This is a genomic window from Saccharibacillus endophyticus (assembly GCF_013185185.1).
GTDB classification, from domain to species: Bacteria; Bacillota; Bacilli; order Paenibacillales; family Paenibacillaceae; genus Saccharibacillus; species Saccharibacillus endophyticus.
In genome coordinates, this window is record NZ_JAAZWE010000001.1 from 403,701 (window position 1) to 461,371 (window position 57,671).

Genomic DNA, 57,671 nt, shown 5'->3' on the forward strand with positions numbered 1-57,671 from the left:
ACGGCGAAGAAAGTCGAACTCGTTGGGGAGATTATCGGGAGCTGTTGACCCATGCCGGACAGAACGAAGAAAGTCGCGATGAGGTCGTTCGCTCCGCGCTTGAGACTTTCGGTCTGTTGGAGCGTTGGTTCGATGAACGCACGCAATCTTAATACTGGACTTATACCCGCAACCAGAGCACAGGAGGTACTTACACCATTATGTCCAATGCCAACTTGAATTCCGAAAACGAACCTCTCAACCGCTCCTTGATTACGGGCGACGGCTTTGTCACCGATGAGCCGATCGACCTAACCAACTGCGACAAAGAACCGATTCATATTCCCGGAATGATTCAGCCTAACGGCGTTCTGCTGGCTGCAAGGCGCACGCCGACGGGGAAGATCGTTCAATGCAGCCAGAACTCGAACGATTTGCTCGGACGAACGCCGGACGAGCTGCTGGGCGTTCCGTTGGCCGATTTGATCGGAACCGACGTGATGACGGATCTCGTCAAGCGTGACCTGAACACCGTCGCTTCTTCCGATCTGCAGTACTTGAATCTGCAAATCGACGTTCAGGGACTGCCCGTAAGATTTACGGCAGTGGCTCACGAGAGCGAAGGTTTACTGATTCTCGAGCTTGAATTGGAAAGCGACGAGGATGACGAAGCCGACAACGACTTTCGCTGGATTCGCACCTTTTTCGTTAAACTCAAGCAGAGCGCCAACCGATATACGGCCAGTCAGGCGGCGGCGGAACAGGTCAAGGAGATTCTCGGTTACGATCGGGTCATGATCTACGAATTCGACAAAGAATGGAACGGAAAAGTGATTGCGGAAGCGAAAGAGCCGCAATTGGAACCTTTCCTCGGCCATCATTATCCCGCATCCGATATTCCGAAGCAGGCGCGAGAACTATATTTGCGCAACTGGCTGCGCACGATCGTCAATGTGGATTATACGCCGGTACAAATCACGCCGATCGTGCAGCCGCTGACCGGAAAACCGCTGAACCTGAGCTTATCCGTGTTGCGAAGCGTTTCGCCGATGCATATCGAATACCTGAAAAACATGGGCGTGTGCGCGACGGTGACCATTTCCCTGATTCATGACGGACAGCTATGGGGCATGATTACCTGCCATCATTACTCGCCCAAATACGTTACGCATCGCATCCGCAACCTTTGCAACTTCCTTGGGGCTTTTTTCTCGAACGAGTTGTATCAACGCCAGCAGCTTGACGAATATCAAGCCGAGCTGCGATTGCGTACGGAGGCCTCGCGAATCGCGAAGATTTTCTTGGGCAATTCCAGTCCGTTTCATGTCGTCGAGGAGTTGTATGCTTCGGAAAGCCGATTGTTGAAAATGATGGATGCTTCCGGAGTGGCGATCAGCTTCAACGACAAACTGCTGTTATTCGGCGATACGCCTGCGCCGGCGCAGGTGAGGGAACTTTCCGGCTGGATGGCGGGCAAAGCCAAAAATTATATGCACCAAACTTCGCGGCTGAGTCTGGAATTCTCTCCGGCCGAAGCCTACAAAGAAAAAGCGTCGGGGGCTCTCTACGTCGCCCTGTCTCCGGGCCAACAAAACTATATCATCTGGTTCCGACCCGAAGTGCTTCAGATCGTGGACTGGGCGGGCGATCCGGCCAAAGCCGTTGTCCGGGACGATGACGGCATGCGTCTTTCGCCGCGCAAATCGTTCGAAAAATGGCGTCAGGTGGTTCAAGCTACCGCCTTTGATTGGAGGACGGAACAGCTGAACGCGCTGTTCGAACTGCGGGCCGTCGTCGATAATCAGACGAAAAGCGACTTGCAGCGTGCCGAGGAGCAAGCTTTGCAAAACTCGCGGATGCTTCGCCAGAACGAACAAAGGTATTTGCAGCTGATGGAATTTTCTCCGGTCGCTTTCTTCACCATTACGGAGCGGCACATCGTCTATTGCAATGAACAAGCGGCGAAGCTGCTTGGCGAATCGGATAAAGAGGATTTGATCGGCCGGGATTTCCTTCCTTTTGTGCTTGCCGAGTCGCGCGAGCCGATGCGCCTCTTGTTGGAACAGCTCGAACGGGACGCTTCCGCGCTCGTTTCGGGAAGCCAAGCTTTCGTCAACGTGAAATGCGAGCCGCTTCAGCTCGATATCACGTTGGCGGCCGTTTCGCACAGCGGCAAACCTTCGATCATGCTGATCGCGCGCAAAATAGCCGAAACGATCGAGCAGCAGAGCGAATATACAAGCATTACCGATCAATTGAGCAGTTACATGGCAACCGATCCCTTGACCGACCTTCCTAACCGCCGAGCGTTCGAAGAACGGCTGGAAGAGGACTGGAACGCGGCAGCATTCCTCAACAATAAGCCGCCGATCGCGCTGCTGGAAATTGATATCGACGATTTCCGCGCGTATAACGCGGTGCATGGACTGCAAGGCGGGGATCTGTGCATTCAGAGCGTTGCCCAGGTGCTTGACTTGTTCGGGCGCCAGTACAAGGCGAGAGTTTCGCGCATGGGCGGAGGTACCTTCATGCTGCGTCTGGACGGCGAGCATGCAGACCGGGCGCAAGAGCTGGCCGAACAGCTGCGCCAAGCCGTCGTAGGTCTGCAAATGAACCGGGACGAAGGACGGGGAGCGGAAGATTATGTAACAATCAGCATCGGCGGTATCGTTACGCGTCCGAATCGTGATTACCGGTTCACGCACTTTATGGCTCAGGCTGATCGCGCGCTCATGAAGGCGAAGCAGCAAGGAAAAAATCGCGTCGTGTTTTTGGAAGGATGATTCCGATCTCGATGCGCGGCAAGCTATAACTTTTCGACGCGAAGAAGCCGTCTCTCAGATGCTGAGCAGGCGGCTTCTTTTGTGTCTTTTTGCGAAAAAAACCTAAAGCGACAACGGGATCTCTTTGACGCCGCGCACGATCATGCCCGGACGCCATTCCAGCGCATCGGCACCTTCGCGCATTCGGATGTTCGGAAAGCGGCGAAGCAGGGTATTGATCGCGATCTCACCTTCGAGCCTCGCCAGAGGAGCCCCCAGACACATATGGATGCCGTGTCCGAACGCCAAGTGCCGGCTGCGTTCGCGTGTGATATCGAACAGGTCCGGATCGGAAAAGTGATCGCCGTCCCGGTTCGCGGAATCGAGCGCCACGACGACCAGGTCTCCGCGCTTCATGCGATGTCCGCGGAATTCCAAGTCTTCCCCGGCCCACCGGGACGTACTGAATTCCACCGGACCGTTATAACGCAGCATTTCTTCGATCGCGCTTTTGATCAGATCGGGGTTTTCGCGTAGCCTCTCCAATTGGTCGGGATGCTGAAGCAGCGAGATCATGCCGTTGCCGATCAGATTGACCGTCGTTTCGTGTCCCGCGATGATAAGCAGCGCCACGACGCCGTAAATCTCCTGTTCGGACAGCTTTTCGCCGGCATCTTCCGCGCTGATCAACTGGCTGATCAGGTCGTCGCCGGGATTTTCCCGAACCTTCGCGAACCAATGTCCGAGATATTCCGTGAATTCCTGCATATGCCGGTAGACGTCGGGGCCTTCCTCGGCGTTGGAGGCTCCGATGATCGAGTTGGACCAGACGCGGAATTTGTCCTGATCTTCGATCGGCACGCCGAGAATTTCGCTGATCACGATGATCGGCAGCGGGAACGCGTAATCGTCGATCAGGGACATGCGGTCTTTGCCTTCGACGGCGTCGAGCAAACCGTCCGCGATCTGCTGAATATGTTCGCGCATGCTTTCCACCAGCTTCGGCGTAAAGCCCTGCTGCACGAGTCCGCGCAGCCGGCGATGGTCGGGCGGATCGGAAAACAGCATATTGCTGGTAAAAATGCTTTGGGAACCGCTGCCGAATACTTTGGTCATGTCCTTGATGAAACGGTTGTCTTTGAGCACTTCGGCGGCGTCTTCGTAACGGGTGATCATCCAACCGAACTGCCCGTCGGGGAACATGAGCTGCGCGATCGGTTCTTCTTCTCTTAAACGTGCGTAAACGGGATACGGATTCTGCGTAAAGTCGGGCGTGAATAACGCGTTTTTCGGCGATTCTTCGGAAAATTTCAAACGGATGGCTCCTTTCGGATTTCGACTCCGGTTCTAACCTTCATATAGGCAAAGCAGGGGCCGGTGAATCAGCGATTTTACAATCGGCGCGTTGCGGAGGCAAAAAAAGGCGTTGTATACTGTTCTTATGTCGAAAACGAAATAAGCATTCAAAAAAACGGCCGCCGACGGTCTCGAGTACGTACGGCAAGCCGGACGGAGGAAAAAAGATGACAGACGCTTTCGTATTCAAAATGACGGATCGGGCTCAAGCGCAAATTTTAAAATACTTGGAAGGTGTCCCGCAAGACGCTCGGACCTTGGTGCCGGAAGGCTTCGCGAACCATCTGCACTGGCAGTTGGGGCATATTGTCGCGGTGGCCGACCGGGTGGTGAACGGCTTATCCGGTCGCCAACCCGTGCTTCCGGCGGCCTATGCCGCTTATTTCGCGCCGGGTACCAAGCCCGCCGAATGGGAAGGAGAGCCGCCGGCCTGGGACGAATTGATCGTGCGTTTGCAGGAGCTGCCTCAGCAATTCCGCGAAGCTTATGCCGGCAAGCTGGACGAAAAGCTGGCCAACCCGGATAACTTCGCCAAAGCCGAGACGCTCGGCGATCTGCTGGCGCTGAACGCCGGACATATGCAGCATCATTCGGGATTTATCAATGCCTTGGCACGCATCGTTCGCGCTTAAGCGATCTGCCCGAAAATCTGTATTGCCATAAACATACGAACAGAAGGAGAGATTTCGCTTGAAAAAATCGAAAGCGTTATGGACGGCCTTCGGCGTTGCTGCCGTTCCGGCGGCGGCCGTGGTCGCAGGAAGCTTTTACTTTTACCGGTTGGCTGTCGCGCGCGCTCCGAAAAAGTTCCTCGACGGCGATCCCGGCCTTCAGCCGAATCCCGACGTGCAGACCGAAACGACGTCCAGCCGCGATTGGTGGAACGGTCAATCTTTTGAACATCGGCAGCTGTTGTCCGGCGACGGACTGAAACTGCATGCCTATTACCTGCCGGCAAAAAAAGCCACGGCGCGCACGGCCATTTTGGCGCACGGCTATTCCGGCGACGCTTCGATCATGAGCGGCGTGGCCAAGTTTTATCACGAAGACCTGGATATGAACATTCTCGTTCCCGATGCCCGGGGACACGGACGCAGCGAAGGCGCGTATATCGGTTACGGTTGGCATGAGCGGGTCGATTATCTGGGCTGGATCCGTCAGATGATCGCGCAGGACGGACCGCAGGCCCAGATCGTGCTGCACGGCATTTCGATGGGCGGCGCCACGGTGATGATGACGAGCGGCGAAGATCTGCCTCCGCATGTCAAAGCGATCGTGGAAGACTGCGGCTATACGTCGGTTCGGGCGGAGCTTGAGCATCAGATGAAGCGGATGTACAAGCTGCCCGCGTTCCCGATGCTTCCGGCGACGGAAGCTTTGACGAAGATTCGTGCCGGATACTCGTTCACCGAAGCGTCCGCGCTCAATCAGGTACGCCGCTGCCGCACGCCGATGTTGTTCATCCACGGATCGAACGACGTATTCGTGCCGACCTCCATGGTGCATGAATTGTACGAAGCCTGCCCGGCGGAAAAAGATCTGCTGATCGTGGACGGTGCCGGACACGGCGATTCCTTCCTGATCGACAAAGCCGCTTATACTTCCAAAGTCAAAGAGTTTCTCTGCACTCGGCTGACCGAGCCTGCCGCGGCCGACTGATCGATAACAGAAAGATAGACGCTTGAAGGTTTAAAGCTTTTTTCCGTGCAAAGAGCGGGAAAAAGCTTTTTTTATGCGAATTTCGAAATTTGGGACATATGTCCTTCCCTGATCGCATCGTTTTGTCCGTATAATGGGTAAGGCATTCTAAGGAAACGGGGGCATACCGAGTGTTTAGAGGAATAGTGTTCGCATTTTTGGGCGGCGCCTGCATTACGCTGCAGGGCGTGGCCAATTCCCGGATCAGTCACGATATCGGGACCTGGCAGGCGGCGACGGTAACGCAGCTGACGGGATTCATTATGGCATTGGTCATTTATTTGTTCGTGCGCGACGGCGATCTCGGCGGTTTCCGCAAAGTCAAACCGCTGTATCTGGCAGGCGGCGCTTTCGGTTCGGTCATCATTTTCAGCGAAGTGACGGCCATTCAGACGATCGGCGTCACGTTTACCATCTCCGCGTTGTTGATCGCTCAGCTGCTCGTGACTTTTTTGATCGATCGGTTCGGTTGGTTCGGCACGGCGAAAAGCAAGATGGGCGCGCCGCAGTTTATCGGCCTGGCGATGATGATCGGCGGCGTGCTGATCATGAAGCTGTAGGCGAAGGAGCCTTTACCATGAGAGAAATCAGAGATTCAAACCTGCTCGAACATTACCTGATCCAGCATGATTTGAAGGAAGTATTCCATGAGCCGCTGCGTCCCCTGTTGAGCCTGTACGGTTTCGAACCGGGCGAGGCATTATGCAGCCAAGGGGCGAAAGCGGATATGCTGTACGTGCTGGTCAAAGGGAAAATCAAGATCTACACCACGTCGCCGGAAGGGCGGACGCTGGTCATCTCGTTCAAAAACCCGCCGGAAGTGGTGGGAGACATCGAATACATTCGCGATTTGAACATTATCAATACGGTCGAAGCGGTGTCGCCCGTTACCGTGATCGGCATCAACGGCAAAATGCTGAAGCGCTACGGGGACGACCATGCGCCGCTGCTGCGTTTTATGCTGGATATCATCACGAAAAAATTCTACGTCAAATCGGATTTTCTCAGCTTCAATCTCATGTATCCGGTGGAAGTGCGGCTCGCGAGCTATTTGCTGTCCGTCTGCTACGACGAAAGCGATGCGGGCTTTGAAGGCCGTCTGGCCACTTCCGAGCTGACCGATACGGCGAACCTGATCGGAACCAGCTATCGGCATCTGAACCGGGTCATCCGCAAGCTGTCCGAAGAAGGACTGGTGGAGCGAAGCGGCGGATATTTGCACGTGCGCGACCGGGTGCTGCTGGAGCAGCTGGCGGGACGGAATTTGTACGAACATTAAGACTTTTTGAGCGATAACGAATCGGATCGAAGGAGGAAATCAAAATGCTGATCGGATTGCTGCTTGCGGCATTCGCGGGGATGATGGTCGCGCTGCAAACGATTTTTAACAACAGGACGGACGTGCATATGGGTTCTTGGGCGACGACGACTTGGGTGCTGTTCATGGGCTTCGTCGCGTCGCTGGCATGCAGCCTGATTTTCGAAGGGAGCCGCACGTTCAATTTGCAAAACATGCAGCCGTGGTATTGGTTCAGCGGCTTGATCGGCGTCGGCGTCGTGATCTGCCTGGTGCTCGGCATCAAGATTCTGGGTCCGACGTTCTCGGTCTCGGTCACGCTGACGGCCCAGCTCGGCTTCGCGCTGCTGTTCGATTCGCTCGGTTGGCTGGGGCTGGAGAAGGTGGCTTTCGACTGGAAACAGCTGGCGGGAGTCATCGTGATCGTCGCCGGAATCTTCGTATTCAAATTCGGCGGAAAAAAGAAATCGGCGGAATCGGTACAGTCTGCTTCGACGGCAGGCTAAAACGACGGGACATGCGGCCAAAACAGAAACGGCCTCGGGCCGGATAACCGGATCGATAGGAGGAATTTTCATGCAAAATCAACAACACGGACCATCGGGCGCCATACCGGCGTTGATCGATAAGGTAGCCTGGATCCTGATTCGGGACGGCAAAGTGCTGAGCGCCCGCTCGAAAGGCAAAGAAATCTATTATTTCCCCGGCGGCAAGCGCGAACCCGGAGAAAGCGACGCCGAGACGCTGGCGCGCGAGATCGAAGAAGAGCTGACGGTGCGGATCAAGCCGGAGAGCGTTCGTCCGTTCGGAATCTTCGAGGCGGAGGCCGACGGAAAAGCAGCCGGAGTTCGCGTCCGCATGGTCTGCTACACGGCCGATTATGAAGGGGAACTGACGCCTGCGGCAGAGATTGAAGAGGTCGCTTGGCTGGGCGAAGGCGATCGCGATCGCGTGTCGGCCGCAAGCCGGTTGGTGTTCGACGCGGTCTACGGCACGCAAAAAAAGGACTGAGCCGCAGATCGGCATTCAGATCGAAAACAGATAGAAAGCAGGAGGCGGAGAGCGTGGAAATCAGAGAGATACGTACCGAAGACAATGCCGCGATCGAAGTCGTTATCCGGGAGTGCCTGATCGAATTCGGCGGCAACCGGGAAGGGTTGGCTTGGGCGGACCCGGGTCTGAGCGACTTATACCATGAATATAACGCCCGCGAAGGCGAACAATCGTATGCGAACCGCGCTTATTGGGTCGTGGAAGAAGCCGGACGGATACTGGGCGGCTGCGGCATCGCGCCTTACGCGGGTTCGAACGACGTGTGCGAGCTGCAAAAGATGTATGTGTACGAGGAAGCTCGGGGCACGGGAATCGCGAAGGAACTGCTGCGCACCGCCTTGGAATTCGCGAAGCGCCATTATTCCCGATGTTACTTGGAAACGCTGAGCAATATGCACGCCGCCAACCGCTTCTACCGCAAGCACGGCTTCCGCGAATTGGACGCCCCGCTGGAAGGGTCGGAGCACTTCGCGTGCGATGCCTGGTATCTCCTGGATTTGCAGGACGTTCCCGTTACCGCGGCCCGCGGGAAAAAGCGTTCTTGGAAAGCCGATAAGCTGGATTCCATGGGATCGTCGATCTTCTCGGAAGCGGCGGGTTGGCGGGAAGAAGCGGAACGGGCCGGCAAAGAGATAGTCAATCTGGGAATCGGCGCGCCGGACGAAGCGCCTTCGGAAAGCATCCGCCGCAAATTGAGCGATGCGGTCATGCGGGCGGACGCCTATAAGTATCCCGGAACGCGGGGGACGAAGGCTTTCCGCGAGCGCTGCGCGCAGTGGATGATGCACCGTTTCGGAGCAAAACTGGACCCGGCGACGGAAATCCTGCCGCTGCTCGGTTCGCAGGACGGTTTGGCGCATTTGGCGCAGGCGGTCTGCAATCCCGGCGATTTGGCGATCCTGCCCGACCCCGGTTACCCGATTTATGCCGGATCGTTGGCGATCGCCGGCGTGACGCCTTGGCTGCTGCCTCTTCGGGAGGCAAACGATTTTCTCCCCGATCTGGACTCGATTCCGGCGGAAGTCTGGGAAAAAGCGGTTTTCATTTTGTTGAATTTCCCGGGCAACCCGGTCGCGGCGTTGGCCGATTACGCCTTTTTCGAAAAGCTGGTCTTTTTGGCGAAAAAGTGGGACGTGCTGATCGTGCACGATCTCGCTTATTCGGAAATGGGCTTCGACGGCTATCGCCCGTGCAGCGTGCTCGAAGTTCCGGGAGCGGCAGAAACGGCGGTCGAGCTGCATTCTTTTTCGAAAAGCTTCAACATGGCCGGCTGCCGGATCGGCTTTATCGCGGGCAATGCCGAAGCGGTAAGCGCGCTGCGGGAACTGAAAGGACATATCGACTTCGGCGCGTTCGAGCCGATTCAGGAAACGGCCGTGTTCGCTTTGGAACAAGCGATGTCGGCGCCGGAAGGAGACCGGGGCGTGGCACCTTTGTACGAGGGCAGGCGCAATACGTTCGTGGAGGCTTTGGCCGCGGAAGGATGGAGCGTGCGCAGCCCCGGCGCGACCATGTTCGTTTGGGCGCGGCTGCCGGAAAGCTTAACCGAAACGAAATCGCGTTGGACGTCCAAAGCGTTCTCGCGGGAATTGATGCTGCAAGAAGGCGTCGGATCGATTCCCGGCAGCGCGTTCGGCGCTGAAGGCGAAGGGTACGTCCGCTTCTCGCTCGTGCGCGAAGAAGAAGCGCTGCGCAAAGCTGCGCGGCGGATTGGACGGTTCGTGCGAAGCATCGGAGGGTGAACGGAAAGCCGAAATCCAGAGTTCCGCGAACATGCGGATGATAGGTTTTGCGCACGGCGAAAGCCGCAGCCCGATCGGGCGATTCCGGCACGTTCGTTTCCGTTTTCGGCGTGTTCGCGATCTGGATCTTAACAGCGGCTGCCGAGTATGAGCATAAGCGAAAGGACGCGAGCCCGACTGAAATCGGGATCGCGTCCTTTTTGGAACGGACTTGATTCTTCGCTATCGATCAAGCCGCGGACGGTTGAGAAGCCGCAGGCTGCGGCGGGAAAATTTTTAGGAAAACGGCACGCGTCAGCGGACCGACGATGACCAATTGAAGCGGCAGGGCGCAGATGAAGTTGACCCATAGATTATGCGCGTAAGCGGCGCCTAATCCCGGGCCGAATCCCGCATGTGTCACGGCGCCGTAGAAAGACATGAACAGCACCATGCCCGCCACCATCAAGCAGGAAATGGCCAGAACTTTTCGAATCATCGGGCTGCCCGGTTTGACAAGCCGTCCCGCGATGCTTTTGGCAATCGCGCCGACGACGAAAATATCCAAAATCAGCGCGACGGCGAATGCCGGAACGTAGCCGATCGCCATCGTTTTGAACGCTTCGCCCGTAAATCCTTTCAGCAGAAGCACATTGTATACCGTCATGCCCAGCACCATCAGCGCGCACATGATCGTGGTGAAGATCAAGCTTTCTTTCTTGTTTTTACCCATTTTTTACTCCTTGTGCCGAACATGTTCTTATATACGCATATAAGTAACTGCCCAAACTTTGTTTTATTGTCCACTTAGTTTACAATATCATTAGTGAAAGGAAAATGTCAACCTGGTTGACTAAATTCTATGATCTTTTGACAGGAGTGTAAATCCATGAATGTGACTGAAGCTTTTTCGACTACTTTGATTGATCTAATGAGCGATAAGCATCTTTTTTTACGGAAAAAGGTGGCGGAATTGGATGGAGAAGAACTCAATCGAACAGAAACGCATATTCTGGCTGTCGTTGAAACGGCCGTAAAAGTCTCGATTTCGGAGATCGGCAGAGCCGTTAATCTCACTCGTCAAGGTACGCATAAGAGTGTACTGGGTTTGATCGAACGCGGTTATCTGGAAGAATCGCAGGACGCTGACAACCGTCGTGATCGATATGTACGCTTAACGAGCAAGGGACAGCAAGCTTGTGATCGTCAATTGGCAGTCAAGCACGAGTTGGAACGTGAAATCTCCGAAAAGCTAGGGCAAGAAAATGTTGAATGGCTCAAGCGGCTGCTTGTCCAAGACTGGATTTGAGATGTTCTTATGATGTTTCGATTATACGAAAAAAAGGCTTGAAGAAACGCTCTAAAGCGTTCTTCAAGCCTTTTTAATGAATGAGTGATCTGCGTGACGTTTACTTGATATTGCTCTCGACATCTTGGTACAGGCTGTTATGAAGAATCTCCGCGTCGCTGCCTTTAAAAGCTTCGGCGGCTTCAGTATTTCCTTGGAGATGCCACATGAACCATGCCGTCATATATCCGTCGATGGCTAGGTAGCTATCGCCATGGTCGATGCCTTTTTTTCGAGCAATCATTTTTTCGACGGAATTCGGAAGGGCTTCGTAATTGGCTTGAAGCGCCCATAACGGCGTAATGCCTTGTCCTTCCGTTAAACTGATGTTGTCGGCGGTTCCGGCATCGAAGCTGCCCGTACCCGCGGTCAAGAAAGTCGGAATGTTGATCTTCGACAGATCATAACTCCATTCCGTGCCGAATACGTTCTTTTGTCCCCAATACGGCGAGGTAGGACTGACGGCGTATAAAGCTTTGTACTTGTTGCCGTGAGGCTGGGACGTTACCGCGTTGATTGCCCCGACGCCACCCTGCGAGTGTCCGCCGATTCCGATATTTTGCGTATCGACTTTTCCGTAAAAGATGCTGCTACCGTCTTCGTTCAGTTTTAATAGAAACTCTAACGTTGCTTCTGAAGAAGCGCCGGTTCGCGAATTGTTGTCTTCGTTGCCCACTACGATAAATCCCCAAGAAGCCAGATGCTTGAAAAAGGCCGGGTATCCGCTTGCCGGAGTGCCGCTTCCGTTGGCAATGACCACGACTGGATAAAGGGCGTCATCTTTTTCCAAATCCGTCGGATACCAGATTTCGTGCTTTTGGACAGCCGCGTCGTCAACCTTGAATTCCGCAAACGACACTTTATCTTCGCCCAGTTCCGTATATCGCTTTTCGATCGGCTGCTCTGTCTGCGTGAACTTATAATAGTGCGCGTTTTTGTACTTTGAAAATGCAAACAGTCCTGCGATCAATAAAGCGATGATGATTGCGATGATCAACAAAATTTTCAGAATGGTTTTTAAAATCTTCATGTTTAATTTCCTCCGGCTTATCGTTAATTCGATTTCCATGCCTGCCGTTTTGGTGAATGGTTGAAAAGGGCTTTTTGTTTACTTGATTGGCATATACGCGTTCAAATAGTGTTCCACGCTCTCCATGTACTTCACGTATAAAGCCGTATCGTTCTGAAGAGCGTGTCCCGAGTGCGGAAATTCGATATACTCGTGCGGCACGTTATTTTTTTCCAACGCCCGCACGAGATGTTTGGACGCGTCAAACGGGCTGACTTTGTCATATACGCCGTAAGCGATCACGCTGGGCACCGAATTCTCGCTCACCCACATATAAGCCGAAATCGGCTTGATCGCCTCTTCGTAGGCTTCTGTCTCCAACATGTCCGCCGTAATCTCGGAGCCGGACATGACCGAAAACAATCCGGCTGCCGCATCCGGGTTCTGATCCAGTCCATAGACCGACCAGTCTTCTGGATAAAAGCTCGACGGACCAACCGCTTCGAACATCATCTTTACCGGAATCGGCGATTCGGCTGCGTCGCGGTAAGCATACAGCATCGCCAGCGTCCCGCCCGCCGAACCTCCGGAGATCGCCATCGAATCCAAATCGTAACCTAACTTTCCGGTTTCTTTGACAACGGCGGGAATACTGCTTTTGATCTCTGCCGACTGCGAGTACACGCTGGATCGGGGATGCTGTTCATCGCGCAGGGTGTAATTGATGCCTGCCGCGACATAGCCTTTGGAAGCCAGCCATTTGAGCATGTCCGCATCATCCGATTTATCGCCTGTCGTGAATCCGCCAGCATGGAGATATACAACAAGACCGTAAGTTTCCTTGCTCCGATCGGCAGGCAGGTAAAGATCGAATTTGTTCGCGTCGCCGTCCCCGTAGGATAGATCCGTACGGATCGTGCCCGTCTCGTCATTCCAGTCTACCGTATACTTTTTCAAAGCCGGAGCCGGGTAAGTGAGCTTCAGCACCGCCGATCCTGCAAAAGAAACGATAAATGCGCCTACGCATAACAGGATAAACAGGCCTGTTTTGTGTTTCTTCTTTTTGATTTTCTTTTCGCCGCTCATAAAAAATTGCCTCCGAACAAAGATCCGCCGACCATCAGGTTGAGAAATGCGCGCACGGCAAGCCTTCCCGAAATCCATCCGACTACCAGGATCACTGCTAATATAACCGTTCGTTTCGTAGTAAAAAGTTTCGTCATCGTTCTCTCCTTTATTCTTGTTCAAGAGGGGTACGGAACTCTTGACAATTTGTTGCCGCAGATATACGCTACCGACGTGCCAAATGTACCAACCCTTATAAGCAAGATCAATACTTAAGGCGAAAATGGCACAGATCGGGAGTGGATGTACCATCATGAATAACGAAGAAAAAAATACGTTTGCGAAAAAACAAATAACGGAAGCGTTTTTGCATTTATTGAACGATCGCGAGCTGTCCCAAATCACGATCGTTCAGATCACGACGGAAGCGAAGGTAAGCCGGAACTCGTTTTACCGGAACTATCAAGATAAAGAGGAAATTCTGCTTAAACATATCAAGCATTTAATTACGCGGTGGAATGCGGAGTACGACTTGAACAATAACCAGTCAGACAAAGAAATGTTCGGAAGCTTATTTCATCATTTGAAAGAAAAACGGGATTTTTATCTTTTGCTTAAAAAGAGAAATTTATTTCATTTGTTTTTGAGCGTTTTTGTCGAGATTTACGGAGCAAAGCGTGAATACGATAATATGGGAGCCTACGCGGCGTCTTTTATCGCTTACGGCGTTTACGGCTGGATCGAGGAATGGATCGGCCGCGGCATGCAGGAATCGGCAGAAACGATGTCGGCGCTTTTGGCAACGAGCGGAATGAAATGATTTCGGAATTCTGTTGTAAAATCACGGATTAAAGGTTTATATTTTTCTTATCCGAATCGTCTTTAAGGCGCTGAGAGGGGCTGGGGAATATGGGAGATCGCTTGGGCTTATTGGTTGTGGACGTGCAAAATGCCATGTTTGAAGCAGAGGAACCGATCTATCAGGGCAAAGAAGTCACGCAGCGCATCGCAGGCTTGCTGGAACAAGCGCGAACCGCAGAGGTTCCGGTCATTTTTATTCGCCATACCGAAGCGGAAGGGCCTTTCGCGGAAGGGAGCCCGAGCTGGCAGATTCATGATACCGTTGCGCCTCAGCCCGGTGAATCCATTTTTCAAAAAGAAACGCCCGATTCGTTCGAAAAGACGCCGTTGAAAACGCATCTTCATGAAATCGGCGTTGATCGGCTGGTGGTCGTGGGAATGCAGACGGATTATTGTATTAAAGCGACTTCTCGGCGGGCTGCGGAACTCGGTTATCGTCCGATTCTCGTCAGTGATGCGCATACCACCGTCGATGAGGGAAGCGAGACGGCAGAGGAAATCATAGCCCGCTATAATGCAGAACTGGCCGAACATTTCGTTGAGGTTCAACCGGCCTCAAAAATTTCGTTCGTCTAACCCTTTCGTCGTAACAGCCTTGGTTCATTGTGAGCCAGGGCTTTTTGCCGTGAGCATTGAATGCGCCAAAATAGGATTTTGATAATTCCGTTGACAAAGATACATGAGGCGGGCAATATAAATAAAGGATCTTTACAAAGTGGTCAAGGGACGGAGGTACAATGAAAAGAGCAGATACGACGCTAATGAAAGAAATCAACATGAATACGGTGCGGCGAACGTTAAAGCGCATGGAGACCGCGACCAAGCCGCAGTTGGCGGCGGAGACGGGATTGAGCGTGGTCACCGTGGCTGCGCTTGTGCGCGAGCTGACAGAGCGTGGAGAGCTGAACGAGGAGGAGACGGGAACCTCTACGGGCGGACGTCCGGCTACGGTGTACCGCTTCGATTACGCCTATCGCCTAGCCCTATCGCTGCATCTTCATGAGCGCGAAGGCGTCGATACGGTATTCGCCTCCGTGGTGGATCTTCGGGGAGATATACGAAAGCACGAAGAGCGGCTTTTTGACGTCTTGGACCGGGATTCCTTTTTACGCTGGATAAAGAACTTAATGCAAGATTATCCGCGAATTCAGACGATCGGGTTAGGGATTCCGGGACAAGCGGTGGAAGGACGGATCGAGGTGAGCAGTCATGACAGGCTGCGCGGAACTTACCCGGCCAAGTGGATCGAGGAACATTTCGGTGTGCCTGTGTTGTTGGAAAATGACGTTAATGCGGCATTGCACGGCTATTTGTTAGAGGGAGCCGGTGACGAAGAGGCCGAGGATGGAGCGGTTATCGGCCTATACTTTCCGATCAAATATCCTCCCGGCATGGCGATCTCCTGGAACGGAACGTTAATCGGCGGAAAACGCGGAATGGCGGGAGAGGTCAAATATTTGCCTCTGGATATCGATTGGAGCCGGCCGCCGGCGGGAGACGCCTGGAACGAGATCGTGTGCCGAATCGTGCATACCGCTTCCGTCGTGTTGGCGCCGGAACGCGTGGTGCTTTACGGAGCGCGGACGGATACGCCGTCATGGACGGCTTGCTGGAACGCTTATGTCCGCCGTCATCCCTTGCCTGCGGAGCCGGATATTCAATGGTCGGAACGGTTTGCGGAGCATTTTGCGTCAGGATTGCAGGATTTGGCACTGAAGACGTTGGAACCGAAAGTACGATAACCGTATCGGAAACGTAAAAAAGGAAGGAAGATGTTTATGGCAACCTGGTTTCTGATCGTCATTTATTTGGCTTTTATCAGTCTCGGCCTGCCGGACTCGCTGCTCGGGGCGGCTTGGCCGGTAATGCGACCGGATCTCGGAGCGCCGCTGGAGTCCGCGGGAATGCTGGCGATGATCGTGGCGGCGGGTACGATCGTATCCAGCCTGGCCAGCGGCAAATTGATCACGAAGCTGGGCACCGGACCGTTGACGCTGATCAGCTGCCTGATGACGGCGGCCGCGCTGCTCGGTTTCTCGTTCGCTCCATCGTTGCTTTGGTTCGCGCTGCTGGCGATTCCGCTCGGACTGGGTGCCGGAGCCGTTGACGCCGCTTTGAATCATTATGTCGCGACCCATTATAAAGCGCACCATATGAGCTGGCTGCACTGCTTCTGGGGGCTCGGCGCCACGGGCGGACCGCTTTTGATGTCGTATTTTATCAAAGAGCATGATTCATGGAGATCGGGATATACGGCGGTCGCGATGATTCAATTCGGTCTTGTGATCGTCTTGCTGGTCACGCTGCCCCTATGGAAAAAGATTGCGGCGCGCCGCGCAGAGAATCCGACAACCGAAGTAGCTATCGGCGCGGCTAATCATGATTCCGCGACGGTGCCTGAATCTTTGGCGGACGAGCAGCCGGCCAAACAACCTCTTCGCCTGCCGGGCGTGAAAATGTCGCTGCTTGCGTTTTTGTTCTACTGCGGCGTGGAGACGACGGTCGGTCTCTGGGGCGCAAGTTTCCTTGTCGGGGCACGCGACGTATCTGCGGTAACGGCTGCCGGATGGATCTCGCTGTACTACGGCGGAATCACCATCGGGCGTCTGATTACAGGCTTCATCACGCTGAAAGTCGGCAACCGGGCGCTGATTCTGGCGGGGCAGATCATATCGGTCATCGGCGCGATACTTTTGATGCTGCCGCTGCCGGACGTAGTAGTACTGGTCGGCTTTGTCCTGATCGGCCTCGGCTTCGCGCCGGTCTATCCGGGATTGATTCACGAGACGCCCGCCCGGTTCGGCCGCGCCAATTCGGCGAAACTGATCGGTTATCAGATGGCTGTTGCATATACAGGCACTACTTTTATTCCGCCGCTGTTCGGCGTGTTGGCTTCGCAGGCGGGGATCGGCTTGTTCCCGATCGTGACGCTGCTGCTTGTGGTGTTCATGCTGCTTAGTTCCGAGCAAGTTAACCGCGCGATCAAGCGGACGAAAATGACGGGTTAAATAGGAAAAGGCCGTCCAAGGACGGCATAATGCTTTGAAAAAGTCTAACGTAACTAGAAGCGAGAAGACGGAGAGGAAAATTCAGTAAAAGACGCCTTTGAACTCGGAAAATTCCTTATTCAAATCCAATTCAACTTTCCGAGTGAGACAGCGTCTTGAACGAATTTTTCTCGGAGTCTTCTTGCTTCCCCCGCCGAAGTAACTTTCGAGGGCAACTTGAGGCCGTCTAGGAACGGCCTAATCGCCATCATTGCGACACATGCAGAACTTCATAAATCGTCGCTTCAAAAGAAGGATACGCATCGAGCTGAGTTAGGCGCTGTGCTTCGTCACTCCATTTCTCGGGGAGTTGCTCGTAAAAAGCGAATTGGCTGAAGCCCCATTTATCCGGGTTGTAGATCACTGCTTCGCCTATTGCATCTTGAGTCTTGGGCAATTGCTCGATAAGCTTTCCACCGAAACCTTTCAGCGAAGCTGCCTGAGGAATACGTCCGGCGATCTCTACGGCCCAGCGTACTTGCGGGAAATTCGGTACAATCCGTACCGAAAGAGGGACGCCGATGTTTACTTGCTGCCAGCCGAATGAATGCAAGATGGCGTCGTAAGGGCCGTTTAGCAAAAATTCGTTCATGCCGTTGTGATCGTTCCAAAGGTAAAAAGGAGCGTAATGATTCGAGACGTTCCCGTGGCTGCCTTTTTCCGAGATTAAATAAGCTTTAAGTGCCAAATCCCGAAATCCGTCGGTTCGATGTCCATTCGTCCGCACCCTCCGGCGAATGATCGGCATATCGTAATCGGCGGGAAGCGGGATTTTGTACTGCATGGCGATCATGATGAATCATCCTTTCGTTGTCGGCTTGAAGCTCGAACACGCATTGCTTCATATTCATAGCGTACAGCATCAGGCAGGGAAGGCCGTAACGACCAGAACTGAACAGGGATATCATTGAAAATGAGAGGTGTGTAATGGAACTGAATGATCTGCATATTTTTTGCTGCGTAGCTCGACTCGGTTCGATGTCTAAGGCGGCGGCCGAGTTAGGTTACGTTCAATCCAATATTACTTCTCGCATCCGAGCGTTGGAGCAGGAATTCGGCGTCGCGCTGCTAGACCGTTCGCCGAAAGGAATCCGTTTGCGACCGGAAGGGGAGCGACTGCTGAAGTATGCCGAACAGATCCGTCAATTGGTCGAACAGGCCAAGCTCGACGTTCCTGCTATACAGGTTCGCCCGATGCGACTGGGAGCTTCCCAGACGTTAACCGCCGCTTACTTGAATCCGCTGATCGCAGACCCGGATTCGGAAATCCAGGTCTTTACTCGTTCGCCGGAACAGCTTGTGCATCTATTGGAATCCGGGGAATTGGACGCCGTTTTGCTTAATCGGGAGCCGGAGCAGACGAATCGGTTGGAAAAAGTATTCGAAGCCGTTGAACCGGTTGCCTGGATGATCGGCGGGAACGTGCACGAATCCGTCGCTTCGGAACTGCCGCTTCTCGCTTCTCGCGATGTTCGATGCCCTTATCGGCTTCAAACGCTGGAACAGTCAAAACGATGTTATCCGCCGCGCCGCTTGATCGAAGCCGATACGCTGGAGAGTCTTGTGGCAATCGTCGAGAGCGGACACGGACTTGCGCTCTTGCCGATCGCGCTGCGTACTCCGTGCATGCGTACCGTTCGATTGCCCGGATTTGATAAGGAAAAGGTGCAAATTAGCTGCTATCGCAAAGCTTTTCCTTCAGATACATTTGATGATTCAAAGCCCGGTGTATCCAATGAATGGGAACGCCTTAAGGCATTGATTACAAGGTGAAGTCAAAGTTTAGGATCCACGGCGAAAAATCCCTTGCTTCATGACGGCGAAGCGGATAACATATAGACTGCTATACGGAAGATTCGTGAGCGGTAGGAGAACGGAATATCGAATTCCGGATCGGACTTGCCCAATTACTGGAGGTTGACGTGTGTACGCTGCATTGTGGGCAACTCTCATCTTTGTTTTGACTTTATTCCTGGTGATTCGGCGTCCGTACGGACTGCCGATCGGATGGTCGGCCTGCGGCGGCGCGGTGCTCGCGCTGTTGACCGGAGTCGTCGATTTACAGGATGTGCGCGATGTAACGGATGTCGTTTGGAACGCGACGCTCGCCTTCGTGGCGATCATTCTGATCTCGCTCGTGCTTGACCGGGTAGGACTGTTCGAATGGGCGGCGCTGCATATGGCCCGTGCTTCCAAAGGCAGCGGCGTCCGCATGTTCATTTACCTGATTCTGCTCGGCGCGGTCGTGGCGGCGCTGTTCGCGAACGACGGAGCGGCACTGATTTTGACTCCGATCGTGCTGGCGATGGTACGGGCGTTGAAGCTGGACGAACGACAGGTGTTTCCGTTTATTATCGCGGGCGGATTCATCGCCGATACGACCTCGCTGCCGCTGCTGATCAGCAATCTGGTGAATATCGTTTCGGCGGATTATTTCCATATCGGCTTCATGCAGTATGCGGGACGGATGTTCGTGCCGAATCTGTTTGCGCTGGCTGGAAGTTTGGCGGTGTTGTATTTCTTTTTCCGTAAAAGCATACCGAAGAGCTTCGACGATTCGCAGCTCAAAGCGCCTTCGACCGCGGTTCGGGACCTGAAGCTGTTCCGAATTTCGTGGGTCGTCGTCGGCCTGCTGCTGGTCGGGTATTTCGCGGGCGAACTGCTCGGCATTCCGCTGTCGCTTACCGCTGGCGTCATCGCGATTCTGTTCCTGATTTTGGCTCGTCGCAGTCCGTCGGTTTCGGTCGCGGCGATCGTCAAAGAATCGCCGTGGTCGATCGTGTTTTTCTCCGTCGGCATGTATGTGGTCGTGTACGGACTCCGCAACGTCGGATTGACGGATCTGCTTGCCGAAGGCATACGCGGGTTCGCCGGTCACGGACTGTTCGCGGCAACGATGGGCATGGGCTTCCTGACGGCGGTGATGTCGTCGGTCATGAATAATCTGCCGAGCGTCCTGATCGGGGCGCTGGCGATCGATACGGCGGACGCGGGCGGCCGGATTCAGGAAGCGCTGATCTACGCGAACGTCATCGGCGCGGATCTTGGACCGAAGCTGACGCCGATCGGGTCCCTGGCGACGCTGCTCTGGCTGCATGTATTGAACAACAAAGGCATCCGCATCACGTGGGGTCAATATTTCCGTATCGGCGTCGTATTGACGATCCCGACGTTGTTCATCACGCTGCTTGGTTTGTATTTGTGGTTGTCTTGGTTATAAAAGGTTGCAAAAAGCCGCCTGCGCGGCGCAAGCCTCGAATCCTGGAGATTCGGGGCTTTTTGCCGCAGAAATGAGTCTGCCCGAAAAGTCGCGATCCGACCTGAAAGTTCCTCCGCGCGAGGCCCCTTTTTAACCCGACAGCTTTCGACAAATGGATTGCCCTGCGTTTCCGAAAACGTTATAGTAAGAGATGGAGAACGAGAAAACGTATACAAATAGGAGTGAGAATCCATGCAAAGCAAGTTGAATTTGTCAGGGACATGGCAATTAAGTCTGGGCGAAGAAAGAAAAGGCCTGCCGCAGGCGTTCGAAGATACGATGGAGCTGCCCGGCACGACTTCGCATGCCCGCAAAGGGCGCCGCAACGAAGAACAGTTGATCGGGTCGCTAACGGACGAATACAAATTCGAAGGCTCGGCTTGGTTCCGAAAAGAGATCGAAGTGCCGGCGGATTCGGCTGAGCGCGTCGCGCTGCTGCATTTGGAGCGTACCCGCATCACGACAGTCTGGTTGAACGGCGAGGAAATCGGCACGCGGAACAGCCTGAACGCGCCGCATGTGTACGACTTGACGGGCAAACTTGCGACGGGCACGAATACGCTGACGATCCGGGTGGACAATGTAGGCTATCCGACCAAAGGCGGTCATATGACGTCGCCGGATACGCAAACCAACTGGAACGGGATTACGGGCGCGATCGAGCTGCAATTTTACGGGGCGTCCCGTTTGGAAGAGCTGCGTACCTATCCGAACGTAGGCGAGAAAAACGTTCGCATCACGGCCAATCTCGAAGGAAGCACGGCTGCGAAACTGCGCGTTTCGGCGGCAAGCTTCAACGGGGAAAGTTCGCATACGGCGGATTCCGCGGAGTTTGAGCTGAACGGATCGAGCATCGACGTTACGTATTCGCTGGGCGAAGCCGCGCGTCTATGGAGCGAATGGACGCCGGAGCTGTACCGTCTCAGGCTGGAACTGCTGGACGCGAACGGCGAAGCGATCGATACGACGGACAGCGTGCTCGGATTGCGCGAATTCAAATCGGCGGGCGACAAATTCGAGATCAACGGCAAACGCACCTTCTTGCGCGGCAAGCACGACGGCCTTATTTTCCCGCTGACCGGATACGCGCCGACGGATGTGGAAGAGTGGGTTCGCATTCTCGGCATTTCGAAGACTTACGGGATGAACCACTATCGTTTTCATACCGCATGTCCGCCCGAAGCGGCATTCGCGGCTGCGGATTTGCTGGGGATCTATATGGAGCCGGAGCTGCCTTTCTGGGGCACGATCACGGAGCCGGGCGAAGAGAATCACAACCAGGCGGAGCAGGACTACCTGATTGAAGAAGGATATGCCATCCTCAAAGCGTTCGCGAATCATCCGTCGTGCGTCATGTTCTCGCTCGGCAACGAGCTGTGGGGCAGCCGGACGAAGATCGATTCGATCCTGAAAGGATACAAAGAGTTCGATTCCCGCCCGCTGTACACGCAGGGGTCGAACAATCACCAATGGGTGCCGGAGCTTTTGGAGCATGACGACTTCTTCTGCGGAGTGCGGTTCACGCGAGAGCGCCTGTTCCGCGGCTCGTATGCGATGTGCGACGCGCCGCAAGGCCATGTTCAGGTTGCGCCTCCGGGCACGCTGACGGACTACGATCAAGCGATCAGTCCCGCGCGCGTCCAAACCGGAGAAAGCGAAGACGGCGGCAAAAAGCAAATCCAGATCCAATACGGCACGGGAATGAAAACGGTCGAAGCCGAAGGCGACGGCGGGGATTGGGTATCGCCGCTTCCGGTCGTGTCGCACGAAATCGGGCAGTACGCGACATTCCCGAATTTCGACGAGATCGAGAAGTATACAGGGCCGCTGAAAGCCGAGAACTTCAAAATCTTCCGTGAGCGTTTGGAGGAAAAAGGACTGGGTCACCTAGCTTCCGCTTACTTCGAAAACTCGGGCAAACTGGCGATGGAATGTTATAAAGAAGAACTGGAAGCGGCGCTGCGTTCACGCAAACTGGCCGGATTCCAGGTGCTCGATTTGCAGGATTTCAGCGGTCAAGGAACGGCACTGGTCGGGGCGCTGGACGCGTTCATGGATTCCAAAGGCTTGATCACGGAAGAAGACTGGCGTTCGTTCTGCGATAATGCCGTGCTGCTGGCGCGCTTCGAATCGTATAATCTGGTCGGCGGCGATATGTTCCGTGCAGCGGTGGAGCTGAGCTGGTTCCGCGCGGAAGCGCCGGGCAGCGTGGAAGTGAGCTGGTCGCTGCGTTCGGGCGAGCAGGTGCTCGGCGACGGAGCGATCACGGCAAACGTGACGGCAAGCGGCGATCTGTTCGAGCTTGGCGGAATCGAGCTGGCTTTGCCAAATGTAGAGTCGATGCAAAAGGCGGAATTGGCGCTTTCTCTGAATGGCACGGACGTCTACAAAAACTACGAGCTATGGATCTACCCGGCGGAAACGACAGCGGACTTCGGCGGCGTTCACGTATTCGAGGCGCTGAACGACGAAGCGAAAGCGCTGCTGGCGCAGGGAGGAAACGTGCTGCTGATGCCGAATATTTCCGATTTGGAAAACTCGATCGAAGGCACTTACGCGGCGGACTTCTGGTGCTTCCCGATGTTCCGATCGATCTCGGAAAGCATGGACCGCAAGATTCCCGTAGGCACGCATGGTCTGCTTGTTCGCAACGAGCATCCGGCACTCAAAGACTTCCCGAGCGAAAGTCATACGACTTATGCCTGGTGGAACGTGGTCATGAACTCGCGTTCGGTCATTTTGGACGGTACGCCGTCCGAGTGGGAGCCGATCGTGCAAACGATCGACAACTTCGAGCGCAACCACAAGCTGGGTCTGCTGTTCGAATGCAAAACGGGCGGCGGCAATCTGCTCGTGTGCGCGGTTGATGCGGCCGCGGCGGGACAAACGCCCGACGGGCGGCAGTTCTTGAGCAGCGTGCTCAATTATGTGCGGTCGGATGCGTTCGCGCCTTCTTTTGAAATCGAACTGGAGCAAGTTGAGGGGATGATTCGATAGGGAAGGCGAGGCGATAGGGAGGCGCTGCGGGAAAAATTCGCTCAGTACGCTGTCTCGCGCAGAAAGCTTGCAGCTTTCCGCGCTCAAAGGCGTCCTTCGCTGAATTTCTCCCTCCGCTAGGGCTACCGCATCGAGTTGGGGAAGTAGGGGAAGAGCGAAAGCTTTGGAATTTCGGTTGGCATTTTTGGGCTTTTGGTTTTTTAATATTGAGGTTATTGAAAAGACCTCGGTGTTCGCTTAGAGCGAATGCCGAGGTCTTTTTTGCGCATATGTTATGGCGAAGGAGCTTGATTATGGAGAAGGAGATTGATGATGAACAAGTCAGGATGCCAAGATTTCAACCTTATTCTTCGATCGGCGTCTTTTTGAAATCCGTCCGCTGAGGGGAATAGGGTTGGATCGGGACGTTGATCATCGAGATCGGGATTTCGAGATGCTGGCCGGTTTGGATGCCGTAAGGCGTATCGAGCTTATTGACGCGCAGCAGGTCGTCGACGCTCATGTCGTATTTGTCGGCGATATAGCCGACGGTTTCGCCGCCGGCGACGAGGTGCTGTTTGCGGAGCTTTTCGATCCGGCAGGCGGACTGCTTGAACGTCGGCTGCTTGGACAGCGGGTCGACGAAATCGGCGGTCAGGTCGTTGGCGGCCTGATTGCTTTCCCAACTGCCGAAGTGGAACGGAACGAATACGAGGCCCGGTTGAACGGCGTCGCCGATTTTGGCCGGGACTTCGATCCGGCCGCGCGGCGAAACGATACGGATCACTTCGCCTTCGACGATGCCGAGCTTCGCCGCATCGGTTTCGTTCACTTCGACGTAACCGTGCGGAGCGGCGGCTTGCAGATAAGGCGAGCGTCCGGTCTTGGTGCGCGTATGCCAATGCCAAACGAGCCGTCCGGTCGTCAGCCACATCGGGAAGTCGCCGCCGGGCTGCTCGGACGGCGGATTATAGCGGGTCGCATGGAAAATGGCGCGTCCGTCGGCTTGCTTTTCCTCGTATTCGGCACGGGTCAAAGCGCGGCCCGTGAATTGGTTTTTCGTATAGCTCTGGGCATAATCGGTCGACGTCGGGAATTTGAAATCTTCGTACAGCCGTACGGTGCCTTCCGGACGCTCCGCCGTAGCCGGCCAGCGCAGACCGTTATGTTTTTCCAGCAGGTCGTACGTCATGCCGGTCATGTCGCTCGGACGTCCGCGCGAGACGGTTTTCCATTCTTCGAATGCTTCTTCCGGCGTCGAATAACCGATCAGCGGCTGTCCGTCTTTGTCTCGGAAGTCCATTCGTTTCGAAAAGTCGATCAAGATATCCAGGTCGGTTCGTACGCCTTCGGGCGGATTCACCGCTTTGCGCAGCAAGTTGATGCGACGGTCGGCGTTTTCCATCGTGCCTTCTTTTTCGCCCCACATGGCGGCAGGGAGGACGACGTCGGCCACTTTGGACGTCTCGGTCAGGAAATGGTCCTGCATGATGACGAACACTTTTTCCAGCGCGGCCTTCGCCCGTTTGCGGTTCGGCAGGGAAACGAGCGGGTTGGTGCCGATATTCCAGAACACGTCGATTTGATCCTGCTCGATCATCTCCAGCTGTTCCTCGATCCCTTTTTCCGGGCCGGCCGGAAAAAGGGATTCTTCGACGTTCCACAGATCCGCCATCTCCTGCAAATGCTGCGGGTTCATCGGGTTGCGGTTGGCGGGATAGGTCCCTACGCCGCCGACCGTGCGGTTGGCCGACGAGCTGGGCTGTCCGGCCATATGCAGCGGTCCGCTGCCCGGCTTGCCGATCAGGCCGCGAGCCAGATGCATATTGTTGATCGCCACGCAGGCCGTCGTCGCGTCCGCGCTTTGAAAAGCGCCTTGCAGCGTGGTCGTCACGAGCGTCGGGGTCTCGGACAGCACGCGCCCGGCTTCAAGCAGCGTATCGACCGGAATTCCGGTGACCTCCGACGTGCGTTCGGGCGTCCATTCCTCCAGCGCGCCGCGCATATCGTCGAAGCCGATCGTGTAGTTCGCGATAAACTCTTCGTCGGCCGCGCCGTTTTCCAGCATCAGGCGAAGCAGACCGTTCAGCAGCGGCACGTTGGTCCCCGGACGAAGCTGCAAATGCAGATCGGCGCCGCGCACGGTCAGCGTGCGGCGAGGGTCGACGGCGATGATGTACGGTTTGCCGATGCGGGCTTTGCGGTCCATAATGCGTTCGTGCAGCACCGTGCCGGTCTCGGCGACGTTATGACCGAACAGCATCAGCGTCTCCGTCTCGTCGATGTCTTCGTACGAAGCCGGCGCGCCGTCCGCTCCGAACGATTGCAGCAGGCAGAACTCCGTGGTCGCGGTGCACAGACGGGTGTTGGCGTCCAGCAGATGGGTGCCGATCGCTGCGCGGCCGACTTTGGCGATCGTATAGTAATCTTCGAGGAACGCTTGGCCGGTCGAGTAGATCGCGATGCCGTTCGGGCCTTTTTTCTCAATCGTTTCTTTCATTTTGTTCACGATCAGATCCATCGCTTCGTCCCAGCTCGCCGGGACCAGCTCGCCGAGATCGTTGCGGATCAGCGGGGAAAGCAGGCGGTCGGGACTTGAATTGGCCTGCCACTGATTTTCGCCTTTCGGTCCGAGCCGTCCGCGGTTGATCGAATGCTTGCCGTTGCCGCGGATGCCGACGATCTGCTCGTCTTTGACCGCGATCTCGCAGCCGCAGCCGACCGAACAGAGGTTGCAGGTGCTGTACACCCAGCGGTCGACCTCGCCTTGGCTGTATACGTTCATATCGATCCGTTCGTTTTGCCAGCTCATCGTACGCCTCCCGTCTGCGGTCGGTAAAGCACCGGCACGATGTATTTGCTGGTGTCGTCGCCGTAGGCGTTTTCGATCTCCGCCGCCGCTTCGGTCAATGTCTTTTTGATGCCGGGAAAACGGTTCTCCAGTTTGGCCGCTTCTTCGGAGTCCGCGTGATCCATCCAATCGACGGCGCGGAGCCAAGCGCGGAAGGTCGATTCGACGATCTCGTCGTTCAGGTAGACGACCGAGCAGTCCTTTTTGAAATCTTCCAAAGCCGGCGAGTCCTGTTTCAGTATAGGAAGCAGATTCCGTAAAGCCTGCCGTTCGTCCTCCAGGGCCGTGCGAAACAAAACGACCAGCGGGTGGCTCATTTCGGCGGTTTCTTTCAACGTTTGCTCGACTTCCTTGAGTACCGAAGAAAAAAGTGGGTAAAGCTTACTCATGAAATCCCTCCTGTCCGCGTGTTTTTTGTAAACCGACATATGATTATGCTCAATGTTACATACCCGTTTCGTATTTTTGTTAACAAAAAAATAAAAATTGAAAGGTTTTAATTTTAGATTGCTTTTCGTATACGTATGCGATATATTGCATACTATAGTTTGTTGAAACGTTAAGCAAAGGAGGCTTCCTATTGCCCGTTCCTCAAAATTTTAAAGCTCCGGCCCGAAAGTCCGCCAAAGAAAAAGCGTTCGACCAGATCCAGCGCTGGATCATCGACGGCACCCTTCAGCCGGGCGAAAAATTGCTCGAATCGGAATTAAGCGAATCGCTCGGCGTAAGCCGCACGCCGATTCGCGAAGCTTTTCAGCTGCTTGAAGTGAAGGGGCTGGTTGCAACTTATCCCGGCAAAGAAACGAAAGTGACGGGAGTCGAAAAAGAAGATATTTTCAAACTGTATTCTACTTTGGCCGCCCTGCACGCGTCCGCGGCGGAAGTCGCGGCGAAGCTGATCCGTCCCGAACAAATTCGACATTTGATCGACTTGAACACGGAATTCGAACGCGCGGTCGGCAGCGACCAACCTTACTTGGCGATGGAGACGGACGAAGAATTTCACAACGCGATCGTCGAGCTTTCGAGCAATCCGTACACGGCAAGTTTCAGCGATTCGCTTCAAGTGCATATCCGGCGATTAAAATACGTGTTTTTGCGGCAGCCGATCGACTCGACGCAGGCTTCGGTCGACGAACACTTCGCGATCATCCGCGCTTTTCAAAACCGCGATGCCGCAGCCGCCCACGAAGCCATGAAGCAGAATTTGATCCGTCCGATGCGCGAACTGGAACATCTGATTTAATACCTCAACAGACGGGAGCAAACCAAAATGGAAAACACCAACAACGGCGAACAAAAAGACTTGAGAATCCGCAGCAAAGTCATCAGCGAGGGCGCGAATCGGGTACCGAACCGGGCCATGCTGCGCGCGGTAGGCTTCACCGACGAAGATTTCAAAAAACCGATGATCGGCGTGGCCAGCACCTGGAGCGAAGTGACGCCGTGCAATATGCATATCAACGATCTTGCTTTCAAAGCGAAACAAGGCGTTAAAGAAAACGGCGGAGCGCCGCTCGTATTCAATACGATCACCGTGTCCGACGGCATCTCGATGGGGCACGAGGGCATGCTGTTCTCGCTGCCGAGCCGCGAAGCGATCGCCGATTCGATCGAGATCGTGGCGGGAGCGGAACGCTTCGACGGCCTGGTGGCGGTCGGCGGCTGCGACAAGAACACGCCGGCCTGCCTCATGGCGATCGGACGGCTGAACGTTCCGTCCGTATACGTGTACGGCGGAACGATCCAACCCGGCATTCTCGACGGCAAAAAGATCGATATCGTATCCGCGTTCGAAGCCGTCGGCCAGTACCAGGAAGGGAAAATGACCGACGAAGAGTTGAAAAAGGTCGAGTGCAGCGCTTGTCCGGGTCCCGGCGCGTGCGGCGGCATGTACACGGCCAACACGATGGCGGCTTCCGCCGAAGCAATGGGCATGAGCCTGCCGGGCTCGTCGTCGACGCCCGCCATTTCCCCGGGCAAAGCGGAAGAATGCGAAAGAGCCGGCGCGGCGGTCATCAATCTGCTCGAAAAAGGAATTTATCCGCGCGATATCATGACCAAAGAAGCGTTCGAAAACGCGATCACGGTCGTGATGGCTCTGGGCGGTTCCACGAACGCGTTCCTGCATTTGCTCGCGATGGCGCATTCGGTCGACGTGGACCTGACGCTGGACGATTTCGAGCGCATCCGGTTGAACGTGCCGCATTTGGCCGATTTGAAACCGAGCGGAACGCATGTCATGCAGGATCTGAACGATATCGGCGGCGTGCCGGGCGTCATGAAGATGCTGCTTGAGCGCGGACTGCTGCACGGGGACTGCATGACGGTAACGGGCCGGACGTTGGCGGAGAACCTGGCCGACATGCCTTCCTTGGAGGAAGGGCAGGATATTATCCGTTCGTTCGACAATCCGCTGAAACCGAACGGCCCGCTCGTCGTGCTCAAAGGCAATCTGGCGCCGGACGGCGCCGTAGCCAAAATGTCGGGCATGAAAAAGTCCCGCTTTACCGGCCCGGCCAAAGTATACGACAGCGAGGACGAGGCTACGGCGGCGATTACGCGAGGCGATATTGTCAAAGGCGACGTGCTGGTTATCCGTTATTGCGGACCGAAAGGCGGGCCGGGCATGCCGGAAATGCTGTCGGTCACGGCGATGATCGTCGGCAAAGGGCTGGGCGGCGAGGTTGCGCTGATGACGGACGGACGCTTCTCGGGCGGTTCGCACGGATTCGTGGTGGGACACGTATCGCCGGAAGCTCAAGTCGGAGGTCCGATCGGATTGCTTCGGACCGGCGACATGGTTACGTTCGACAGCGAAATCCGCGAAGTCAGCATGGACGTGAGCGAGGAAGAGTTGGCAGCGCGCAAGCAAGCTTGGGTGCAGCCGCCGCTTAAGGTATCCTCGGGCGTGTTGGCGAAGTATGCGCGTCTTGTATCTTCCGCTTCCAAGGGGGCGGTAACGGATTTGTTCGAGTAACCGTCTTCGTTTATACTTGAATAAACCGTGACTTCGGAGGGATTGGGATTGACGCAGGATATGACCGAAAAAGAAAAAGCCGCTTCGGGTTTGTTGTACGACAATAATAACGATCCGCAGCTTGTGCGCGAACGCAACTACTGCAAGTCGTTATGCTTCGAGCATAATCAACTGAATCCGCTGAAGCAGACCGAACGCGAAGAATTGATCCGCAAGATCGTGGCGGAAGCGAAAGGACCGTTCGTGATCGAACAACCTTTCTACTGCGATCTGGGTTATCATATCGAGTTGGGACGAAACTTCTACGCGAATCATAATCTTGTGATTTTGGACGCGGCCAAAGTAACGTTCGGGGACAATGTGTTTATCGGACCGAACTGCGGCTTTTATGCCGCCGGTCATCCGCTCGACGTCGAGCAGCGCAACGCGGGATTGGAGTACGCCTATCCGATCGCCGTCGGCGACAACGTCTGGTTCGGCGGCAATGTAGCCGTGATGCCGGGCGTGACGATCGGTTCCGGAAGCGTGATCGGAGCGGGCAGCGTCGTGAACCGGGATATTCCGCCGGGCGTAATTGCTGCGGGCAATCCGTGCCGGGTCATTCGCGAGATCACGGAGGAAGATCGCAATAAATACAAACGGGCCTGACGATGCTGGGACACGAGGCAGCCGATCGACTCGAACAAAAGACGCGTATCCTTTTAGGGAAACGCGTCTTTTTGGCGTATGCGGAGAATTCGCGATTGCATCCAAAAAGAAGCTTGACATGAAACGCGTTTCACGCGATAAAGTAAAAATGCAACTTCATAAAGGATATTTAAAAAGTGTATAAACGAAGCGGAAACGAGGAGGAAGATCATGTTCAAGCTGGTGGTTAGCGATCTGGACGGGACATTTTTGAATAACGAAGGCGATTTCGATCGGGAGCGCTTTGCGGACGTATACGCGCAGATGCAGAAGCAGGGCGTTCAGTTCGCGGCTTGCACGGGCAAGCAATGCGAGCGGGTAGAAGAACTGTTCGAAGGGTTCGACGGCATCTGGATTCTCGGCGACAGCGCGACCCGAATCAAGCGGGACGGTAAAGTAGTGCAGGAGTTCGCGCTGGCTCGGGAACTGGCTTTGGAATCCGTTGCCGAGATCGAAGACTTCGACCTCAACATGATCATTATCGCTTGCACCGGAGACGCGGCTTACGTGCGCGATACGCTTCCGGATCACGAATACGACCTGGTAAAGCGTTCGTACCGCGAAGTCATTCGGGTGTCCTCGTTCGACCGAGTGCCGGGCTCTTTCGTCAAAGTCACCGTATTCGACGCGGAAGGACGCAGCGCGGATCTTCGGCGCAAGGTCGAGAACAAGCTCGGCGGTCAAATGTATGTCGTGGACTCCGAGCCGCGCTGGCTGGATATTACGGCGCTCGGCACGCACAAAGGCGAGACGGTCATGAAACTTCAGCAGATGCTAGGCGCCACGCGCGAAGAAACGTTGTCGTTCGGCGACGGGGAGAACGACGTCGAGCTGATGCGGATCGCAGAGTTCAGTTTCGCGGTAAGCAATGCCTGCGACAATACAAAGGCAGCAGCAGCATTTGTCGCGAAGTCCAATGTCGAAGACGGCGTGCTGCTGACGGTGGAAAAACTGCTGCGTTTGCAGGCACGGGCGCGCCTTTGATTCTTTGCCATTTCTCCGCAGTCTATATGCGATCCGTCATATGGCGTCCGCTTCCGCGGGCGCTTCTTTTTCGGCTTTGTTATACTGAATAAGAATAGATCGGCGAAGACAAGAAAAGAAGGTGAACCGGAAACATGAACAAACAAGACCTGATCGACCACTGCCTGAACTACCCCGGCGTGTACGAAGATTATCCGTTCGACGAGAGCTGGACCGTCATGCGGCATGGCGCCAACAAAAAATCGTTCGCGTTCATTTACGTACGTGAAGGTCATGATTGCGCCAATCTCAAATGCGAGCCCATGAGGGCGGCGATGCTGCGCGATCTGCACGAAGACATCAAGCCGGGTTATCATATGAACAAAGAACATTGGAACACGGTAATTTTGGACAGGCAGTTGGAGGAAGAAGATATTTTCGACTTGGTACGGCACAGTTTCGAGTTGACCCGGCCCAAAATTCCGAAAAAGCGGCAGCAGTCGGATTTTTGAACAAGTCTTGAACGGATCGCTGCCCCAAAATCAGTTCAAAGCGGCTTTTGCGGGGTTATCGTATAGTAAGAACCCGCAAATGCGAAAGGAGGAGAACCCATGAACAAGACGCTGCGTGTGCTGGCTGCCGCCGGATTGCTTGCGACGATGATCGGCTGCGGTTCGGACGACGACAACGATATGAACGATATGGACGATGCGGAGCATCAGCAGATGGACGATCAAGACGACAATGATTGAAACTAAAAGCTTGACAACCTTGCCTTTACTTGATCAAGCTGCTGAGATCTGCCGAAACGCATAAAAAAAGCTGTCGGAACAATGCCGACAGCTTCGAAGCAGCGAAGGGTTTCGCTGCTTTTTTGTTTTTTTTTGGGTTATCGTCCTTGAAGATCGAAGCAATCCCGGTTCAAGCTTTCGTCGGGTTGCCTTTTTCGCCGTGCACGATCACCGTTTCTCCCTCGCCGCCGCGCTTCACCTTTTTAATAAAGAATGACAGCAGCAAGCCTACGATTCCGATTCCTACGATCACCACATACGCATCATTAATCCCGGCGATTTGGGCTTGCGTCGCGATTTGCGCCGGGTCGGTGCCGTTTTGCATCATGTCAGCCGCGTACGACTTGGCCCGGTCGGACATGACGGTGACGAGCAGCGAGGTGCCGATCGCTCCCGCGACTTGACGGGTCGTATTGCTGATCGCCGTGCCGTGCGCGTTCAGTCGGGGCGGCAGTTGGTTCAGGCCTGCGGTCTGAAGCGGCATCATCATGAAGGCCATGCCGATCCGGCGCGCCGTGGACATGAGCACCAGGTACGTATAGCTGGTCGTGTCCGTCAGGTTGATAAAGCCGAGCGTCGTCGCGATCACGATCGCCATACCGATAATCGTCAACCATTTCGCTCCGAACTTATCGAATAACCGTCCGGTCACCGGCATCAGGAGGCCCATCAACAGGGCGCCCGGCAGAAGCAGCAGACCGGATTCGATCGCGGTGTAACCCCGGGCATTTTGCAGATACAAAGGCAGCAGCATCATGTCCGCGTACATAATCATCGTCACGGCGATGCTGATGACGATCGTCAGCGAGAACATGTTGAATTTGAAAGCGCGCAGGTCGAGCAGCGGCGTCGTCATCTTGAGCTGTCTCCAGCAGAATGCGACCAATCCGATCACGCCGATCGCGATCATGATCAACACTTCGGAGCTGGACCAGCCCAGGCTGCCCGCGCGGCTGAAACCGTAAAGCAGGGCGCCGAAGCCGATCGTCGACAAAATCACGCTGATCGCGTCGAATTTGACGTTGACGCGTTCGCCGACGTTACGCAGGAAAATGAAGCCCAGCACGATGACCAGCACGGCCAAAGGAATCATCGCGTAGAACATCGTTTCCCACGAATAATGTTCCAACGTATAACCCGCAAGCGTCGGTCCGATTGCCGGAGCGACGATAATCGCGAGACCGACGAGCCCCATGGCCGATCCGCGTTTTTCCGGCGGGAACAGGGCCAGAATCACGTTCATCAAGAGCGGCATGATAATGCCCGCGCCGGCTGCTTGGATCAGGCGTCCGGTCAACAGCATCGGGAAGTCGCCCGCGAGCGCCGATACGACCGTGCCGACCAGGAAAATCATCATCGACGCCTGGAACAGCTGGCGCGTCGAGAACTTTTGCATCAGATAAGCGGTGATCGGAATCAGCACGCCGTTGACGAGCAGATAGCCGGTGGTCAGCCATTGGGCGGTAGCCGCCGTAATGTCGAAGTCTTTCATCAACTCCGGCGTAGCGACGCTCATCAGGGTCTGATTCAAAGTCGCCAAGAAGGCGCCCAGAATCATGATGAACATAATCGGTCCTTTTTTGGCCGATTTTGTGTCTAAAGTATGGGTACTGCTCAATTTCTCTCCGTCCTCTCGTTTCTGGGCTAGACTTTTTTTACAACGTGTCGGATAATCAACATTGCATAAATCAGATTATAGCGAGGCGCAGCCTGCGGTTACAAGCGACACTTTTCTTTAAATCGTCTATTAGTTTTCACAATCGCGCGAAATGTTGTTTAAAATTTGAATAATATACACAAATCATGAAAGTGTAAATCAAGACATATCAGGGGGATTCCAATGAAAGAAACGGAGAAAACCAAAGTCGATCCCAGAGTGCTGAGAACCCGGCAGTTATTGAAAAACGCGTTGGTTGAATTGTTGGAGGAGATGGAGCCGGACAAGATCACGGTGAACCGGATCGCCGAGCGGGCCACGATCAACCGGGTGACTTTTTATTTGCATTACCGCGACATTCAGGACATGATGGAGAAAATGGCCGAAGAAATGGTCGTGGAGATCGAGAAAGCGATGACCAAAACGATCGAAGAGAAAAAGACGGGAGGCGACGACGTGATATTGCTCGGACTATTGGAGCATGTCGCGGCCAACGCCAAGTTTTACAAAGTGATCATCGGGTCGCGCGGCGTGCCTATTTTCCATGAACGGCTGCGGGACATTTTCGTGAAAAAAATCAACGACGGCGTAACGAAACAGAGCTTGGAAGGAAAAGGCATCCAGCAGGACGTCGCGGTTTGGTTCGGCTCCGCGGCCATGCTGGGCACGATCGCTTCCTGGGTGCGCAACGACATGCCGTATTCGCCGCAATTTTTGGCCCGGCAGTTCGCCTTGTTGTTCCGCCGCGAAGATCTGTACGAGAACGATTGACGATCCGAAAGGAGAGGCCGAGATGACACCGATCAAGCTATTGTTAGCCGACGATGAACCGATCATTTTGCGCGGGCTGAAAAAGCTGCTGCCATGGGATGAGCTGGGGTTTGAGATTGTGGGTGAAGCCGGTGACGGACGCGAACTGCGAGAGCTGATCCGCGACTTGTCGCCTCAACTGGTTATTAGCGATATCAGCATGCCGGAAGGCAATGGCATCGAAGTGATTCAGGAGATGAACGGTCGCGGCGGGCAGGCCAAGATCGTATTTATCAGCGCATTTCAGGAATTCGGTTATGCGCGCGAAGCCGTTCAGCTCGGCGCGCTCGATTACCTGGTCAAGCCGATCAGCAAAAGCCAATTGGAATCGGTCGTACGGAAAGCCGCCGCACTGATTCGGGAAGAAAGCGAAGGCCGGCAGAAGCGGGAACGGCTGCATTATTATGAAGCCAAAGACCGGGCGCAGACGATCGAAGAGCTGACGGACCGTTTGCTTGACGGAGATTTGAAAGCGTTGACATCCTTGGTTGAATTGCATCGTCTGACCGCCGACGCACGCTGCACGGTATTCGTGATCGAAGCGGAAGAGTCGTTCGGGAAAAATGCCTGGCAGGAAAAAGAGCGCAGCTTGGCTTTTTTCGCGTTGGGCAACGTCATTCGGGAGGCCGTCGAAGAGCAGCAGGGGATGAATGGCATGATCACGCAAAAAGAAGGACGTTTCGCCGTGCTTATGCAGCATGACGACGTGGACTCGCTGGCTGATCTGATCGAGGAACTCATCGGCAAAATCGAGCTTTATCTCAAGCTGCACGTATCGTGCGGCGTCGGCCGAACGACGAATTCGCCGGAGCATGCCGATCTCGCTTACCGCTCCGCGCTCAAAGCGCTGGACCGGACATATTTTGCCGGATTCGGGCGCGTGCTGCTGGACGAAGAAAGCAGCGAGATTCCGTCGAAGCGCCGCGCCGATTCGGCGGAGCTGCAAGCGCGGCTGGTCGGCGCGATGGTCGCGCGGCGTCAGGGCGAGATCCATCCGCTGGCCGAAGAGTTGTTCGGAGCGATCGGAATCGGCCCCGGCATCGGCAAGCATGCGGCGATCTCCGCGTTGTACCACAGCGTGCTGTCGGTGGTCGGGGAGTGGGAAGAACGCCGGGGAGAAGCGGCTTCGGACCGATCCGGCGAACTTTTACTGGAAAAACTGACTGCTTGCCCGTCATACGCGGAAGCCTGCACCGTAGCCGAAGAAGCACTGAACAGCCGGATGAACGCCGCATGCGAAGATTCCTCGGACCGCAACCGCGACATGCCCTCCCGTATCCGCGCCTATGTCGACGAACATTACGCCGAAGCGATCACGCTGGAGAAGATGGCCGCCGACTTTTATATGAACCCTTATTACTTCAGCAGCTTTTTCAAAAAACAAATGGGGCAGAACTTCAAGACCTACGTCACGGACATTCGGATGAGCAAGGCGTCGGCGCTGCTGCATAATCCCGATCTGATGATCTACGAGATCGCGGAGCGAGTAGGGTATAACAACGTTCGGCATTTCAGCGACACGTTCAAAAAAAAGTACGGGCAGGTGCCGCAGGATTACCGCCAATCGGGCCGCGCGCCGTCATGAAAAGGAGGAGGGACGATTGACGGGAATCCGCAAACTTCGAAAACGGCTGCCCAAAAGCATTTTCGTCAAATTGTCGGCAGCGTTCATTTTGGTCGGATTGGTGCCTTTGTTCGCGCTCAGCCTGTTTTCCGTACAGACTTTTTCGAATTACGTGGTTCGTTACACGACCGGGAATTTGCAGCAGATGGTCTTGTACATGAGCTACAATCTCGACACGGCGCTCCGGCAGTACGACGATATTTCCAAACTGATGTATACCGGGCGTTACGAAGGGTTTTCGGAAACGATGAGCCGTAATCAGACGTATAACGTGAACGAACTGGAACAGATTAACGCGACGCCGATCGATTCGTTTTTGAAAACAGTGCTGTACAGCGATACATATATCACGGCCGCTTATTTCGTACGCGAGACGGACGGCAAGTTGTATTATCAAGATCGGGAAAACCGCGCGCTGCAAACCGATCTTCTCCCGACAGAGCAGCGGAAAACGGAGATGGAAGCTCAGCCTAATCGTCTGGCGATCTTTCCGGCGCGCGATGATGCGTATTTTGCCGGTTCGGCGCGCGAAGTGTTCACGTTGGCTCGGAACCTGATTGATACGTCGGGCACCCTAACCCGCGAGCCGAAGGTGGTCGGGACGCTGTTTTTCGATATCGATACGAGGTTGTTCCGGCAGCTTTCGGGCGAATTGGCGTTAGGCGAGCAGGACGAACTGGTGCTGGCGAACGGCAAAGACCGGTTGTTTTTCAGCAAACAGGGCGCGGAAAGCGCGGCGGCGATGCTTTCCGGAAACCCTGATCGGGAAATGATAATATTAGAGGAAAAGGTACCGTATTTGCAGGGCAGATTGATCGCGGGCGTGCATCGGGCGGCGTTATTCGAACAGCTTTTTTCCGCCCGAACGACCGTGTATTTGGCGATCCTGATCGGTGCCGCCGCGCTCGTCGTCGTCGGAGCCTGGTTCTCGCGCCGACTGTCCGCTCCGATCCGCCGCTTGATGAAGCAGATGACCGTGGTGGAATCCGGCCGGTTGGAACCGATGCCCCCGCCGCGAAGCGAAGACGAGATCGGCCGATTGACGCAGAGCTTCAATACGATGGTGCAGCGCCTGCAAATCCATATTGATGAAGCTTACGTCGCCCAGATCAAGCAAAAGCAGACGGAACTCAGCGCGCTCAAAAGCCAGATCCGTCCGCATTATTTGTATAACACGTTGGAGGTCATTCGGATGAACGCCGTTGATAAAGAAGCCGACGAAGTCGCCGACATGATCCACTCGCTGGCGAACCAATTGAAATACGTGATCGACTATGGAGAAGAACGCGTAAGCCTGGAACAAGAGATTCAGCATCTTCGGGACTATTTCTATATCATCTCCGTGCGTTACGATAATCGTTACACGCTTCGCTTCGAGATCGCTGCGGAGGTGAACGCGGATTGGCGGGTCGTCAAACTCAGCCTTCAGCCGATCGTCGAGAATGCTATTCAACACGGCCTGCGCGCGAGCAAAAAAGGCACCGTCCTGATCGCGGCGGCCGTTGAAGAAAACGATCTGCATGTCACCGTCCACGACGACGGCTCCGGCATGAACGCCGAAACGCTGGACCGAATCGAACAAGTCCTGAACACTCCCTCCATACCCGGCCGCTCGATCGGTCTTAAAAACGTGCACGAACGTATCCGCTCCCAGTACGGCGAAGCCTACGGCCTGTCCGTCACCAGCCGCGAAGACGTCGGAACTTCCGTTTTGCTCCGTTTTCCTATACCCGATTAATTAGAAAAAGGAACGGCGCCGAGTCATTTCCGAACGCATAGAGAAAGTCCAACGTACCTGGAAGCGAGAAGGCGGAGAGAGAAATTCAGTGAAAAACGCCTTTGAACTTGGAAAACTTCCATCTCCAATTTCATTCCAGTTTTCCGAGTGAGACAGCGTTTTGAACGAATTTCTCTCGGAGCCTTCTCGCTTTCCGCGACGAAGTAACTTTCTCAATAGCCTAAGAGCGGCTAGCATAGCCGTTCTTTTTTCTCATGCTTAAGTTTTCCTCATACCGTGCTTAAAAAACGTCATTCATCCCCGGAAATATCAATGCTATTCTAAATTCAGAAAGCGCTTACCTAATTTAAGGGATATTGAAAGGGGATCATGCACATGGTTAAACCCAAAGCAAAAGGATGGTTCGCCGTCACTCTCGCCGCTTCGATGCTGCTCGGCGCGTGCGGCTCAGGCTCGGGCGACGCGCAGACGAAAAGCGGTGCGGCATCAAGCGGCGAAAGCGGAGAAAAGGTTAGCTTCACGCTCGGCTACGCGTCCGGCGATCCGGCCGCCCGCAAAGCGATCAGCGATACCGTGCAGCGATTCATGGACGAACACCCGAACATCGAGATCAAAGACATCAGCGACAACTCGGCAAGCTCGTACCTGGACTGGTTGAAAACGAAAGACGCCGTAGGCGAGTTTCCCGATCTGGTCGAGATGCGGGATACCGAAGTGTTCGCGGATGCGGGCAAGATCGTCGAGCTTCCGTCGGACCTGCTGGAACTGTTCGATTCCCCGCCGGAAGTCGAAGGCAAAGTATGGAACGCTCCGCTCGCGCTCAACGTGCCGCAGGGCATCATCTATAGCAAAAAAGCATACGCGGACGCCGGCATCGCCGAGCTTCCGAAAACGTACGACGAATTTCTCGCCGTTCAGGAAAAACTGAAAGCGAGCGGTCTCAGTCCTCTGGTCGTAGGCGGCAAAGACATTTTCCATATGGGATTTTGGGTGAACAAATTCCTGATCGACGACGTATACGCGCAGGACCCGGACTGGAACTCCAAAAAGACGGCGCAGGAAGTTTCTTTTGCGGACGACAATGTGGTACAAGCGATGACCGACTTCAAATTCCTGTTCCGAAATTACGTCGATAAAGGTTGGCTCAGCACGCCGGACAATCAGACCGCTTCGATTCTCGTGTCCGGCAAAGCGGCTCAACTCTTCTCCGGCACTTGGATGTTCTCGCAGATCGAAGAAGCGGACCCGAGCTTCGAATACGGATTTTATGCGGTGCCGGATCGCGAAGGCCATGTCAACGTGATCGGGCTGCCTTCCCCGGCGGGGTGGACATTGTCGGCCGAAGCGGCGAAAGACCCGGCCAAAACGGAAGCGATCAAGTCGTTCATCCGTTACTTTTTCGAACCCGAGCAATATTCGTTGTATCTGGCCAGCTTGAACGGCATCCCGTCGACGAAGGAAAAGGTGGAATACGAAGCCAGTCCGGCCATGCAGTCCGCGCTCGATCTGATGAACGATTCGGACGTGACCAAGTCGCTCGCCATCAATAACTGGTGGGGCGAGAACCTGATTCCGCCGCAGTTCCGCAATTGGTTTTATAAAAAGCTGCAAGAGATGGTGGCTTCCGACGGGGACGTGACTGACTATATGAAACAGATCGATACCGAATACGACGCTCAAGTCAAAGCCAATTCGATGTAACAGATCCGGATAGATAAAAGGAGGGGGACCGTATGGGCACTCCGGCTTCGACGGCGGGGCTTCGCGTTAAAAGCAAGACCCGCCGCAAAAGATCCAATGCGAATTCGTTCGCTTTACTTTTCATCCTGCCTTCTTTGATCCTGTATACGCTGTTCGTCATCGTGCCGACGCTCGGCAGCGTGTACTTGAGTTTTACGTCCTGGGACGGTATTAGCGAAGATGTCCGGTTTATCGGATTGGCCAACTTCGCGGAGATTTTTCAAAGCCCCCGGGTGCACAACGCGTTAAAAAATACGCTGGTGCTCACGATAAGCCTGGTGCTGCTGGAGAACATCGCGGCGATCGCCATGGCGCTGATGGTCGATCGGGTGCGTTGGTTCAAAAACCTGTTCCGCAGCCTGTTCTACTTCCCGACGCTGCTCAGCGGAGTCGTGATGGGCTTCGTGTGGGCGATGATCCTGAATTACAATTTCGGCGTGTTCAATCAAATCCTGAACGCGGTCGGACTCGGAAGTTGGGCGATCGACTGGCTGGGGAATCCGGATTACGCGATGATATCGATCATTTTGTCCACGGTCTGGAAAGGCGCGGGCTACTACATGATCATTTATCTGGCGGGATTGCAGGGTATTCCGACGGAGTTGTCCGAAGCGGCCAGTATCGACGGAGCGAGCGGTTGGCAGCAGTTCCGATTCATCACGTTCCCGCTGCTCGCCGGTTCGCTGACGGTCTGCATGGTACTGTCGACGATCAGCGCGCTGAAGATTTTCGATCAGATCGCGGTCATGACGGACGGAGGACCGGGCTTCGCCACCGAGACGCTGACCTATATCATCTATAAGGTCGGTTTCGGAGAGCTGCGGCAGGGCTTCGGAACGGCGCTTGCGCTTGTATTGTTCGTGCTGATCCTGATCGTCACGATCATTCAGGTTCAAATTTTGCGGAAAAGGGAGGTCCAGTACTAATGAAGGAATCCACGCGCAAAAGGTTCGGGCAAACCGCGCTTTTTCTGATTACCTTACTGGTCGCCCTGCTGTTCTTTTTCCCGATCCTGTTCAACTTGATGTCCGCGTTCAAAAGCAACGGCGAGATCATGCGGGACGCAATCGCTTTTCCGACGTCGCTGTATTTGGAAAACTTCCGTTACCTGCTCACCGAGACCGAGTTTCCGCGAGCGATTCTCAACAGCCTGATTTTGACCTCGGTCTCGATCCTGCTGCAAATTTTGATCATTCCGATGGCCGGCTATGCGATCGAACGCAGGCAAGCCCGCTGGACGAATTTCATTTTCCTGTATTTCCTGGCCGGGATGATGATTCCTTTTCAGGCATACATGATTCCGTTGTTCAAAGAACTGAAGATGTTCGGTCTCTACGGAAGCTTGGCGGGGCCGATCCTGATCTATATCGCGGGAGCGGTCGGATTCGGCTGCCTGCTGTATACCAGTTTCGTCAAAGGCATTCCGAAAGAAGTCGAAGAAGCGGCGGAGATCGACGGCTGCGGACGCTACGGCATCTTTTGGAAAATCGTGTTCCCGCTGCTCGGTCCGGTCACGGCCAGCATGGTCGTCTTGAACGGTCTCGGCATCTGGAACGACTTTCTGCTGCCGATGCTGGCGCTGCCTTCGGGCGAACCCAAAACGATGGTCGTGGAAATCTACCGCTACATCGGGGAGTTTTCGTCAAGGTGGGACATGATCTTCGCGGGTACCGCGTTATCGGTCGTTCCGGTGCTGGTCGTGTTCGTTTTCATGCAAAAGTATTTCGTCAAAGGCATCTCGTCGGGGGCGACAAAAGGTTAGGCGGAAAAGAAAAATTCGAGGATTTGCCGCAAAGGAGCGTATGACATGCAGGAGCGATTAAACGAAAACGACCGCCGCTGGCTGGACGAAACAGCCGGCAAAATCGAGATCAAAATGAAAGCGCAAGCCGAGCGGATCGGTTCCCGGATTCCGTATATTCCGCAGAACGGTCGATACGTCGAAGACAAAGCCGAAACGGATATATACTGGTGGACGAACGGGTTCTGGCCGGGCATGTTGTGGCAGATGTATCAAGCGACCGGCGAAGAGGCGTATCGGCAGGCGGCGGAAAAAGTCGAGGAAAAGCTGGACCGCGCGCTCGAAGGATACGAAGGATTGCATCACGACGTCGGCTTTATGTGGCTGCATTCCGCGGTAGCGAATTATAGATTGACCGGAAACCCGCGCTCGCGTACAAGAGGGCTGCATGCCGCCAATCTGCTGGCAGGCCGATATAATCCGCGCGGACGGTTCATTCGGGCGTGGAACGACGATTGCGCCGGCTGGATCATCGTCGATTGCCTGATGAATCTGCCGCTGCTATATTGGGCCGGACGCGAAACGAACGATCCTCGGTTTGCCGAGATCGCGAAAGATCACGCGGATACGTCGCTGCGCCATCTGCTGCGTCCGGACGGTTCTTCCAACCATATCGCCGTGCTGGACCCGACGAACGGCGGCCTGCTTGAGACGCCGGGCGGGCAGGGCTTCGAATCCGGCTCATCGTGGTCGCGAGGGCAGGCATGGGCATTATACGGGATGGCGCTCGGCTATGCGCATACAGGCGAAGAGCGGTATTTGCAGGCATCCAAGCGTACCGCGCATTATTTCCTGGCCAGCGTCGCAGCGACCGATTTCGTTCCGCTGATCGACTTTCGGGCGCCCGCCGAGCCGATCGGATTCGATACGACAGCAGGGGTTTGCGCCGCGTGCGGACTGCTGGAATTAGCCGAGATCGTAAATGAGCATGAAAAAGAGCTATACCTGCGCGGCGCGATCCGTATCCTTCAAGCGATGGATAGGCGCTACTGCGATTGGGACCCGGAACGCGATTCGATCGTTTCGCACGGAAGCGGCTCTTATCACGGGCGCAACGATTACGAAGTGCCGATTATTTACGGGGATTATTTTTTGATCGAGGCCGTTCTGCGGTTGCAGGGCCGAGGTTTGCGAATATGGGGATTGTGAACAATTATCCAAATTTAAATACATGAATTACAGTCAATGTGAAAAAAAGTGCTTGAAATCACAAGTCACCTATTCAACCCTCCCTATACTGAAAAAGAACAAGGCGCCGTGCTTAATCGCCTTACCGATCTTATCTTTTCAAGCCTATAGGGAGGCCAATCATATGACAACTGCAACCGTAAATGAAAACACTTGGGTATCCGATATCGTTAGTGAAATGCCGCGTACCGGCGATCTGTTCCGCGAACTGCGCATCGACTTCTGCTGCGGAGGGAAAATGCCGCTTCAGCAAGCTGCGCAGGAGCGCGGACTGGATACGGCGGAAGTGCTGAGCCGCATCGAACAGATCGCTCAGGAAGAAGCACTGCGTCAGGAAATGAAGCCGTCTTCGCTCGAACCTGATGCGCTGATTGCTCATATTCAACAAAGATATCACGCCACATTGCGCGAAGAGCTGCCCGCGTTGACGCCTTATGTGACCAAGCTTGCCCGCGTGCACGGCGGACATCGTCCGTACCTGCTCCGCGTTCAAGAAATCTTTTCGTTGTTGAAAAAAGAACTGCTTGAGCATACCGAAGACGAAGATCAAAACGTGTTCCCGCTGCTGGCAAGCTATTTCGCTTCGCCTTCCGCGGAAGGCGCGGAAGCGCTCAAACCCCATCTGTCTGAACTGGAAAGCGAGCATGAAGCCGCAGGCGATCTGCTCAAAGAACTGCGCGAAATCACAAGCGATTTCGTACCTCCGATGGACGCATGCGGCACGCACCGTCTGGTCCTGAACCGTCTTGCAGCATTGGAAAAGGATACGTTCGAGCATATCCATTTGGAAAACAACGTGCTGTTCGATCAGGCTCGAAAAGCGATTTAATTAATAACGAAGCAGGTCGGTCAAGAAGGGAAGACTTTCTTACCTAGAGTACCTTTACTGGCCGCATGAATAGACGCCTAACAGAAAGACTCCGCGAACGCTCGCGGAGTCTTTTTTCGTATGGCGATTGCAAGGGCACGCCGCTTATTTGTTTTTTGCCAGATCGATCTTCACTTCCAGACCTTCCAGGTAAATCTTCGCATCGCTATTCGAGTCGCTATCCCGCAAATAAGGCTTCACGACGATATGCTCGGCTTCGCTCAAATCTGCCCCGTAATTGGAAATGCTCGTCATTGTGCCGCCGTCCTGCATGCCCTGTCCGCCTACAACATCCAGTACATTCCCTTGATCGTCCACGATTTCGTATGCGCTTGGCAGCAGCGCTTCTTCTTGCTTAACCGCAGAGGCTGTTTGGTCTTTCCATTCAAGCGTCGTGCCCAATTGCACAGTGGAAGCCGTAATATCCAAGGTATCGATGCTCAACGTATAGTGCTCGTCCTGAACCGTCGGTCCCGGATTCAGATGCAGTTCCCGTCCGTTCGCAATCCGTTCAAAAGGAACGTTAACGCTTAGCGGCTTCGCATGATTTCGCATCGTTATCGTGATTGTGCCGTCGAAGCGTTCGCCCAGTCCTTGAGCTTCTTCGGGATTGAGAGGCGAATTCATCAGCAGCGTATACGTACCGTTCCCCCGTTCGATCGGTTCTTCATAGAAGAAACCGTTGAATTCCGGTTTGCCTTCTATATTCAGGCTGACATTTTGCATCTCTTCTTCCAGTTTGCTCGCAGTCGGAATGTCCGGAACGGTCAGGTCGACGGCAAAAGCAACACGCGTGCCGTCGAAGATCGTTTCGTTCACCTTCATGCTCGTATTTCCCGATACGGCGGTCGCTTCAACGATCGTTCCCTGACTGCGTTCGCCAGCGGTACGCAGACCCGCATCGCCTTCGATCTTGCTGAACAGGCTGCCGATCAACGGGATCTCCCGAATCGTATCGGCCATCGCCGGAGAGACAAAGCCTGAAGCGAACAATCCGGCGGAGATCGCGACGGCGGATGCGGCAACGATAGCTGTACGGCGCAGGGGAGAGGTTCTTCGTTTGTTTGTGGATACGGTTAGATCTGTTTGGGCAGATTCGGGATGATCCGGCAGCGAGGCATAAGCCGCATCCAAACGGGTACGTACAATTGGAGACATAGGTTTACGCTCTCCGGCTGCTTTTTTCAAATGGAAATCGAGCTGCTGCTCGGCATTAGATTGATTCATAGTTCATACTCCCTTTCGAATGGATTTGAAATTTCTTCATCAACACGGCCCGCGCCCTCATTAACCTCGTCTTAACCGCACTCTCGGTCAGTTCCAGCGTCTGTGCGACCTGCGAAATACTCATGTCTTCAAAATAATGCAGGATGACCACGATCCGCTGCTTCTGCTCCAGTCGATCCACGGCATCCCGCATATCGACTCCGTCGTAATCATTGCCCCGAGAGGCCGTCACCGGGAACTCTGCAACGGTTACTGTCCGGCTTCGACCGCGCAGCAGCGTATTGCATTCATTAATCAGGATGCGAAACATCCAAGTTCGGAAAAACTGGGGTTCCCTCAGCGAAGCGATCGAGCGATAAGCCTTGAAGATCGCCTCCTGCATCGCATCCGCGACATCCTCTTCTTTTCTCAGCATCGACCAGGCCATATGGTATAACGCATCTTCGTTTTGCCGCATCAGTTCCACGAAAGCCTCCCGATCCCCGTCCCTGGCCCGCAGCACCAATTCTTCATTTGCCAAAGCGCATCTTCCTTTCTTTGTTTTGGATGAACATTAGATGGATGGATCTACCGTTCGGTTACATCGAATATTCCCATAGACGCAAAAAAGTTCGGCATCCCGGCAAACCACGCAAAAAAGCGGCCGTTTCGCTAAAGGCGAACAGCCGCTTTTTAAAAGGCAAGGTCAGCAAGGTAATCAGAAGGTTTTACGTACTTTTACTTCTAAATAGAAGGTCGAGCAAATTCAACGTAGCTGGAAGCGAGAAGACGGAGAGAGAAATTCAGGTCAAGACGCCTTTGAACTTAGAAAGCCTCTTCCTTGATTTTCTCCCGGCAGCTTTCTGAGTGAGACAGCGTCTGGACCGAATTTCTCTCGGAGTCTTCTCGCTTCCCCCGCCAAAGTAAATTTCTCGATCAGACGCTCCGCACCAATATCGACTTATGATGCGAGAACGTCTCGAAGCTTTGCTTGCCGTGATACGAGCCCATGCCGCTTTCGCCGACGCCGCCGAAAGGCAGCTCGTGCGAGCTCATATGCAGCAGCGTTTCGTTCACGCAGCCGCCGCCGAAAGAGACGGTGCCCAGCACGAGATCCTGCACGGCTTGGTCGTTCGTGAACAGGTACAGCGCCAACGGCTTCGGACGGTCGACGATTTTTTCCAATACCTCATCCAGATCGCTGTACGTCATCACCGGCAAGATCGGCCCGAAGATTTCTTCCTGCATCACGGGCGAATCCCAGTCGATGCCTTGCAGCAGCGTAGGTTCGATCATCAGCTGCTCGCGATCGGAACGGCCGCCGAGCAGCACTTCGCCATCGTTCAGGAAACGGCTGAGTCGGTCGAAGTTTTTGCCGTTAACGATATGAGGGAAGTCGGTATTTTGCATGACGTCTTCGCCGTGTTTGCTTGCAATCTCCAACCCGATCTCTTCCAGCAGCGCTTCGCGCACGTCTTCATGCACCAGCAGATAGTCCGGCGCGACGCAGGTCTGGCCCGCATTGAGGAACTTGCCGCGAACAAGGCTTTGCGCAGCTTTTTTCAAGTTGGCGTCTTTATGCACGATCGCCGGGCTTTTTCCGCCAAGCTCCAATGTCGTAGGAGTCAGATTTTCGGCGGCGGCGCGCATGACCACTTTGCCGACCGGAGTGCTGCCTGTAAAGAAGATATAATCGAATTTCTCGCGCAGCAGCTCCGTGCTGGTCTGCACTTCGCCTTCCATCACCGCGACGAATTCATCCGGGAAGCAGTCGCGAACCAGATCGGCGCTGACTTTCGAGACGTTCGGCGTCAGCTCGGACGGCTTCAGCACGACCGTGTTACCGGCGGAGATCGCGCCGACTACTGGGGAAAAGGCAAGCTGGAACGGATAATTCCAAGGCGCGATGACCAATGTTACGCCGTACGGTTCCGGGTGAATCGTGCTTGTGCCGTCCGGAATTTGGTCGGAAGTCGGTACGACGCGCGGCGCCATCCACTGCTCCAGACGTTCAAGCGTATAATCCAGTTCGCCGAGCACCAGCCGGATTTCGGTATGGTAGGCTTCGGCTTCGGATTTGTTCAGGTCGGCGCGAAGGGCGTCGAGGATACGCTGCTGATGCTTTTCGATTCCGAGGCGCAGGCGTTTGAGAGCATCGACCCGGTAGGCGAGGCTTTTCGTTTCACCGGTGCGGAAAAAGCGGCGCTGCCGCAGTACCAGTTCGTTCGCGCTTAAAGAGGTGGTTGTCATGATGATCGTCTCCTGTTCATTTATGTTGGCAAACATTTAATTGATATCAACTCATAGCTCACAGTATAGACGGTATGCAATTGTGCTACAATAGCCATCAGTTCCACTATTGCGGCTTATGCCTCATTTGAGCATAAATTGGGGTCTAAATAATCGTGAAAAGAAAGGACAGAATATGCCGACTTCATCTAACCTGCCTAAAAAGCTCGATCCGAGAGTAACGCGAACAAGAAAAATGCTGCGGGATGCGCTTGTCGCGCTGCTTGAAGAGAAATCGTATGACCGGATCACGATCGCGGACATCACGGACCGCGCCACGGTGAACCGCAAAACCTTTTACCTTCATTACGAAACCAAAGACCATCTGCTGCAAAGCGTGACCGACGGCATACTGGACGAACTGTTCGGGGAAGCGAAGGCGGCGCAGCCGATTGATCTGTCGATCGACGAGATGCAGAGCTATATCGCCGGACGGATTTTTTCTTACGTAAAAAAACATCGGACGTTCTTCGAAGTGATGTTCGAACGCAAAGCCATGACGGACTTCGTGCAGTACATGAAGCGGTATTTCGCACGTTTTTACGAAGAGAAATTCGCGGATATCGACGAAAGTCGGCTCCCGGTGCAAAAAGACGTCATTGCCAGCTATATCGGTTCCGCTTATGTCGGGGTAATTCATGGATGGCTGAACGACGGGATGAGGCAGTCGCCGGAAGAGATGACGCGGCAGATGATATTACTCAACCTTCAAGGACCAATTCAAACGGTGAAAAATTCACAATAGAAGATCCAAAATAAAAAGCGGAAAAATGTCTCCCGTAACGAAAATTAAGTCAGAGGCGTTTTGTGTTTATAGGGTTTGCTGCAAATTTTACCTATCATTTACCTGTCTAAGGAGGACTTTATGCGGCTAAAAGAACTGAAAGACATGATGCTGATTCCCGACCGTGAAATCCTGATCAACCGCTTAGTCAAAATTCAAAATACCGACGTGCTGCTGATTTCGATCACTTCGGAAAACAACACTCATAAATTGTGGACGCTGCGCAAATTGCCGGAGCGTTCGGAACAACAAGAATATGCAGAGGAATCGATTTACGAACCTGCAAAGATTCTTTCGAATCGCGAGAGAATGCGGCAGGAGCTGCAAGAAGAAACGGCCCGCGGCGGCCAAGAAGATTTTATCTCTCAACTGACTATTCAAGGCCAGACCCTGACTTTCAATTCGTCGGAGTGGGGGTATTTCCGAGAAGAAGATCACGGAACGTATATGAAACTTCAGCATTTTATCGAAAAAGGACTGGAACTTGAAAGTTTCGCAGACGTTGAATTGAACCGTTTGTGTTTGATCTGTTACGAACAAAACGATTCCGAACCTTTTCCCGATGTAGATTTGGATAAAGAGCTGGAGATTACGTTGAAGTTCGACAGTACCTTTCGCCGAGTCCCTGTACATACCGAACCGATCGTGCTGGAGTTCGGAGATGCGCCGGAAGGAATCAAGTATTCCTTCTACGATTCTTTTCACGATAAAAATCGCTTCTTCTATATCGACGCATTGACACGCTACGATCTTTGGGAAAAAACCGAGAAAGAATTGAAAAAGCCTACATCGGAAGAATTTACGGAAGAGGAATGGCAGCAGTTCAAAGCTCAACAGTTCAGGGCGTTGGGAACGGTTTGTTCCAGGGATCAGGATCTTGCTCTTGTCGAATACGAGTCCGAAGATAATATTCAATTGAATTTTTACGCCGAACATTTTTTGGATGAAAAGCCTATACCTTCGTTCGACGCTATGGGAATGTCCATTATCTTCTCGTCCGGCTGTGAACTCGGTCGCAATGGTCTGAAGAGTCGAGCCTGCTCAACCGGCCCGGTAGACAAAAATTTTGAAGGAAGTATCGTGATTGAACTATTGTCTTATTACGTGGAGATACCGGAAAAGATCATCAAACTTTAAAAAAATAAAATTAATGTGATGAAAAATTAACAATAGTAAAAAAGGAGAAATTTAAAAGCAGTGGAAAAAACGAGAACGATCGGCATACTGGGCGTCGTACACAATAACGAATTGCGCATACAATCCGGCTTAACGTTAGAGTTGATGCGGGAATTAATTTTGGAGTTCGATCCGGAGGTTATTTGCGGGGAAGTGCTACCGTCGAGTTGGGAACATTACAAGCAAAAGCCGGATGATCGAGGATATTGGGGAGAACCGCCGAGCGAATACTATGACCTGATTTTCGATCTTTGCGCGGAACAGAACATCATATTCGAACCGATCGACTGGGTGGAGCTGGACGTATGGAACGATTTTGATCCTTTTCGCAATTACGAAGGGCAGAAGCGCGAAGAATTGGAACAGCAATCGGAAGCATTCTGGCAAAAACAGCTTCAAGGCTCGCAGGAAGGGAGTATCCCGTTCAACACGCCAGCCTTCGACGAAGCGACGCGCAGCAAATACGAGTGGTTGCAGAGTGTCGACCCGGAAGCGCATGAGTTTCGTTGGACGACTCGGCATCTGATCATGACGCAGCGTATCAAAAATGCGATGAAAAGACACCCGAACAAAAAAATACTGTGCATTGCGGGAGCGGATCACAATCATGTTCTTCATGAACAGTTGGGCAGGGACGCCGATATTCGAATAATCTATCCATTACGATAATTCTAAAAATTATTTAATGTAATGAAAAATTCACAATAATAAAACCAAAATCAAAACCGGAAAAAATTAAAGCCTCAATCCCTTAAAACAAACGATCCTGCAATCACCAAAAAAGCACAGACCTCCGACCCGTCAATACGGGCGAAACTGTGCTTTTTCTGTTCACTGCAAATTATGCTTCGAGGAACATTTTCATATCGTCTTCCACATTCGTAATCCCGGCAATCCCGAAGTTATCGACCAACACTTGAACCACGTTAGGCGACAGGAAAGCAGGCAAAGTCGGACCGAGATGAATATTTTTTACGCCGAGGTGCAGCAGAGCAAGAAGCACGATCACGGCCTTTTGCTCATACCATGCGATGTTGTAAGAGATCGGAAGATCGTTGATATCATCCAGGCCGAGCGCTTCCTGAAGCTTCATCGCAATGACGACGAGCGAGTAAGAGTCGTTGCATTGTCCGGCATCGAGTACGCGCGGCAGGCCGCCGATCTCGCCGAGATCCAACTTGTTGTATTTATACTTCGCACAACCGGCTGTCATGATCACGGTGTCCTGCGGAAGTTCTTTCGCAAAGTCGGTATAGTAGTTGCGCGATTTCATCCGTCCGTCGCAGCCGGCCATAACGAAGAATTGACGGATAGCGCCGGTCTTCACCGCTTCGACAACCTGATCGGCAACGCTCAGTACCGCATGATGCGCGAAACCGCCCACGATCTCGCCGCTTTCGATTTCTGTTGGAGCCGGGCAGGAACGGGCTTGTTCGATCAGCGCGGAAAAGTCTTTGCGGGCGCCGTTCTCGCCGTCCGGAATATGCTGCACGCCCGGGAAGCCCGTGTTGCCTGTCGTATACAGTCTTCCGATATAGCTGTCTTTCGGCGGAACGATACAGTTGGTGGTCATCAAAATCGGTCCGTTGAAGGACTCGAATTCTTTGTTCTGTTTCCACCAAGCGTTGCCGTAGTTCCCATAGAAGTGATCGTATTTTTTAAAAGCAGGATAGTAGTGGGCAGGCAGCATCTCGCTGTGCGTATAGATATCGATACCTTGACCTTCAGTCTGAATCAGCAGTTCTTCCAGATCTTTCAGGTCGTGCCCGCTGATCAGAATGCCCGGGCGAGTGCCGGCTCCGATATTGACTTTCGTGACTTCCGGATTTCCGTAAGCGCCCGTGTTGGCTTTATCGAGTAAGTCCATCGCATCCACGCCGTATTTGCCTGCTTCGAGGTTCAGCGCAACCAGATCTCCGGCTTCCAATGTATCGTCGAGCGTCGCAGCAAGCGCACGACGGGTAAACGCGTCCAATTCCGGATCGATTTCGCTCAGCTGTCCGGCATGATAACTATAAGCGGCCATGCCTTTGAGTCCGTAGGTCAGCAGCTCGCGCAGCGAACGAATGTCTTCATTTTCCGTGCGAAGTACGCCGACCGTCCAAGCCTTGCCGTCGAATTCGCTTTCTTCCGTTTCCCAAGTTGCGGCATCCGGCAGGTTATTAGAAGTCCCGGGGAATTGAGCCTCGCGCAGTGCACGAAGTTCTTTGCGCAGCGCCAACGCCGCATGGTTTTTCGCAATAAAGTAATCCCGGTCAAAGTTGGCGTTCGTGATCGTGGCAAAAAGCGAGTCCATAATGAACAAGGAGACTCGGCGTTCCAAAGTCGCAGGCATATCCAGATCCAGGCTGAGGAAAGAAATGCCCTTCAGCGTGTAGATCAACAAGTCCATCAGATTGGCGACGTCATGGGGTTTGCCGCAAACGCCTGCAATGGTGCAGCCGGTTCCTTTCGAAGCTTCTTGACATTGGAAACAGAACATGGAAGGCTGAGTCGATTCAGTCGTTCGTTTGGATCGGGAATTCGTAGTCATGGTCAATTTCCTCCGTTATCAAGTGGTCATATTTATTGCTTCGCGTAATCGTAAGCCTATGTGTTCATTGTAAAAGGTTCAAATTAGAGGCTTGTGATTACGCGCACAACAAACCGGGCGACTTTGCGAACGGGGAAACAAAAGTCTCGGGGGAGAGAAGTTCCTATTCGTTATGGGGAAGCTGGGGGCTGCGGGAGAAATTCGTTCAAGTCGCTGTCTCGCCTGAAAGTCGTAGAGTTAACCTATGGTTAACTCTACAATTTTCAGGCTCAAAGGCGTCTTTCACTGAATTTCTCCCTTCGCCCTTGCTTCGCATAAGAGTAGGATCTCCTTTCGGCTTTATAAAAGGGAGAAGGAAGAGAAAGAAAGCAAGAAAAATAAAAGAAGAAAAGTTTCTGCATGTTACGATCTATGCGGCGATGAACAAAGGAGGTAATGAATGATGGAAAGCTTTTATGTTCGACTTTTAGAGATGGAAGATGAGATCGAAGAGTTATTGGGCATGTGGCGAAAGCTGCACGAGAACTACTCGCCGGAGGCTCGGCAGTTTTTTAACGGTCAATCGGATCAATTCTCCCGTGAAATGTTGATTCTGGTCAAGGCTTGCGAACGGATCGGCTTGACCGGGAACGGGGAAAAGTATTCCATGACCGAAAATGGCGAGCAGCAGATCAAGCTTTATCCGCTGGTTATTCAGGAATCTGCCGAAGAGATCATGAGGCGATATGCGTTCTTTTATGTGTTTTGGAGTCGGGAAGAGCTTGTGGATCGAATCGCTCGGTATACCGATTTTTCGCAGAACATGGAGCAGGGTTTGTTTCTTTTGAAAACTCTGCATCGGTCTGCTGCTTTAAACTTGGATTCAAGCGAACCGTTGAACCCTTTGCTGAAAGAAGCATCTTCTGAACAAGAACGTCCTTTCACAACGGAACCGACCTTGATTGTGGCTATGGATTATTCGGATAGCGAATATGAATTCTTTGAATTTCGAGAAGATGCAGCCCGGCAGATTGAGCATTTGCATACGCGATTTTATGAATGGATGTACGATCAAGACGGCATTCAGCCTTTTCGTATTGACCATAAGCACATCTATCAGGGACAAACGACGTCGGAAGGGTGGTACTATATCCAAGGACACCCCGATTTTGTCGATTGGGTCAACACCCAGGTTTATCGCGAACCCGTAGGCAGAAAGCTTGTCGGACCTCCGCTGCAGCAGCCGATCTCCAAGTTATCTTTTTAATTGCGTCAATCTCGGCAACTTCCGCAAAGTTCGTGCGCGGAATCACAAGCTGACCCGTCGAACCCTTCTATACTGGAAAAGACTTCAGACGAGGAGGAGACGGAAGTGGCTCATCATTACACAAAAGTAGATAAAGACACCTGCATTGCGTGCGGCGCCTGCGGGGCGACCGCACCGGATATTTTCGATTACGACGACGAGGGATTGGCCGAGAACATCATGGCCGGCGACGGCAATCGAGGGATCGTGCGTATTCCCGAAGAACTTCAAAGCGACCTCGAGGACGCGGTTGACGGTTGTCCGACGGATTCGATCCGGATATCGGAGGTTCCGTTCGGAGACGACAATGACTGATGTCATGAATCAAGTCGACTCGGCGGACAAAGGCTTGCAAATCAAACGGGTATACGACGCTCCGTCCGAAGCAGACGGTTTTCGCGTGCTTGTGGATCGGCTGTGGCCGCGCGGACTGTCCCGGGAGCGGGTAAAATTCGACGAATGGATTCGCGAACTCTCCCCGACTCCGTCGCTGCGCCGCTGGTTCAGCCATGCGCCGGAACGCTTCGATTATTTTCGCGAACGTTATTTGGCGCAATTGGACGACGGCGAAGGCAACGCGGAACGAGCTGCCTCCATCATTCGTCAAGCAGAACAAAGGCGAGTAACCTTGCTTTACGGTGCCAAAGATCCTGTTCATAATCATGCGGTCGTGCTGGAAGAATGGTTAAGACGGCAGGCAGAAGGTTTGTCGGGCGAACAGGCAACGATTCTGAAAACAGGCAGCAGGTCTTGAAACCGGTAAAAAACCCCATGATGCGGAATGCGCATAACGGGGTTCTTTGTTGTTTGAAGAAAAAGCGTCTCGGTACGGCGGCTATCAGCTTATCTTTGCTTGCTTCACCGATACGCCGTTCTTTTTCAATCCGAGCGCATGCTGATACAGAACCAAGACGGCTGCGGCGATCAGGATGACGCCCATCCATGCCGGAGCGGAGTGGCCGAGCAGTACGTACAATTGACCGCCGAGCAGCGGACCTGCGACGCGTGCCAAGGATTGAATAGATTGACTTCCGCCTTGAATGCGACCTTGCTCGCTGTCGTCCGCGGATTTCGACAACATGCCGTTGAAGGAAGGGCCGAAGACGGAATCGCCGAAGCCGAACACGAACAGACCCGCGATCAGCAAAGGGTAGAAGGAGAACAAGGCAGAAGCCGCGATCAGGACATAGCCGAAGATTTCAGCAATCATGCCGAGCATGGCGATCCGCGAATCCGAGAGTTTTTTCAACAGGAGAGGCATTAGGAAAGCTTGAGACAAAATATCCTGAATGCCGATGATCGAAAACAGGAGTCCGATCGCCGCAGGCTGCCAGCCGAATACGTCGATCGTGAACTGCGGGAAAATCGCTTGGAACGAGCCGTTGGGAAGCCAAAGCAGGAAAGCGGAGATCAACAATCGTTGCAGCGATTTGACGGCAAGGATGCTTCGCAGCTGGATAAAAGGGTTCAAGCGCGCGGCGGTGATCTTGTTCAGGCGTTGGGCAGGCTTTAGACTTTCCGGCATGACAAACATTCCGAACAAGAAGGTAAGCAGCGTTACCCCAGCACCGGCGAACATCGGCACGGCATATCCGTACCGGGCAAGAACCCCGCCGATCGCGGGTCCGAGAATCGTTCCCGCTCCGGCGACCGCGCCGACCCAACCGAAGTAACGGGTGCGCTGTTCGCGAGGCGTAATATCGGCGAAGTAGGCGAAGATCATGCCGATGCTGCCGCCGGTGACGCCTTCGATGATCCGTCCGGCGAACAGTACCCATAGTGCGCCGCCCAGACCGAATACGGCATAACCGATCGCGGAACCCAGCAGGCAGAGCAGAAGCAGCGGGCGGCGTCCGAAACGATCGCTGAGCGCGCCGATTGCCGGAGCGGCAAGGAAGACGCATAACGCATAAATCGAGGTCAAAAGGGTAACGATCGTCGCTTGATCGGCCGCATGGCGAACATAAGGCGCAACGAGAAAAGGAACGACGGGAGCAATGATGCTAAAGCCGATTCCGCAAAGGAACACAGCCATCAAGCCGAAGATCAGAGCCTTTTTATTGACGTTCGGAAATGAAGAGGATGACGCGGAAGAATTGGATGTCGGCATGGATAGGAGAGCTCCTTCGTGATGAATAATTTAGTTTCCTAAGAAACAATATGAATATACGATTATTTTGTTTCCTTGTCAACAAAAATATGCGAAAATAAAAGCAGCTCCTCTACGCGGGTAGAGAAGCTGCCGGATCTTGATCGTATTTTACTCGGGAGTCGGTCCGTCTTCGGGCCGAATACCTTGCTTATGGATCTCCGTATCAAGATGTCGGGTGTAGGCATCCAAAAAACGGGACATGGACTCGAACTGTTCGTCCGTAATCTTTTCGAAAACGGCATCGTCCCGCTCGCGGAATGACCGATGCAAATTCTCGTGGATCTCGAAAACTTCCCGGCCTTGCGCGGTCAGCTTGAAATAAATTTCCTTTTTGTTATCCGGACTTTGATAGCTTTCGATTAAACCTTTGTCGAGCAGTTTCTTGGTGATCTTGCTGATCGCGCCCCGGGTCATGTAAAAAGCTTCGGCCAGCCGGGTCACGTTAGGATCACTGTGCTTGCCGATGTATTCGATCGCATGGACTTCGGAAGGTTTGTGGCCTTTGAGCGCTTCTTCCATTTCGCTTCGGTTCAGCCAGACCAGTTTATTGAATACCGCTCTGAACTCTTCCAATATTCGTTCTTGTTGATTCACATGCCGCCCCCTGACTGTTCAATGTTCGGTTTGAACGGTTATCCGTTTTAGTATATTCGGTTTTTGTTTCCTTTACAACAAACTCATATCGACCGACCGGGCAGACGGTAACAAACAAAAAATCCAACATCTCTATAAAAACGAGGTGTTGGATTTTGCTTGATACAGTGTCTACTTAGCCGACCTGGACGCGAGCATGCCGGCGATACCAGATCGCGCTTGCGATCGCGATTCCCGCCGAGATCGACAAGCCCCAGTAAATATTCGAATAAGCGGTCGACAGCGGCAGCGTATGCTGCCATTCCAGCGCGGTCGTCGCCATCGCGACGCTGAACGCGCCGCTAAAGAATTGCAGTAGTTGGAACAAGCCCATGCCCGAACCGATCGACGATTCCGGCAGGACGCGGGACATCTCGTTGGACAAACTGCTGGACAATGCGGTAAACGAGATACTGAGAATCATGTACGTCAGCATCGCGCCTACCCATGAATGGCCGATCAGCAGCGCGAACAGCAGCGTCGACAGCAGCAAGAGCGGCGGGCCGAAACGCAAGATGCCGTGGTTGCCGTGACGATCGATCACTTTCCCGATCTTGCGAGAAGCGATGATCGCGAGCAGCGATCCCGGGAAGATGACCAATCCGGCATGCCCGACCGTGAAGTCGAAGTTCTTCGTCAGCACCTGCGGAAGCAGGAACAACGTCGAGAAATTACAGATATAAGCGGTCATGCCGGCCAGCGCGAGCAGCAGGTAACGGCGGTTCGCGAACAGCGAAGGCAGCACGAACGGGTCGGGAGTCAGGCGAATCCGCAGGACGAACAATACGAGAGCGCCGACTCCGAGAGCCAGCAAGGCCCAGATCTGATTGGTCAGGAACAACAACAAGCTCGTGATCCCGACGGCGAGCAGCACGCCTCCGATCGCGTCGAACGAACCGCGCTTAGGCAGTTCCTTCGGCAGCAGCCAAGCGAACAGCGGAAGAAGCAGCAGCACGATTGCCGTAATCGCGAACAGCCAATGCCAGCTCAGGTTCTCGACGATCAGACCGCCGACGACAGGACCCAGACCGAGCCCAAGCGCAACGGCAGACATGATCGTCGCCATCGCGGAGCCGCGGCGTTCAAGCGGTATGTACCTAGTGAACAAGACCATGGCAAGCGAGACGGTACCGCCGGCACCGGCGGCCTGAACGATTCGGCACAGCAGCAGCACGACGAAACTTTGACTGAAAAAGCCGATGACGCCCGCGCCGCCCAGCGCAATCAATCCCATGATCAGCAATCGGCGCAGCGGAATGAAGTCCGACAAACGGCTGAACGTGATCGAGGAAATCGCGAACATGATCGAATAACCCGTTACGATCCAGGAAGCGGAAGTGGCGGAGATCCGGAAATCGGACGTGATGCCCGGCAGCGCCATGTTGAACATGGCCGTGTTCATCACGACAAGGACGACGGCCACGCTGAAGACGAGAATCGTCAAGCCTTCGCGGGCCAGAACGCCCGGCGCGGAAGGCTGCGGCGCTTCGGCCGCATGAGGGGTAGCAGTAGTTTTCATGATGAAAGGCTCCTTTTCAATAGTTCGGTAGTTAACGAACTATTGAAGTATAGCAGGAGGATGGGGTAAAATACAATTGAAACTTTAGGTTACCGCGAAAGGAAGAGACGCGACCATGAAACTTCTTCATCATCCGGACCGCGACGCTATCATGCTGCCTACGGTGCTGCATGCGTTGAGCGATCCGATTCGTTTGCAGATCGTTTCCCAAATTCATAAAGACGGCGAGCAGGCTTGCAAAAAGTTCGAAGTCTCGATTGCCAAGTCTACCTTTTCCCAACATGTACGCACGCTGCGCGAGGCGGGCATCACCCATACCCGGGCAGTCGGAACACACCGCCTGCTGTCGCTCCGAACCGAAGATTTGAACGCGCGGTTTCCGGGGCTGCTGGACGCGGTATTAAGCAGTTACGAGTCGAACGATCCAAACATCCAACCCACATAATGCTTCGTGCGTCAATTCTTATTCACCCGGTTAAAACCGTTACGTGAAGAAGGAGAGATGACACATGACGATGAAAATTCCGATTTGGGGCAAGACGATTCCTTATAATACCGGCCTCGGCAAGTTCGACGAATTGGATATCAAGCACCGGCATTCTTCCAAAGCTTTATCGGGACTGAAAGCGATTGCGGCTTTGAAAAGACCGTACTCCGGCAGCCGCCGCCATTGGATTCATCAAGCGACGTACGCGATCGAAATCCGCGACGGCGAAGCTTCGGATACTTATGACGATATGCCCTGCCTGATTCCGTATCTGGTACCGGGAAGCGATCGGGCGATCATCATCGTTCCCGGCGGCGGTTATGTCACGCGAACAACCAAGCATGAAGGAGAAGGCATTGCCGAAGCCCTTAACGAAGCCGGCATCTCCGCTTTCATACTGGAGTACCGCCTGAATCCGTACAAGGCGCCCGTTCCTTTTCTCGACATGCAGCGAGCCGTCCGCTACGTGCGCTCCCAA

55 protein-coding genes (2 of these 55 cut by a window edge) are annotated in these 57,671 nt (G+C 53.9%); 40 read left to right on the forward strand and 15 right to left on the reverse strand.

Annotated elements, in window-relative coordinates; translation table 11 throughout:
- Positions 1 to 152 carry the 3' portion of a biliverdin-producing heme oxygenase gene (locus tag HRQ63_RS01865; protein WP_172238275.1) on the forward strand. The gene continues 448 nt to the left of window position 1, outside the view, so the window shows 152 of its 600 coding nt (coding positions 449-600); the start codon falls outside the window, past its left edge; the stop codon is at positions 150 to 152.
- A 48-nt stretch (positions 153 to 200) separates the two neighbouring features.
- On the forward strand, positions 201 to 2,762 hold the full coding sequence (locus HRQ63_RS01870; RefSeq protein ID WP_172238278.1) for a sensor domain-containing diguanylate cyclase: 2,562 nt from the start codon (positions 201 to 203) through the stop codon (positions 2,760 to 2,762).
- 102 nt (positions 2,763 to 2,864) lie between these two features.
- On the opposite strand, the gene HRQ63_RS01875 is transcribed toward HRQ63_RS01870, so the two are convergent.
- Positions 2,865 to 4,055, reverse strand: a complete 1,191-nt coding sequence (locus HRQ63_RS01875; RefSeq protein ID WP_172238281.1) for a cytochrome P450 family protein — start codon at positions 4,053 to 4,055, stop codon at positions 2,865 to 2,867.
- Between the two features lie 209 nt (positions 4,056 to 4,264).
- Here HRQ63_RS01875 and HRQ63_RS01880 point away from each other — a divergent pair, with 209 nt between their 5' ends.
- The 8 genes from HRQ63_RS01880 (at position 4,265) to HRQ63_RS01920 (ending at position 10,102) form a co-directional block, all read left to right on the forward strand.
- Positions 4,265 to 4,729 (forward strand): DinB family protein, encoded by a 465-nt coding sequence (locus HRQ63_RS01880; RefSeq protein ID WP_172238284.1) that lies wholly within the window; start codon positions 4,265 to 4,267, stop codon positions 4,727 to 4,729.
- Between the two features lie 58 nt (positions 4,730 to 4,787).
- On the forward strand, positions 4,788 to 5,756 hold the full coding sequence (locus tag HRQ63_RS01885; protein ID WP_172238287.1) for an alpha/beta hydrolase: 969 nt from the start codon (positions 4,788 to 4,790) through the stop codon (positions 5,754 to 5,756).
- Positions 5,757 to 5,926: 170 nt separating this feature from the next.
- Positions 5,927 to 6,355, forward strand: coding sequence for a DMT family transporter (locus HRQ63_RS01890; protein ID WP_172238290.1), 429 nt, complete (start codon positions 5,927 to 5,929; stop codon positions 6,353 to 6,355).
- Between the two features lie 17 nt (positions 6,356 to 6,372).
- The gene (locus HRQ63_RS01895) at positions 6,373 to 7,074 is read left to right on the forward strand and encodes a Crp/Fnr family transcriptional regulator (RefSeq protein ID WP_172238293.1); all 702 of its coding nucleotides are present in this window, start codon (positions 6,373 to 6,375) and stop codon (positions 7,072 to 7,074) included.
- 44 nt (positions 7,075 to 7,118) lie between these two features.
- Positions 7,119 to 7,598: a DMT family transporter gene (locus tag HRQ63_RS01900; RefSeq protein WP_172238296.1), complete on the forward strand. Its 480-nt coding sequence runs from the start codon at positions 7,119 to 7,121 to the stop codon at positions 7,596 to 7,598.
- A 70-nt stretch (positions 7,599 to 7,668) separates the two neighbouring features.
- A complete protein-coding gene (locus HRQ63_RS01905; RefSeq protein WP_172238299.1) occupies positions 7,669 to 8,103 on the forward strand; it encodes an NUDIX hydrolase in 435 nt (144 codons plus the stop codon).
- A 53-nt stretch (positions 8,104 to 8,156) separates the two neighbouring features.
- A complete protein-coding gene (locus tag HRQ63_RS01915; RefSeq protein ID WP_188525537.1) occupies positions 8,157 to 9,887 on the forward strand; it encodes an aminotransferase class I/II-fold pyridoxal phosphate-dependent enzyme in 1,731 nt (576 codons plus the stop codon).
- Between the two features lie 47 nt (positions 9,888 to 9,934).
- A complete protein-coding gene (locus tag HRQ63_RS01920) occupies positions 9,935 to 10,102 on the forward strand; it encodes a hypothetical protein (RefSeq protein ID WP_172238302.1) in 168 nt (55 codons plus the stop codon).
- 14 nt (positions 10,103 to 10,116) lie between these two features.
- On the opposite strand, the gene HRQ63_RS01925 is transcribed toward HRQ63_RS01920, so the two are convergent.
- Complete coding sequence (locus tag HRQ63_RS01925) at positions 10,117 to 10,599, reverse strand: DUF2798 domain-containing protein (RefSeq protein ID WP_172238305.1); 483 nt, start codon at positions 10,597 to 10,599, stop codon at positions 10,117 to 10,119.
- A 156-nt stretch (positions 10,600 to 10,755) separates the two neighbouring features.
- Here HRQ63_RS01925 and HRQ63_RS01930 point away from each other — a divergent pair, with 156 nt between their 5' ends.
- Positions 10,756 to 11,175 carry a MarR family winged helix-turn-helix transcriptional regulator gene (locus tag HRQ63_RS01930; protein ID WP_172238308.1) on the forward strand — a complete coding sequence of 140 codons (420 nt, stop codon included), beginning with the start codon at positions 10,756 to 10,758 and terminating at the stop codon, positions 11,173 to 11,175.
- Positions 11,176 to 11,275: 100 nt separating this feature from the next.
- Here HRQ63_RS01930 and HRQ63_RS01935 read toward each other — a convergent pair whose 3' ends face one another.
- Positions 11,276 to 12,244 (reverse strand): poly(ethylene terephthalate) hydrolase family protein, encoded by a 969-nt coding sequence (locus HRQ63_RS01935; RefSeq protein ID WP_172238311.1) that lies wholly within the window; start codon positions 12,242 to 12,244, stop codon positions 11,276 to 11,278.
- A 78-nt stretch (positions 12,245 to 12,322) separates the two neighbouring features.
- Positions 12,323 to 13,309 (reverse strand): alpha/beta hydrolase, encoded by a 987-nt coding sequence (locus tag HRQ63_RS01940; protein WP_172238314.1) that lies wholly within the window; start codon positions 13,307 to 13,309, stop codon positions 12,323 to 12,325.
- Positions 13,310 to 13,601: 292 nt separating this feature from the next.
- Here HRQ63_RS01940 and HRQ63_RS01945 point away from each other — a divergent pair, with 292 nt between their 5' ends.
- From HRQ63_RS01945 to HRQ63_RS01960, 4 genes are all read left to right on the forward strand, one after another.
- The gene (locus HRQ63_RS01945) at positions 13,602 to 14,108 is read left to right on the forward strand and encodes a TetR/AcrR family transcriptional regulator (RefSeq protein WP_172238316.1); all 507 of its coding nucleotides are present in this window, start codon (positions 13,602 to 13,604) and stop codon (positions 14,106 to 14,108) included.
- Positions 14,109 to 14,197: 89 nt separating this feature from the next.
- Complete coding sequence (locus tag HRQ63_RS01950; protein ID WP_172238319.1) at positions 14,198 to 14,725, forward strand: cysteine hydrolase family protein; 528 nt, start codon at positions 14,198 to 14,200, stop codon at positions 14,723 to 14,725.
- Between the two features lie 161 nt (positions 14,726 to 14,886).
- Entirely contained in the window at positions 14,887 to 15,891 is a 1,005-nt protein-coding gene (locus tag HRQ63_RS01955) for an ROK family transcriptional regulator (RefSeq protein WP_172238322.1), read from the forward strand.
- A gap of 36 nt (positions 15,892 to 15,927) precedes the next feature.
- A complete protein-coding gene (locus HRQ63_RS01960; RefSeq protein ID WP_172238325.1) occupies positions 15,928 to 17,157 on the forward strand; it encodes an MFS transporter in 1,230 nt (409 codons plus the stop codon).
- 247 nt (positions 17,158 to 17,404) lie between these two features.
- Here HRQ63_RS01960 and HRQ63_RS01965 read toward each other — a convergent pair whose 3' ends face one another.
- A complete protein-coding gene (locus HRQ63_RS01965; RefSeq protein WP_172238328.1) occupies positions 17,405 to 17,989 on the reverse strand; it encodes a DUF4865 family protein in 585 nt (194 codons plus the stop codon).
- 134 nt (positions 17,990 to 18,123) lie between these two features.
- On the opposite strand from HRQ63_RS01965, the gene HRQ63_RS01970 reads away from it, so the two are divergent.
- From HRQ63_RS01970 to HRQ63_RS01980, 3 genes are all read left to right on the forward strand, one after another.
- Positions 18,124 to 18,969, forward strand: a complete 846-nt coding sequence (locus HRQ63_RS01970; protein ID WP_172238331.1) for a LysR family transcriptional regulator — start codon at positions 18,124 to 18,126, stop codon at positions 18,967 to 18,969.
- A 151-nt stretch (positions 18,970 to 19,120) separates the two neighbouring features.
- Positions 19,121 to 20,416: an arsenic transporter gene (locus HRQ63_RS01975; protein ID WP_172238334.1), complete on the forward strand. Its 1,296-nt coding sequence runs from the start codon at positions 19,121 to 19,123 to the stop codon at positions 20,414 to 20,416.
- 231 nt (positions 20,417 to 20,647) lie between these two features.
- A complete protein-coding gene (locus tag HRQ63_RS01980) occupies positions 20,648 to 23,452 on the forward strand; it encodes a glycoside hydrolase family 2 TIM barrel-domain containing protein (RefSeq protein ID WP_172238337.1) in 2,805 nt (934 codons plus the stop codon).
- A 343-nt stretch (positions 23,453 to 23,795) separates the two neighbouring features.
- On the opposite strand, the gene HRQ63_RS01985 is transcribed toward HRQ63_RS01980, so the two are convergent.
- Positions 23,796 to 26,243 carry a molybdopterin-dependent oxidoreductase gene (locus HRQ63_RS01985; RefSeq protein WP_172238340.1) on the reverse strand — a complete coding sequence of 816 codons (2,448 nt, stop codon included), beginning with the start codon at positions 26,241 to 26,243 and terminating at the stop codon, positions 23,796 to 23,798.
- Complete coding sequence (locus tag HRQ63_RS01990; protein WP_172238343.1) at positions 26,240 to 26,671, reverse strand: hypothetical protein; 432 nt, start codon at positions 26,669 to 26,671, stop codon at positions 26,240 to 26,242. Before HRQ63_RS01990 ends, HRQ63_RS01985 begins: the two co-directional genes overlap by 4 nt.
- A gap of 191 nt (positions 26,672 to 26,862) precedes the next feature.
- On the opposite strand from HRQ63_RS01990, the gene HRQ63_RS01995 reads away from it, so the two are divergent.
- From HRQ63_RS01995 to HRQ63_RS02020, 6 genes are all read left to right on the forward strand, one after another.
- Entirely contained in the window at positions 26,863 to 27,528 is a 666-nt protein-coding gene (locus HRQ63_RS01995; protein WP_172238346.1) for a GntR family transcriptional regulator, read from the forward strand.
- A gap of 27 nt (positions 27,529 to 27,555) precedes the next feature.
- Positions 27,556 to 29,262, forward strand: coding sequence for a dihydroxy-acid dehydratase (gene ilvD, locus HRQ63_RS02000; RefSeq protein ID WP_172238349.1), 1,707 nt, complete (start codon positions 27,556 to 27,558; stop codon positions 29,260 to 29,262).
- 60 nt (positions 29,263 to 29,322) lie between these two features.
- The gene (locus HRQ63_RS02005; RefSeq protein WP_172240492.1) at positions 29,323 to 29,910 is read left to right on the forward strand and encodes a sugar O-acetyltransferase; all 588 of its coding nucleotides are present in this window, start codon (positions 29,323 to 29,325) and stop codon (positions 29,908 to 29,910) included.
- Between the two features lie 210 nt (positions 29,911 to 30,120).
- The gene (locus HRQ63_RS02010; protein ID WP_172238352.1) at positions 30,121 to 30,933 is read left to right on the forward strand and encodes an HAD hydrolase family protein; all 813 of its coding nucleotides are present in this window, start codon (positions 30,121 to 30,123) and stop codon (positions 30,931 to 30,933) included.
- A 134-nt stretch (positions 30,934 to 31,067) separates the two neighbouring features.
- Positions 31,068 to 31,424 carry an MmcQ/YjbR family DNA-binding protein gene (locus HRQ63_RS02015; RefSeq protein ID WP_172238355.1) on the forward strand — a complete coding sequence of 119 codons (357 nt, stop codon included), beginning with the start codon at positions 31,068 to 31,070 and terminating at the stop codon, positions 31,422 to 31,424.
- A gap of 99 nt (positions 31,425 to 31,523) precedes the next feature.
- Complete coding sequence (locus HRQ63_RS02020; protein WP_172238358.1) at positions 31,524 to 31,664, forward strand: hypothetical protein; 141 nt, start codon at positions 31,524 to 31,526, stop codon at positions 31,662 to 31,664.
- A gap of 169 nt (positions 31,665 to 31,833) precedes the next feature.
- Here HRQ63_RS02020 and HRQ63_RS02025 read toward each other — a convergent pair whose 3' ends face one another.
- On the reverse strand, positions 31,834 to 33,270 hold the full coding sequence (locus tag HRQ63_RS02025) for a DHA2 family efflux MFS transporter permease subunit (protein ID WP_172238361.1): 1,437 nt from the start codon (positions 33,268 to 33,270) through the stop codon (positions 31,834 to 31,836).
- A gap of 273 nt (positions 33,271 to 33,543) precedes the next feature.
- Here HRQ63_RS02025 and HRQ63_RS02030 point away from each other — a divergent pair, with 273 nt between their 5' ends.
- The 8 genes from HRQ63_RS02030 to ric all read left to right on the forward strand — a co-directional run bounded on the left by HRQ63_RS02030 (position 33,544) and on the right by ric (position 43,090).
- Positions 33,544 to 34,131 carry a TetR/AcrR family transcriptional regulator gene (locus tag HRQ63_RS02030; protein ID WP_172238364.1) on the forward strand — a complete coding sequence of 196 codons (588 nt, stop codon included), beginning with the start codon at positions 33,544 to 33,546 and terminating at the stop codon, positions 34,129 to 34,131.
- A 22-nt stretch (positions 34,132 to 34,153) separates the two neighbouring features.
- Complete coding sequence (locus HRQ63_RS02035; protein WP_172238367.1) at positions 34,154 to 35,755, forward strand: response regulator; 1,602 nt, start codon at positions 34,154 to 34,156, stop codon at positions 35,753 to 35,755.
- Positions 35,756 to 35,771: 16 nt separating this feature from the next.
- Positions 35,772 to 37,532 (forward strand): sensor histidine kinase, encoded by a 1,761-nt coding sequence (locus HRQ63_RS02040; RefSeq protein ID WP_216673816.1) that lies wholly within the window; start codon positions 35,772 to 35,774, stop codon positions 37,530 to 37,532.
- Positions 37,533 to 37,907: 375 nt separating this feature from the next.
- A complete protein-coding gene (locus tag HRQ63_RS02045; RefSeq protein ID WP_172238370.1) occupies positions 37,908 to 39,233 on the forward strand; it encodes an ABC transporter substrate-binding protein in 1,326 nt (441 codons plus the stop codon).
- A 32-nt stretch (positions 39,234 to 39,265) separates the two neighbouring features.
- The gene (locus tag HRQ63_RS02050; RefSeq protein ID WP_172238373.1) at positions 39,266 to 40,198 is read left to right on the forward strand and encodes a carbohydrate ABC transporter permease; all 933 of its coding nucleotides are present in this window, start codon (positions 39,266 to 39,268) and stop codon (positions 40,196 to 40,198) included.
- Positions 40,198 to 41,034: a carbohydrate ABC transporter permease gene (locus HRQ63_RS02055; protein ID WP_172238376.1), complete on the forward strand. Its 837-nt coding sequence runs from the start codon at positions 40,198 to 40,200 to the stop codon at positions 41,032 to 41,034. The genes HRQ63_RS02050 and HRQ63_RS02055 overlap by 1 nt, the downstream gene beginning before the upstream one ends.
- A gap of 45 nt (positions 41,035 to 41,079) precedes the next feature.
- Positions 41,080 to 42,222, forward strand: a complete 1,143-nt coding sequence (locus HRQ63_RS02060) for a glycoside hydrolase family 88 protein (RefSeq protein ID WP_172238379.1) — start codon at positions 41,080 to 41,082, stop codon at positions 42,220 to 42,222.
- Between the two features lie 163 nt (positions 42,223 to 42,385).
- Entirely contained in the window at positions 42,386 to 43,090 is a 705-nt protein-coding gene (ric, locus tag HRQ63_RS02065; protein WP_172238382.1) for an iron-sulfur cluster repair di-iron protein, read from the forward strand.
- Between the two features lie 144 nt (positions 43,091 to 43,234).
- On the opposite strand, the gene HRQ63_RS02070 is transcribed toward ric, so the two are convergent.
- From HRQ63_RS02070 to HRQ63_RS02080, 3 genes are all read right to left on the reverse strand, one after another.
- Positions 43,235 to 44,356 (reverse strand): DUF4179 domain-containing protein, encoded by a 1,122-nt coding sequence (locus HRQ63_RS02070; RefSeq protein ID WP_172238385.1) that lies wholly within the window; start codon positions 44,354 to 44,356, stop codon positions 43,235 to 43,237.
- Positions 44,343 to 44,876 (reverse strand): sigma-70 family RNA polymerase sigma factor, encoded by a 534-nt coding sequence (locus HRQ63_RS02075; RefSeq protein WP_172238388.1) that lies wholly within the window; start codon positions 44,874 to 44,876, stop codon positions 44,343 to 44,345. Before HRQ63_RS02075 ends, HRQ63_RS02070 begins: the two co-directional genes overlap by 14 nt.
- Before the next feature lie 395 nt (positions 44,877 to 45,271).
- Positions 45,272 to 46,585, reverse strand: a complete 1,314-nt coding sequence (locus HRQ63_RS02080; RefSeq protein ID WP_172238391.1) for an aldehyde dehydrogenase — start codon at positions 46,583 to 46,585, stop codon at positions 45,272 to 45,274.
- Positions 46,586 to 46,760: 175 nt separating this feature from the next.
- Here HRQ63_RS02080 and HRQ63_RS02085 point away from each other — a divergent pair, with 175 nt between their 5' ends.
- The 3 genes from HRQ63_RS02085 (at position 46,761) to HRQ63_RS02095 (ending at position 49,253) form a co-directional block, all read left to right on the forward strand.
- Positions 46,761 to 47,369 carry a TetR/AcrR family transcriptional regulator gene (locus HRQ63_RS02085; RefSeq protein WP_172238394.1) on the forward strand — a complete coding sequence of 203 codons (609 nt, stop codon included), beginning with the start codon at positions 46,761 to 46,763 and terminating at the stop codon, positions 47,367 to 47,369.
- A 120-nt stretch (positions 47,370 to 47,489) separates the two neighbouring features.
- A complete protein-coding gene (locus HRQ63_RS02090; protein WP_172238397.1) occupies positions 47,490 to 48,545 on the forward strand; it encodes a hypothetical protein in 1,056 nt (351 codons plus the stop codon).
- Positions 48,546 to 48,605: 60 nt separating this feature from the next.
- Positions 48,606 to 49,253, forward strand: coding sequence for a hypothetical protein (locus HRQ63_RS02095; protein ID WP_172238400.1), 648 nt, complete (start codon positions 48,606 to 48,608; stop codon positions 49,251 to 49,253).
- A gap of 172 nt (positions 49,254 to 49,425) precedes the next feature.
- On the opposite strand, the gene hcp is transcribed toward HRQ63_RS02095, so the two are convergent.
- Positions 49,426 to 51,117, reverse strand: coding sequence for a hydroxylamine reductase (gene hcp, locus HRQ63_RS02100; protein WP_172238403.1), 1,692 nt, complete (start codon positions 51,115 to 51,117; stop codon positions 49,426 to 49,428).
- Positions 51,118 to 51,556: 439 nt separating this feature from the next.
- Here hcp and HRQ63_RS02105 point away from each other — a divergent pair, with 439 nt between their 5' ends.
- The 3 genes from HRQ63_RS02105 to HRQ63_RS02115 all read left to right on the forward strand — a co-directional run bounded on the left by HRQ63_RS02105 (position 51,557) and on the right by HRQ63_RS02115 (position 53,156).
- On the forward strand, positions 51,557 to 52,363 hold the full coding sequence (locus tag HRQ63_RS02105) for a hypothetical protein (RefSeq protein ID WP_172238406.1): 807 nt from the start codon (positions 51,557 to 51,559) through the stop codon (positions 52,361 to 52,363).
- Positions 52,364 to 52,468: 105 nt separating this feature from the next.
- Positions 52,469 to 52,717, forward strand: coding sequence for a ferredoxin (locus tag HRQ63_RS02110; protein ID WP_172238409.1), 249 nt, complete (start codon positions 52,469 to 52,471; stop codon positions 52,715 to 52,717).
- Positions 52,710 to 53,156 carry a DUF488 domain-containing protein gene (locus HRQ63_RS02115; RefSeq protein ID WP_229714039.1) on the forward strand — a complete coding sequence of 149 codons (447 nt, stop codon included), beginning with the start codon at positions 52,710 to 52,712 and terminating at the stop codon, positions 53,154 to 53,156. The genes HRQ63_RS02110 and HRQ63_RS02115 overlap by 8 nt, the downstream gene beginning before the upstream one ends.
- Before the next feature lie 84 nt (positions 53,157 to 53,240).
- On the opposite strand, the gene HRQ63_RS02120 is transcribed toward HRQ63_RS02115, so the two are convergent.
- The 3 genes from HRQ63_RS02120 to HRQ63_RS02130 form a co-directional block, all read right to left on the reverse strand.
- The gene (locus HRQ63_RS02120; RefSeq protein ID WP_172238412.1) at positions 53,241 to 54,512 is read right to left on the reverse strand and encodes an MFS transporter; all 1,272 of its coding nucleotides are present in this window, start codon (positions 54,510 to 54,512) and stop codon (positions 53,241 to 53,243) included.
- Between the two features lie 150 nt (positions 54,513 to 54,662).
- Positions 54,663 to 55,148: a MarR family winged helix-turn-helix transcriptional regulator gene (locus HRQ63_RS02125; protein ID WP_172238415.1), complete on the reverse strand. Its 486-nt coding sequence runs from the start codon at positions 55,146 to 55,148 to the stop codon at positions 54,663 to 54,665.
- Positions 55,149 to 55,323: 175 nt separating this feature from the next.
- The gene (locus HRQ63_RS02130) at positions 55,324 to 56,706 is read right to left on the reverse strand and encodes an MFS transporter (protein ID WP_172238418.1); all 1,383 of its coding nucleotides are present in this window, start codon (positions 56,704 to 56,706) and stop codon (positions 55,324 to 55,326) included.
- Between the two features lie 115 nt (positions 56,707 to 56,821).
- Between HRQ63_RS02130 and HRQ63_RS02135 the strand changes: the two genes are divergently transcribed.
- The gene (locus HRQ63_RS02135) at positions 56,822 to 57,151 is read left to right on the forward strand and encodes an ArsR/SmtB family transcription factor (protein WP_172238421.1); all 330 of its coding nucleotides are present in this window, start codon (positions 56,822 to 56,824) and stop codon (positions 57,149 to 57,151) included.
- Between the two features lie 64 nt (positions 57,152 to 57,215).
- Positions 57,216 to 57,671, forward strand: the 5' portion of a protein-coding gene (locus HRQ63_RS02140; protein WP_172238424.1) for an alpha/beta hydrolase. The gene runs 480 nt beyond the window's last position; only the first 456 of its 936 coding nucleotides appear in the window; its start codon is at positions 57,216 to 57,218; its stop codon lies beyond the right edge, outside the window.

Coding starts and splice junctions, on each gene's coding strand:
- HRQ63_RS01870 (WP_172238278.1), top strand. CDS start 201: ATGTCCAATGCCAACTTGAATTCCGAAAACGAACCTCTCAACCGCTCC.
- HRQ63_RS01880 (WP_172238284.1), top strand. CDS start 4,265: ATGACAGACGCTTTCGTATTCAAAATGACGGATCGGGCTCAAGCGCAA.
- HRQ63_RS01895 (WP_172238293.1), top strand. CDS start 6,373: ATGAGAGAAATCAGAGATTCAAACCTGCTCGAACATTACCTGATCCAG.
- HRQ63_RS01900 (WP_172238296.1), top strand. CDS start 7,119: ATGCTGATCGGATTGCTGCTTGCGGCATTCGCGGGGATGATGGTCGCG.
- HRQ63_RS01905 (WP_172238299.1), top strand. CDS start 7,669: ATGCAAAATCAACAACACGGACCATCGGGCGCCATACCGGCGTTGATC.
- HRQ63_RS01925 (WP_172238305.1), bottom strand. CDS start 10,599: ATGGGTAAAAACAAGAAAGAAAGCTTGATCTTCACCACGATCATGTGC.
- HRQ63_RS01930 (WP_172238308.1), top strand. CDS start 10,756: ATGAATGTGACTGAAGCTTTTTCGACTACTTTGATTGATCTAATGAGC.
- HRQ63_RS01935 (WP_172238311.1), bottom strand. CDS start 12,244: ATGAAGATTTTAAAAACCATTCTGAAAATTTTGTTGATCATCGCAATC.
- HRQ63_RS01940 (WP_172238314.1), bottom strand. CDS start 13,309: ATGAGCGGCGAAAAGAAAATCAAAAAGAAGAAACACAAAACAGGCCTG.
- HRQ63_RS01945 (WP_172238316.1), top strand. CDS start 13,602: ATGAATAACGAAGAAAAAAATACGTTTGCGAAAAAACAAATAACGGAA.
- HRQ63_RS01950 (WP_172238319.1), top strand. CDS start 14,198: ATGGGAGATCGCTTGGGCTTATTGGTTGTGGACGTGCAAAATGCCATG.
- HRQ63_RS01955 (WP_172238322.1), top strand. CDS start 14,887: ATGAAAAGAGCAGATACGACGCTAATGAAAGAAATCAACATGAATACG.
- HRQ63_RS01960 (WP_172238325.1), top strand. CDS start 15,928: ATGGCAACCTGGTTTCTGATCGTCATTTATTTGGCTTTTATCAGTCTC.
- HRQ63_RS01965 (WP_172238328.1), bottom strand. CDS start 17,989: ATGATCGCCATGCAGTACAAAATCCCGCTTCCCGCCGATTACGATATG.
- HRQ63_RS01970 (WP_172238331.1), top strand. CDS start 18,124: ATGGAACTGAATGATCTGCATATTTTTTGCTGCGTAGCTCGACTCGGT.
- HRQ63_RS01980 (WP_172238337.1), top strand. CDS start 20,648: ATGCAAAGCAAGTTGAATTTGTCAGGGACATGGCAATTAAGTCTGGGC.
- HRQ63_RS01985 (WP_172238340.1), bottom strand. CDS start 26,243: ATGAGCTGGCAAAACGAACGGATCGATATGAACGTATACAGCCAAGGC.
- HRQ63_RS01990 (WP_172238343.1), bottom strand. CDS start 26,671: ATGAGTAAGCTTTACCCACTTTTTTCTTCGGTACTCAAGGAAGTCGAG.
- ilvD (WP_172238349.1), top strand. CDS start 27,556: ATGGAAAACACCAACAACGGCGAACAAAAAGACTTGAGAATCCGCAGC.
- HRQ63_RS02005 (WP_172240492.1), top strand. CDS start 29,323: ATGACCGAAAAAGAAAAAGCCGCTTCGGGTTTGTTGTACGACAATAAT.
- HRQ63_RS02010 (WP_172238352.1), top strand. CDS start 30,121: ATGTTCAAGCTGGTGGTTAGCGATCTGGACGGGACATTTTTGAATAAC.
- HRQ63_RS02015 (WP_172238355.1), top strand. CDS start 31,068: ATGAACAAACAAGACCTGATCGACCACTGCCTGAACTACCCCGGCGTG.
- HRQ63_RS02020 (WP_172238358.1), top strand. CDS start 31,524: ATGAACAAGACGCTGCGTGTGCTGGCTGCCGCCGGATTGCTTGCGACG.
- HRQ63_RS02025 (WP_172238361.1), bottom strand. CDS start 33,270: ATGTTCATCATGATTCTGGGCGCCTTCTTGGCGACTTTGAATCAGACC.
- HRQ63_RS02030 (WP_172238364.1), top strand. CDS start 33,544: ATGAAAGAAACGGAGAAAACCAAAGTCGATCCCAGAGTGCTGAGAACC.
- HRQ63_RS02035 (WP_172238367.1), top strand. CDS start 34,154: ATGACACCGATCAAGCTATTGTTAGCCGACGATGAACCGATCATTTTG.
- HRQ63_RS02045 (WP_172238370.1), top strand. CDS start 37,908: ATGGTTAAACCCAAAGCAAAAGGATGGTTCGCCGTCACTCTCGCCGCT.
- HRQ63_RS02050 (WP_172238373.1), top strand. CDS start 39,266: ATGGGCACTCCGGCTTCGACGGCGGGGCTTCGCGTTAAAAGCAAGACC.
- HRQ63_RS02055 (WP_172238376.1), top strand. CDS start 40,198: ATGAAGGAATCCACGCGCAAAAGGTTCGGGCAAACCGCGCTTTTTCTG.
- HRQ63_RS02060 (WP_172238379.1), top strand. CDS start 41,080: ATGCAGGAGCGATTAAACGAAAACGACCGCCGCTGGCTGGACGAAACA.
- ric (WP_172238382.1), top strand. CDS start 42,386: ATGACAACTGCAACCGTAAATGAAAACACTTGGGTATCCGATATCGTT.
- HRQ63_RS02070 (WP_172238385.1), bottom strand. CDS start 44,356: ATGAATCAATCTAATGCCGAGCAGCAGCTCGATTTCCATTTGAAAAAA.
- HRQ63_RS02080 (WP_172238391.1), bottom strand. CDS start 46,585: ATGACAACCACCTCTTTAAGCGCGAACGAACTGGTACTGCGGCAGCGC.
- HRQ63_RS02085 (WP_172238394.1), top strand. CDS start 46,761: ATGCCGACTTCATCTAACCTGCCTAAAAAGCTCGATCCGAGAGTAACG.
- HRQ63_RS02090 (WP_172238397.1), top strand. CDS start 47,490: ATGCGGCTAAAAGAACTGAAAGACATGATGCTGATTCCCGACCGTGAA.
- hcp (WP_172238403.1), bottom strand. CDS start 51,117: ATGACTACGAATTCCCGATCCAAACGAACGACTGAATCGACTCAGCCT.
- HRQ63_RS02105 (WP_172238406.1), top strand. CDS start 51,557: ATGATGGAAAGCTTTTATGTTCGACTTTTAGAGATGGAAGATGAGATC.
- HRQ63_RS02115 (WP_229714039.1), top strand. CDS start 52,710: ATGACTGATGTCATGAATCAAGTCGACTCGGCGGACAAAGGCTTGCAA.
- HRQ63_RS02120 (WP_172238412.1), bottom strand. CDS start 54,512: ATGCCGACATCCAATTCTTCCGCGTCATCCTCTTCATTTCCGAACGTC.
- HRQ63_RS02130 (WP_172238418.1), bottom strand. CDS start 56,706: ATGAAAACTACTGCTACCCCTCATGCGGCCGAAGCGCCGCAGCCTTCC.
- HRQ63_RS02135 (WP_172238421.1), top strand. CDS start 56,822: ATGAAACTTCTTCATCATCCGGACCGCGACGCTATCATGCTGCCTACG.